We start from the raw sequence: 55,981 nt of genomic DNA, 5'->3' as shown, positions 1-55,981 counted from the left end.
TCGGAGTGCGCGTTTCCTGAATATTTTTCTCGCAACGTGCACCGCATTCCGGGATGTGCCTGGAATGCTCTGCCCGCAGCATGGTCTCGATCGGCGTCGGGGGCGTCCGCCCTTCGGCCCAGCTTTCGGATGGTGCGGGCTGATCGAAGCCGGGAACCTCGCCCGGGGCACCACCTCCGCCATCTCTGCCAGGACCTGCTCCCTCCGGGTCACCTTCTTCCTCATCGCGTCACGAAGACCGGGAATGGCGGGCTGCCTGGGCATCGACATCCCTCGGGTGCCCCATGTCCCACGACGCGGAATGCGTGATCGCCGCGCCTGGCCCCTTATAATAAACGTTGAAGCGTAAGCGGGGGGTCCCGACCGCCCTCTCTCACGCAGTTGCTCACCACGACTGCTTCCGGAGACGTGTTGCAAACGCGCTTGCACGTCAGTGTGTGTAGCATTACGTGTATCAAAGAAACGTTCGGAAACAAGGAAGAGAACGCCATGCCCTCACCGCTGAACATTCGTGACATCGGCGAGGCGCGAAAGGCCGCCCTCGAAGCGGAGGCAAAGGCGACAGGCGTCTCCATCTCTGAGATTGTCCGGAACTGGATCGACGCCGGGCTCTCGCGCTCTCGTGCCGAGCGCGAGCGCGCCGAGTGGATCGCCGCTGCAAAAGCAGGCCTCGCCGATGAAGCCCGGCATCTCGAACGGAACGGGCCCACCCTGGCGCGGTTCAGAAAAATTTAGGCGACATCACCATGACCCAGGGGCGTATCCATCGCCTGCGAAGCGGGAACGACCTCGTTTGCCGCATTCAGACCGATCTCGGCATTGAGACGCCGTATATTCTTTGTGCGCCGGTCCTCCCACGCTCCGAATGGGGGGCGCTGACGCCAAAGCTCCATATCGCCTTGCAACTGGATGGCAGGCCATACGTCGTGCTCATGTCGCAGATGATCGCCCTGCCCGCCGCTGAAATCGGCCCGGCCATTGGAGATGCATCGGCCTGGCGCGACGACATCGTGGCCGCCGTGGACCTTCTGGTATCGGGATTCTAACAGGGTCGTAACCCATCAATATTCTGGTGGCCGGTCTCGGGCCTACCGGGTCTCGCCCGCCCTCATGCGCGTCCAAACCGGGTCACCGCCTGCATCCCCTGGCGAACGTCAAGGTGTGACGTTCCGACCTGTCCCGGCGCGAAGGGCGGAACGGACTGCGTGATCGGGCCTTCGGAGATCTCGCGCTGATCGCCTTGCGATCGATGGGGCCAAGTGCGCCGCGAGCGTCACGGGCCCTTTCGCATGTGCCGCGAAAGGACAGGATCGCCACTCGGCGCGCGCCAGGATCCGGCGGCGACCAGGGGCTCAGCCGGGGTTTTCGACCGCGGCAACCCAAGAGGCCTGACGGACCGAAATTGTCATTCATAGGCATCATTTGGCCTCACCTCCCTTATTGAAAGACATTCATCGCCATGATCGGCGCAATCCTTGCGGTTATCTTGATCTCCGTTACACGCAAAAGTAGTGCGTGACGGATACCCTATTCCGGCCGGTCGGATCCTTGTTTCCTGGACCCTTCATGATCAGCGGAACGGATCATGATGCACGCGAAAGCGACATAGAGCTTGGTGCGACAGGATAGCCGGACCGTGAGGCGGCGCCCCACTGGCAACGGCCGGCCACGCGGCCCGACAGGAAAGATGGGATCGATCGGCTGCGGCCCCCCCCCCGGTGCGCGCCGGCGCTGGCCCTCAACGCGAGCGGGCATCCGCGCGGCCGAGGCTCTTGCGACCTGACGGCCCTTGATCGTCGAGGGACCACTTCGGGCCGCCGAAGCTGTCCTTATCCGTCCTCTCACTTGTCCCCGTCAGGACGGGACCTATCAGGGGCATGCTCGTCCATCCAGGCCACGAGAATCCGCCGGATCATTTCCGGGCGGGTTGGTGGATCATCCTGCGCGCGTCGCACCGAATCAAGAGCCTGTAGCAAGTCTTCAGGCAGTCGAACGAGCACGGGCTCCGAGGTTCCCGATCGCGATTTTTTTCTACTCACCATGCCATCCAGTATTGATTTCGCAATATCAAGATACCAGATTAGTCGAGCCGAAGCAAGGATTGCGGCCTTGCTCCGGCTCTTGCCAAAGCGATCTAAAAGGGAGATCACCATGACCAATGCCACACCTATCACCTCGGCTTGCGGTGATGAAGGGCTGACCATTCCCACGCCTGTCCAGTCCGCCTTTCTCCGCCTGCTGCATGCGCTCGACCGCTGCATCGCAGCCGAACGTCAACTTCTCGAAACTGACGCTGGTGACTTCGATAGTGCCCGTACGGCTTGCGAAATGGCCGGTGAGACGCTCAGCATGCATTTCGGCGAACTGCTGGCGATGCCTGAGAGCGGCCCTTCCGACAAATCGCTGCGCCGGTTGGCGTTCGTGATGAATAGCCTCCTGTCTATCGAGAACAACGCAGACCGGGCTTATTTCGCGGCGGCCTTGCTCGACCATGCCCCGCTTTTTGATCCCGGGGCGTCCTGCACGACCGGCCCGATGCTGCGTGGTCTCCATCTGGCTTGCCTGACGCAGACCGCGCTCCTGGTGGACCTTCGGGATCCGGCCTCCGAGGTTGGCTACCCCGAGTTGACGCCCTGAGAGGACAGACCGATGCGGCCGCTTAACACCGATGCGCCTGACTGGCGCTCTGAATTCCAGCGCCTCGAGGGTGCCTATGCGCCCTCCACCATGCGCAGCTATCGTGCGGATATCGAGGCGTACGAAACCTGGTGCGCCGAACAGGGACTTCTGCCCTTCCCGGCAGAGGTGGAGACCATTTGCGACTTCCTCGAGGACGAGGGGCAGAGCATGGCCCCCTCGACGGTGCGCCGGCGCCTCTCAGCGATCCGCAAGGTGCATCGCCTTTTGCGCCTGCCCGACCCCACCCGTGACGAGGAGATCAACCTCTCCCTCCGCCGCGTGCGGCGGCGCAAAGCCGTCCGCCCGAAACAGGCGAAGGGCCTCACCCGCCCCTATCTCGACCGCTTTCTCGAGATCCAACCCAACACGCCCCGCGGCCTTCGCAACCGGGCCATGTTGTCCCTTGGCTACGAACTCCTCACCCGCCGCTCCGAACTGGTGGCGCTGAGAACCGAAGATCTCGAGGAACGCGCCGATGGCACGTTCCGGGTCCTCATCCGGCGGAGCAAGGCGGATCCCTTCGGCGAAGGCCGCATCGCCTTTACATCCCATCGGACCGCGGATCTTCTCCAGGCGTGGCTCGATCTGCGGGGCCCCGACATTCCTTGGCTGTTCTGCCCTGTCTACCAAGGCAAGCCCGTCAACCGGGATCTCAGCACAACGACCGTCAAGCGCCTGGTCAAGCAGGCGGCGAAACAAGCCGGACTGGACCCGGAGGAGATCGACGGGTTCAGCGGTCACTCGATGCGGGTCGGCGCGGCGCAAGACCTGCTCCAGCGTGGCTTTGACACGGCGGCCATCATGCGTGCTGGCGGGTGGAAATCGGTCAATGTGCTGGCCCGATATCTCGAGCAGGCCGAGCATAACGTGTGGGCATAAGAGCACCACAGTTTTGCAGCATTTCCGTTCGAGGGGAGCGGCTTCGGCAGCCCGCAGGACGCATTACGCCCAGGCTTTGTGCCGTCTTGGGCTATCGGATCTTTTCTGACCGGCCAGCCCACGATACGATAGCGCTGTTCTTGAGCACCTCGCGCGGGTGGGTGAATCGCCATCTCCGTTCCGCCCGGTTCGCACTTCGAGAAGAGCGATCATTCTTCACGCTCACTCATGACACGTAATAGGAGCGATACCAGCTCACGAAGCGGCTCACCCCCTCGCGAAAGTCGGTTGCGGGGCGATAACCGGTCAGATTTTGCAAAAGCGCGGCATTGGCCCAGGTGGCGGGCACATCCCCCGTCTGCATCCCCATGTAATTCCTGAGGGCAGGCTTTCCCAACTCCTCCTCGATCGCCTCGATGAAATCGAGGAGCCGAATGCGTTGCGAATTGCCGATATTGACGATGCGAAACGGCGCAACCGGGCTGAGGCTGTCGCCCTCGACCGCTGTTTCCGCCCCACCGGGAACCGCGTCGATCAACAGGCGGATGGCGCGGACCAGGTCGGTGACATAGGTAAAGTCGCGCCACATCTCGCCATTGTTGTAGATGTCGATGGGCGTGCCCTCCAGGATGCCCTTCGTGAATTTGAACAGGGCCATGTCCGGTCGGCCCCAGGGGCCGTAGACAGTGAAAAAGCGGAACATCGTAATGGGGATGTCGTGGATATGCGCCCAGGAATGCGCCATGGCCTCATTGGCCTTCTTGGTGGCAGCGTAGATCGTGAGTTGCGTATCCGCCTTTTCCGTTTCGACGAAAGGCATCTGCTCATTGGCCCCGTAGACCGACGAGGTCGATGCCATGAGAAGATGTGATACCTCCGCGCGGCGCGCCGCCTCCATCACGTTGAAGGTGCCGACCACATTCGCGTCAATATAGGCGCGCGGGTTTTCGAGGCTGTAACGGACCCCGGCCTGGGCTGCGAGGTGCACGATGACATCCGGGGCCGCGGCCATCACGGCGGCGCTGAGCGCATCCTCGTCTTCCAGCATGGCCTCATGCGACGAGAAGGCAGGAGACTGGTGCAACAGGGCGTGCCGACGTTGCTTGAGCGCCACGTCGTAATAGGAGGTCATGCCGTCATAGCCGACAACCTCCCAACCCTCTTTCAACAGAAGGTCGGCAAGGTGAAACCCGATGAACCCGGCCGTGCCGGTGATAAAGGCGCGTCTCATTCTGCGGCAGCTCCATTGGTACAGGTGCCGGCTATCGCCGCGTAGCCCTTGACAAGGCTGGCGCCTTTCATGTCGATCTTCATTCACTTTTCCTCATGGTTTCGGCATGGAATGCTGCGCTGAAAGGACAACGCCATCCGCGCGCAGGCGGTGGGCCTTCACGTCCAGAACGACGCCAGCTCTTTCGGGGGTGTCGGCAAGCCTGGAAACGCTGCCCAGGCCAGCCGGCTTCTGGGAAACAGGATCACCCAGATCGTTATGAAAATGATCAGGAAATAGGACCGGATAGAGCGGTTATTGAGATACCAGCGCTCGACCTCGCCCTTGTATGGCATGATGATCTTTTCATAAAGCGCCTGCGGGTCCTCCGCCCTCTCGAGCATCTTCTCCTCCCCCCGAAACAGGATCGGACCGACGCCGGACAGGCCCGGGCGCATCTTCTTGAGATCATCCTGGATTGCCTGAGGGTAGAGCGCAAAGATCCGCGGGGTCTGCGGGCGCGGACCGGCGATGCTCATCTCCCCCTTCCAGACATTGAAAAGCTGTGGCAACTCGTTGATCTTCGTCTTGCGCAAGATCCGCCCCACCGGAAGAACGCGAGGGTCGTTGTGCAATGTCAGATCGCCCGTACCCATGTTCGGACTGTTTTTCAGCATGGTCGCGAACTTGAGAAGGTCGAAGATACGCCCGTCCTTCCCGACCCGCGGCTGGCGGTAGAACACTTCACCTTCGCCGGTAAACCGCAGAACCGGGATCACGATCAGCCAAAGCGGCAAAACGAGCAAAATGAAGACAGTGGACAGCAGCAGATCTGCCATTCGCGTCATGTCAAGCTTGCGCATGGGTCACATCCGATCATCGAGGAATTTGCCGGTTTCGGCGTGCGAAAATTCCGGCAGCATGCCGGTGAAGAGCGTGACAAGCTCCTCGCGCGACCAGGTCCCACGCGCTTTCATGGTCACGATCTGGTCGAGAAATCCCTCAAGCTGGTCGCTCGAATAGGCCAGCTTGCTATGGATCACCCCGATACTCTGAAACCGGTCCAGATCGACATCCTCATGCGCCATGAAGAATTCTTCGAAGGGCTTCTCGCCGGTGGTGTCGCTATCGAAGAAATAGCAGGGCCAACGTCCCTCGGCGATGTGGCCCAGCGGATCGGCGCGCGCCTCTTCTTCGGTGGCGCAATGATATGGCTCGTAGCCCAATGACCTGAGAAACCGCTCGGCAATCTCGGCAAAGCTGATCAGGTCGAGCTGATCGTTCAGCTTGGGAAAGAAGATGTCGCGGTTTTCCCCAAGCAGGCAGGACATCAGGCAAAGCTCTCCCGATTCCTGCGGCGTGACGAAATAGCGCCGCACATCGCGCGGGGCCGAGATCGGCTGGCGCTTGATGAAACGCTGATTGAACCCGTGCAGCAGGGATCCGTCGGAGAAGGCGACATTCGCGAAACGCGCGGTCGAGATCGGCAGGGTCTCGCTTTCGCGCATCAGGAACATCTCCATGATCCGCTTGCTCGCCCCCATCATGTTGACCGGATTGGCGGCCTTGTCGGTAGAGACGCAGAAATACTTGGCCGCGCCATGGGACCGGGCGAGCGCCAGTGTCTCGATCGTGTTCAGGATGTTGACATCGACCATCCGCATCAGAGTAAACGAGTCCTTTTCGCTGCGGACATGCTTGAGGGCCGACAGGTTCAGGACGTAATCATACCCCCTCGCCCAGTCCATCAGCGCCCGGAACTCGACCGATCCGCAGTCGATGGCGAAGGTCCGGAAATCGCCATCGATATAGCCCAGCGTGCTGCGCAAATCGCGCACCAGCTCGACCATGTTGTTTTCGCTGATATCGACCACATGGAGCACACGGGGAGTACGCTTGAATATCTCGCGCGTCACCGCCTGCCCGATCGAGCCGGCACCGCCTATGACGAGGAACCGGCTGGCGGAAACGCGTGCCGCAATGTCGGCCTCGACGCGGGTGAGATCGGATTGGAACAGGGGCTCATCGCGTCCGATGAGGTCAAGGGCATTCATTGGGCCAGCTTTCATTATGGGAAATTGGATGGCGAGAAGAACCAAGCGCGCGCGGCGCGCCCTCGTCACAAACGCGCGTCTACCGATGCGACCGGGAGGACGTACTTGACGTCGAACAGATAGCCATCCGGTTTCATCCAGGCTCGCAGCCTGTCAGCACCGCCATCGACGAAACACTTGTGCGCCACGGCCAGGACGACGGCATCATAGCTCGCGGGCTCCGGATGCGACACGAGGACGAGCCCGTATTCCCGCTTTGCCTCCGCCGCATCCACTTCGGGATCGTGAATTTCGACGCTCACCCCATATTCAGAAAGTGCATCGACGATATCGACGACGCGCGTGTTGCGCAGATCCGGTGTGTTCTCCTTGAAGGCAAGGCCAAGGATCAGCACACGGCTCTGGGGCAGGCACATGCCGCGACGGATCATGCCCTTGGCCACCCGGTCCGCGACATGGGCGCCCATGCCGTCATTCAACCGCCGGCCGGCCAGGATCATCTCGGGGTGGTGGCCTACCTCCTGCGCCTTGTGTGTCAGGTAATAGGGATCTACGCCTATGCAGTGACCACCAACCAGCCCTGGGCGGAAGGGCAGGAAATTCCACTTGGTCCCTGCGGCCCTGAGAACAGCTTCTGTATCAAGCCCCAAGCGCTCGAAAACGATAGCAAGCTCATTGACGAGTGCGATGTTCACGTCGCGCTGCGTATTCTCGATCACCTTGGCGGCCTCGGCCACCGCAATGCTTTCGGCCTTGTGTGTGCCCGCCTTGATGATCCGGGCATAAAGCGCGTCAACGAAATCCGCCGCCTCAGGTGTGGAGCCGCTGGTCACCTTGACGATATCGGCGACGCGGTGCTCCCTGTCGCCGGGATTGATCCGTTCCGGGCTGTAGCCTCCGAAGAAATCCTCGTTGTATTTCAGGCCAGAGACCCGCTCTATGACCGGAATACAGTCCTCTTCGGTCGCCCCGGGATAGACGGTCGATTCAAAAACCACCACCGATCCGGGCCGAATGATCCGCCCAACCGTTTCGCTCGCCGAGAGCAGCGGGCGCAAATTCGGGCGCCGATGTGCATCGATGGGGGTCGGCACGGTCACGATGAATGTATTGCACCCGTCAAGCGATGCGAGGTCATCGGTAAAGCGTAGCCCGGATGCCACCGCCTCGGCGAGTTCTGCATCGGTGAGCTCCCGCGTCCGGTCACGCCCGGCCTCGAGTTCCTTGATCCGCGTGGGATCGATGTCGAAACCGACCACCGGATAGGCAGGGGCAAAGGCCGCCGCCAAGGGCAGCCCGACATAACCCAGACCGATGATGGCAATGCGAGGATCTTCGGGAAGACAGGTCATTTGAGTCTCGGCGTTGAGGGGACATTGATCAGACGCTCGAACAACCACTTCGTGTTCGAGAGATCGTCGGTTTGGCAGTCGCGGTAGGGCGGTAGCGTGTTGAGAGGATCCCATAGGGGGCGTGTCATGACGCCGCGCGCATTGGTCCACTCCAAGACGGCATCGCGCGTCTCGATCGAGTCCACCAAGAACGCGTTGAACCAGAAATTGGAGCGTGCCCCCGCCGGTTCGCGGACCGATGGCAGGTCATGTTCCTCGAACCAGTCGGTATAGACGGCGGCAATCGCACGTTTGCTTTCCAGGAAGGCCGGCAGACGATCGAGTTGCACGAGGCCAAGCGCTGCATTCAGTCCGGGCAGTCGGTAATTGTAGCCGACGGCATCGTGCTCATAGCGCCACGGGTGGTTGCGCTTGGCGACCGCGGCCAGGTGCCTGATCCGGGCCGCAATCGCGGCATCATCGGTTATCACCGCGCCGCCTTGACCCGTCGAGATGATCTTGTTGCCGTTGAAGCTCAGGATACCGCATTGCCCAACGCGCCCCGCATGCAGCCCGTCCCGAAAGCTCCCGAGCGCCTCTGCCGCGTCCTCAACCAAGGCAAGGCCCCAGCGCTCACAGATCTGGGACATCCGCGCCATGTCGCCGGGATGGCCGTTCGTATGCATCGGCAAACACGCGCGGATTGGACGACCGGTTTGCCGGTTGATAACGCCGCCGCCCTTCTCGCGAAGGGCATGTTCCTCCAGGAACAGTTCGACGCTGTCGACCGACAACCCCAAGCCGTTACGATCCACGTCAAGAAACACCGGCTCTGCCCCGCAATAGCGAATGGCATTGCCGGTCGCGACAAAGGTCAGGGCCTGAGTGATAACCTCATCACCCGGCTGCACTCCGCCCCCAAGAAGCGCGAGATGCAATGCCGCCGTGCCGTTCACCGTCGCCACGACATGGCGGGCCCCGGTAATCTCGGCGAGTTTCTCCTCGAAGGCGGCAACCTGTGGGCCGACTGTCGAGATCATGCCGCTCCTCACAGCCTCGGCCACGGCCTGCGCCTCCGCCTCTCCGAGCGTGGGAACATGCAGAGGGATGAACTCGTCCGTCTCGTAGAGAAACCGGACAAAGCCAATGAGAGCCTCGGCCAAGGCCTCCGGCGGCCGAGCATTTTCAAGCATCGGATAACCTTCCTGTCTGTCTTTGGGGGGCATGCGATAAGATGCCTGTCGCGCCATGTGCTGACAGGACGTCATGGGGTATCGTGGGAAAACGGAGACGATAGGGCTTCAGCGACGCGCAGGGGCGGTCGGACCGAGGTGTCAGCCCCCGTCGGGACATGGGCACCGTGTCAGGCGATCACACCTTGCCGAGGAGGCGATAGAACCAATAACCGAGATATTCGTGAATGACTGCCGTGCTGGCACCGAGGGCACCAACACTCGGCAGGTACCACCGTGGCCCCTTGACGGGGTCAGGGCCGACCGAGAAGTCTGTTGCCACCGGCACGACATCGAAGCCCGCCCGGCGGAACACCGCTTCGGAGCGCCGCATATGTGTCGCCGACGTGACCAGCAGCAACCGCTCAAGACCGCGCTCCCGCAAGATCGGCTCCAGATAATCGGTATGATCGCGCGTGGTGCGCGAGGCGGTATCGAGAACGATCGCGGATGGCGGCACCCCCAAATCGGCCAGGAAAATCGCGCCCGCCTCGGCCTCGGTCAGCTTGTCGGGGCGGTTCGGGGTTCCGCCCCCTGTCAGAACGATACGATCCGCGCGCCCGGCATGGTAGAGCCGCGCCCCGTGCCAGTAGCGATCAATCGATCCGCTGGCATTGGGGTAGGGCCAGGCCTCGTTCGTGCTGAACGCGCCACCCAGAACGACAATCGCGTCGGCCTCGGGCGCCTGCTCCACCCGCAGGTTGGGATAATGCGCCTCAAGTCCGATCCGCAACCGTTCCGACGTCACCGGCATGGACCAGGCCCAAAGCCAGACCAGGGCCAGGGCCCCCAGGGCGAAAGCCCACACCCTGTCGCCACGCGCCCCGGCCAGAAGAGCCACAAGCCCGAGAAAAACTGTTATGCCGAGCGGGTAGACCAGAAGGGAAAAAAGCTTTGTTATGTCGTACATGCGGACTGCTCACTCGTGTTGATGCATTGACGCATATTCAATTTTTCCACAAATTCTCCCAACCAAGACCTTTGAAACACGGTCCGGTAGTCGCCTCGGAAAACTTTATATCATTGTGCGCACCGTTCCATTCCATAACGACGGGCTGTTCGTTTTCGTCGATTGCAATATCCCAACCAACGCATCTAGCGAACGGAACTTTACCTTGAAGGTCAAGCACCAGGCGCGAGCAGGCTGCAAAATTTGGGATTGTCACTCCTGAGAACTTAACTTCCGTGTCAGGATGCGACGAGATTTTCTTCCAATCGACGGTATATCCGCCGTCTTGCAACTGCCCTGTCTCTTTGCAAACCGGAACCCTAATATGACTGGCGCTGCGCACATGGCTGTCTTTTCCGGTCCCAAAGCGCAAATACGCGGCCCGCAAGCTGGAGGCGCCGCTATCATCGATCGCGGTCGTCAGTCGAAGGGTGGCCACGGACAAAGGATGAAACGACTTCAAAGAAGTATGCTGCTCGATATACTTCTGAAAAACTCCACCGCCAAACTGGCCCACATTTAAACCATCTGAACTGTTGAAAATTCTGACACCCCGACCTTGCATGCTTTTGTCTGACTTGAAAACAAATCCCCCCCCCAATTATGCGATGCACCTCTGCATCGCTTAATGATCTGAAATCAGTATTGAAAATCAGCCCATTTGCGCAATATAAAATGTCAGCAAAATCTCGCGCGTCAAATAGCTTGCTCTGCAATAAGTTCAGCTCAGAGATATCTCCATATGCGCCCTTAAGCTTCGGGACAACGACCTCCCCATAATAGTCATCTGGGATCCAACCCTCCTTGAACCGCCCGGATATCATGCAATAAACATATAGCCACTCCGCATACCGCTTCCTTCCGAGAACTTCCTTCGCATATTCATCACAAATTTTTCTTAATTTTGTATCCAAACTTTGCTGCAGTGTGTTTTCGATCTTACGGTAGGGCCTACTTGCCGGACCACTAAGACGATACTTTATGTCTTTTTTTATCGAAATCGGAATATTTTTTTTTAGCCTGGCGAACATATCCACTTCCCCTGTCTTCTTTTTTATCGCCGCCAATCTTCGGTCAATTCTCGGCGATCTGCCCTCACCACGTCTACGAGTCCGTCGGACGAGAAGAATTCCACGTCTGAATATTTTTCGATGATGCTTTGCAGCAATTCGCGAAGAGCCTTCAAATTCTCATCCCTGTTCTTCTCGTCAACAAAACCACAGAAATTGATGCGGTGAATGGAAATGATTGCGGGCTTTCCCATGCGGAACGCCGCGCGGATATCGCGCAGGCATTGATCGACGACATCCATACGCGGCGCCTGGCTCAGAGAAGGCTCAAAGAACGCGTTTCGCGTAAGGTAGGTCTGTCCCAGAGAGTTGCGCCCGCCGAGTCTGCGTTGAACAGAGTGGGTCGTGCCATCGACCTGCTGCGCCTTCATCACGCGCAGGCCTTGATACCCCTCGATGCCCGCTTCGCGAACAGCCTTGTCGAAATCACTGCTCCAGACGTAATTCGTGGGGATGAAGGTTCTGGAACGAAAACCGAAAAGCTGTTCGAACAGGTCCAGCCCTTCGAGGGTTGCGGCCAAGACTGCCGCCTTTTCATCCCTCGACCGGAAGCGGGTGGTCTCCACATAAAGGTTCGGGCCACGCTTCGGTCCTTTCGGGATGCAGCCCGGCATTCTGTTGTCGAAAGCAAATTTCATGTCGGGATTTCCGTCCCGCAGGGCCGACATGAACATCGCGACATTCAGATGCTCACGACCGTGGAACTGGGGCATAAGGACACCTGTCCGCTGACCTTCCTGCCAAAGCGACCAGCAACGGTGGTGTTTAGGGTAGCGCTGGAAGGTCTCGGTGATCAGCTCGTATTGGTAGGTTTGGAAATCTGTCTCTTTGATGGCTTCGAAATCTGGATTTCCGACGATGACATTCGCGGTAATCATGGGATGTCGTCCCTCGGCATCCCGAAAGGACGACAAAACGTCGAACAGCAGTTCCAAGTCATCTTCGCTGAGCAACGAGTCATATCGCTCATACCATGTTCGATCGACGGGATATCCCGCTTTCAGGCACCGTTCATAGACCTGTCGCGAGGGCATGCGGATGCTGCCCCAATCATCGCTTTCGATCACGAGGATCTTGCGCCGTGTGCGCCAGCCGCCGAGGTTGCGGTAATAGGGTGCCGCGTATCTTTTAAGGGTCGGGAACGTCATGAAGAAGAAGGGGTTGGCTGCATGCTGCTCGCACTGACAGCCGAGCTGCGCAAATCGCCCCGGCGATGCTCAATCTGCTCGAGAAGAGCCTCCACCATCCATCCCTGGGGATTGAAGGCGCCCGGATGCCAAGTCAGGTCCGGTGTCCAGTATCCGGAGCACGGATCGTAGACTTCCTTGACGAAACCGTAGCTGATTTCGACCAACAAGGGGATCTTCGCGGCATCGAAAACGAAATCATATGCGGCGCAGCTTGCACCGAGCCGGTCCGTGACATCGAAAGCGATCCGAACGCAGCGTTCGTCGAACTCATCACGACCATAGGCGAAATCACCGCTTCCCGACGCGCGAAAGTCGCCTTCCCGGACAAAGCGCTTGAGGCCAAAGGCCTTTCCATTGATCACGATGATCCGCGTGTCCGAGGGATTATCAGGCATGAACTCCTGGAAATACGCATAGCCGCGCTCTCGTCCGAGCACGCGGGCGAAGGCCGGCGGATGGACGAGACGGGCAACGCCCTTCGCAACCTCCACCGGGCTTGCCTTGCCCAACCGGACGCGGCGCCAGCGTTCCTTCAGACTGCCCCAGGCGTCGTAATTCGGAAAACCGCGGCCGAAGGCCTGCCGCACAAGTCGGCGCGCCTCTTCCCGGTTGCGCACGAGGCGCACATTCGCCGAGCCCGCCCCACCCCGAAGCTTGAATACCTTGGGAAAGTCGATCTTCTCGACCCAGTCGAGGGCACTCTGCCGGTCAAGAAAGACCCAGCTCGGCACCAGGGGGGCGTTGATCGCCTCGAACAGATATTTCTGCGCGACCTTATCATCGAAATGCCACCCCGTTCGCCAGTCTGGAAAGACCGGCACGCCAGCATGTTCCAACGCCGAGAGCACGGCCTTGGCCGCGATGAGGTCGCGCGGGTTTCCCTGGCTGTGATGCCACATCAGGCCGTCGCAATCGGCGAGTTGCGCGATGATGTCCGAAGCGTGACAGTTAACGGATTTGAAAGGAATGGCGTGCTCTTGGCAATAGGCTCTCCACCGCGGGTGGAAGCCATTAGGGCTGTCGTGGATCGCGATTTTCATGGTACTCTCAGGCGCGCCATCAGCGCACCATCCCCTCCGTCATCGGGCGTGTGGAGCCTCGGGCTCGCGCGAATTTAGTGAAATAGTCGAGCGCCTTTGCCATGAATGGCAAGGCTCTCTTCGTCACTGAAGAAGCTGTCGAGCTTGATCTTCCCAACTCGAAGATACGTCCTTCAGCTCGCAGTCTTTTCACGCTTGAACTCGACGAGTAGATAGTCGTTGGGCAATTCCTTAACAATCGTGAAAGCCGGGTTTCTTGCGTGGGCGCGCATCACGAACGAATTCTGCCTTGAAACTGTTGTCAGGCAGCGGAACTTCGAGCGCCAAGCGGTGTTGTAGAGAATCCTATTCATCACACCGCCAAGTCCCTTGCCTTCGTGGAACTCATCAATCAGACGCCCGACAAAGCACCGTTGGTTCCAGAAGCACCGAAGAAAGAAGTATCCGACTAACGTCCTGTCATGGAACACGCCGAACATGAGAAAGGACGGGTTCCTAAAAACGCGATGCAGACTGTCGGAATCGAACCCATGGGGCCTGAAATATTCGACCCGGTCGTCCGGCTGGCGATTGAGCAATTGTCCGAGACATTCGAGGTCGCCTTCACGGAGTGCGCGAAATTCATAGCCATCACGCTTGAACTCAGAAAAACACAGAGCAGCATTCCGCGCTAGTCGATCCCCGTGAAGCACGCGAAAAAGAAAGGCATTCAGCCAATCAATGATCCGCCAAATGGCCGGGAATTCATGCTTGATGAACAGAAGGAACGCGGTCATGCGCACTCCTCCAGCATATGCTTGAGCCCCTGCCCTATGGGAAGCTGCCAAACCAGCTTGCACCAATCGTGATTGCCCTCGATGAGCCCCGGCCCATCCGGTGTGATCACGATATCCCAGCCGATTGAACGGTTCTGCGGATGAAGCGCAGCCGCCTCGCGCACGAGAGCCAGGGCCTCGGGCCAATATGGGATTTGAAAACCCTCGATCGGAACGCCCGTGACGGGGTGCACCGGTTCGGGCGTCTTGGTGATGTCGGAATAGACACCGGGGCCGCACACCCTGCCGGTGACCTCGTCGACCGGTGCGGCCAGGTTGCCGGCCGCCATATTGTCAACCGAGGAATTGACCGAAATTCGAAGCCGGCATCCCAGGATCCGGCAACGGCCGCTGGAATCAAGGCAGGTGAATATTCTCACGGTATTCACAGCGGAGGGCGAGAGCGCCTGTAAATCGGGATGTTGACGGATACTTTCCTCGACCAGGTCAAAGCCCCGCGCGCGCATCCAGTCCGGCAGGTTTTCAGCTTTCAATTTCGCACTGGCCGCGAAAACAAGCCCGATGCCGCAATTCCCTCGTGCCGGCTTGAATACAAGCTCGGCATGCCGTTCCAACATCCGCGCGGCAAGGGTCCGATCCGCCTCCATCTCCGGAAGCGTGACGACCTCATGACGAAAAAACCGTCGATAGGCGTCGTGGAACTTTCTCTTGTCGTCAAGAATTGATCGTTCCCCCGGTGGGTTCGCGCGGCGCTGGAATTCGTACATGGTCCCGGTCCCCGCCCAGCGGCTCTTTTCCACCTTGTCAGCGCCGAAAAAGCCGAACTGATACACCTCCAGGGGCGAGACATTGTAACGAAGCGAATTCACAACCATTGCCACGACCTGGCGCGAGGGCGATATGCCATTCCTTGCCTCGACATGCCGCATGAAACGGCGCAACAAGTCCCAATTCATGCGACGAAGATAGTAGGCCAGATAGAGCAGACGCTTCATGGTGCCTCGTGACCTTTCCCAAGCATTGTTTGCGCCAGGTCATCTGCGCCGATGAAACGCACGTCGGGCCAGGTCGCAACGATCCGGTGTAGGAGTTCTTCAAGTGCGCGAAGGCCCTTGCGCCGGTTTTCCGGGTCGATATGGCCCGCGAAATTCACCCGATGCGACGAAACCACGGCGGGTTTGCGCCAGCGAAAGGCCTGCTCGATCTGGCGCAGGGCATGTCCGATGGGGTCGGAATAGCTGCCCTGCCCCGGCTCGAAGCTGACGGTCCGCACGATGCAACCAGGTTGCCACTTTTGCGGGGCTGTCGGAAAGCTGAGACGCGGCAGGCGCGGGAATCGACCGTGCGCAGGTCTCTGAATGAAAGGCCGGTCCAGGGTCAGGATCCCCATCGGCCGCAGGTCGTTGACCAAGGCGCGCGGCAGCTTTTGTGCCGGTGGCGTGAACGTTTTCGACGTAAAGCCGAAAACCGATTCAAAAAGCTTCACTCCGTCGCGCAATATCTCTCTCTGCCGGTCCAACTGGTTCGGGTTGTCTCCCCCGAAAGCATGCGTGAAGCCCACGCCAGGCATCTCTTCTACCCCGCTCAGCCCGGCCATGCTTTCAAGGGCCAGGTTGGCCTCCAGATCGGCATGCCCCTGGGCCAGCTTGGTCTCGATCAGCGCCACGTTGACATGTTCGCGCCCATGAAACTGTGGCCGGAATATCCCCGCCCTTTCGCCGTCTCTCCAGAGCGACCACGCGCCCTCGTAGGCCGCAGGCGCCTGGGCGGCACAACGTGCAAAGGTCGTCGGCAGAGGCTCATAGGAATATACCCGCTCAGCCCGGATTCGTTCGAAATCCGGATTGGCGGAGAGAGCATAGGCCGTCATCACGGCGGGCTCACCCGCGCAATCGCGCACCCCCTCCAGGACTTCGAAAAGCGCCTCTAGATCCTCGCGTGTCTCGAGGGCGTCGAAACAATCCATATACCCGCCGAACCCGGTGATCCGTGCCTCCAGTTCCGCGCGCGCCCTGGCGCTGGCAAGCCGCACATTTCCGTAATCATCCACATTGAGGACCAGGAGTTTTTCATCACTGGACCAGCCCCGCGCATGACGCAGGTTGTCAACGATCAGCCGTGCAATTGACATCAAGACCCCTTGAGAAGGCGGGTATAGGTGGCGATAACAGCGTCCGCGGCGCGCGTTCCACCCCATCGCGCCTCTGCGTCGGCGATGGCGGTCTGGCGCAGGCTGGCAATCTCCTCGGGATGCTTCGCGGACCAGAGAATGGCCTCGGCAAATGCCGTATCGGTCGGTGGAACCAAAAGCCCGGTCTTCGGCCGGACGACCTCGTTGACCGGGGGAATATCCGGAGCAATCGGCACGACACCGAGGAACATGGCTTCGGCAAATGCCATGCCGAAACCTTCACGTCGTGTTGGCAGCGCAAAGAGATCGAAAGACTTGTAAAGCTCGACAAGCTCTCGATCAGACAGCCAGTCCTCCACCAGGAAGAACCGCTCTGTTAGCCCGCATTCTGCGATCATCTCTTCGAGCTGTGCCTTCGCCGGCCCGCGGCCGCGAACAAGGAAACGGACCTGCGGCGCGTCCTCCACCACCTGCGCTGCGGCTCGAACAAGCGTATCAACGCCCTTATGCGCCTCCAGCCGGGTCACCGAGCCGACCAGAAAGTTGTCCTCCCTGATGCCGAGTTTCGCAAACAGCGCCACGTCATCCCGCGCGGGGCGCGAGATGACCGCACCGCTCCGGATCGATTTGCTCAGGTCATGTCCGACATTGACGACCTTCGTCGCATCAAACCCAAGGCGTTGAGCCGCCTCCGAAACGGCATCGCTGACAACGAACGTGCAATCGCTGCGATTGGCGAACCATCGCTCCAGCGCGGCAGCTTGCCGCCGTCTGCGCGGCGATAACTGCTCTTCCCGTGCGTAAAGATCGTCCTGATGGTGCACGACGCAAGGAACGCCAGCCAACCAGGCCGCAAGCCGCCCCACGATCCCCATAACGGAGGCGCGCGTGTGAACGACCGAGGGTCGCAGGCGGCGCAGAATACGCCAGAACCGATAGGTATTCGCGACGATGTTCCAGGGACGGATATTATTTTCAAGCGGCAGCGTGAGGGGTGTGCCCCCCATCGCGGCGAGTTCAGTCTTGTCAGCGGGGCGCCCGTAAATGGGACGGGACGAGGCCACGAAGTAAAGCTCGGCGCCCTCTTCGTTCAGTCGATCCGCCATTACGCGACCGAACGCTGTCAGCATGTTGGCACTGGTCGCCGCATGGACGATCCGCACACCCTGCATTGTCTTTTCTGGATGAAGAATCATGGGAGGGTCAGCATCCGATCGCGGGCATCAAGCCGTGATCCGCGAGAAAACCATCATAGAAGTCTCGTCGCTTGCGCGCGAGCACGTCCATATCGAATTCATGAGCCTTTTCGTAATTCCGAGAAGCGGCCTCGGCGAGGGGAAGCGTCTCGACCGTCCTCAGGCGCGCAGCGATCTGTCTCCAGTCTCCTCTGGGGACGATCCACGGATCAACAAGAAGTTCGGGGATTCCACCCGTTCTCGCCCCGATGACGACGCATCCCCGCGCCATCGCCTCAATCACCGCCCGTGGCAGCCCTTCTTGGCGACTCGGTTGGAGATAAATATCAATACCGTCCAATGCCTGGGGTATATTTTCACGCGGGCATGGCCCTGCGAATTGTATCTGATCGACGACGCCGAGGGCGGTCGCCAGATTCTGCAGGCGGCTTTGCTCCCCCGGTCCGATGAGCTTGTAAACAAAGCGATGCCGCGCCTCCCCGAGAGCCGCAAGAGCACGGATCACGAGGTCGTGCCCCTTGTATGGGACATCCAGGTTGGCGATCGTCCCAAGTACGATGGGCTTATCACCCTCCCGAATTCCATTCAGCCGCCGGAGACGGCTTTCGAACAAGCGGCGATCCGCCATGACGGTCTCAACGTCGGAGCATGCGATCTGTTCACCCGAGCTCGGGTAGCGCTTTTGCAGAAAGGTTTCCGTGACATAAAGGGCATGGCTTGTCCGACGCATCAGGCGTCTATTCTTGGCCCGAAAATACGGTGCTACCAGTTTTCCCTTCAGGCTGTGGTTCCAAAGAGCATCCCACGGACAGCCAACGAATTCCACCAGCACCGGCTTGTCCATCTTCCAGGCGCTCTTCAATGCCCAGGACCCGATAAGACTCGGCAGCCGCGCAACCACCAGATCATGATCCGCCACCAAAGACGCAACACGACCTTCGGACTTACGCATCTTGGCAAGATTTCTGCCGTGCTTCATGTCAGGCAGACAGATGAACGTCGCATCAGGAAACCACGCCACCGGCTCGTGCGCATCCCCCCTGACGGCGAAGGTCACATGATCCGCCATGTATCTATAACGATCAACAAGGCCCCGTGTGTAGTTGTAAGAAACCGGCCTGTTGTCCGGATCCAGGGTGACTTTGTCGTCATGAGCGAAAAGGAGCTTACGTGTCACGATATCAAAAAATCCAGCAGGGCATTAAAATTACGGTCGGGCGCATATCGGTCGCGTGCCCAGTGGCGCACAGCGGCGGTGTCAGCCCCCTTTTCGCCGAGGGTGTCGCGAACAATCGCCGCGGCCCGAACTGAATCTTGCGGTGGAAACAAGCGGCTATACAAACAGTCCGGAACAGCATGGCGAATGGGCTCGATGTTCGTCGCAACGATCGGGACTTCGCACAGCATGGCCTCGATCAAGGCGTTCGGCTGTCCCTCGGTCACGGATGGGAAAACGAACACGTCCATCGCCTGGTAGATGCATTCAGTATCCGTGCGGACGCCAAGCCCAAGGTAAACATCCGCAAGACCCGCATTTCGCACCCGCTGACGGAACGCGTCCGTGTCCGTGCCGGTACCCGCAAGCAGCAGGTAGATCGTCCCAAGCTGCGCCTTGAGTAAGCGCGCGGTCGCAAACAGCGTTTCATGATCCTTGGCGGGATCGACCCGTCCCACGTGACCGATCACGATGGCGCCCGGTGGAATACCCAGTTCCGCCCGCAAACAGGCGCGCTCTTCCGGGCGCGGCTTGAAACGGTCGGCATCCACACCGTTCGGGATCACTTGAAACCGGTGATCCTTTTCCCAGTCAGGTCCATGGAAATGATCGAGGGCCGTCCGGCTGTTCGACAGGATATGGGTGCTAGAGCCTTCGAGCCATCTCAGCGCCTGCGCCGCGTAAAGCCGTCTGAACAGGGTCGGCCTATAGGCGGGGGTGGATCGCCGGTGCCACGCGATGCGTTTTGGGACACCCTGCCCCTGCGCAAGCCGCATGGCAAGCCCCGAGAAGACGCCGTTCAGGCTCATGACAGCGTCGAAAGAATGCGCGCGTAGAAAACGGCGGAAACCGAGCGCCTGGCGCGGCGACAAGAACCCCGTTGTTGCGTGATGCGTTTGCGCCCCCGCCTCCCGAAAAGAAGGCTCCAGGCGTGCATTGCGCAGGTTTCCCGTGGTCACGTGCCATTGGAAGGCTTCGGTTCCGGCATGACGTATCAGCCGGAGGGCATAGTTCTCAGCCCCACCGGCATCGTAGCTGGGCAGGATCACGAGGATGCGAGATTTCCGCATCATGGTTCAGTTCGGCCGCAGGATTGCACGTTTCACACGGCCAAGGCGCGGCCGAATGCGGCTCTTCCAGGCGGTCTCGGCCACAAAGCCTGAGGTTGCAGTTCTTGCCATGAAATCCGCCAGCGCTTGCATCTGGACCTCGCTGAACCCGAGTTCGTCGGGTCGTGGCGGCAGGTCGGCCGGAGCCTCGGGGATGGGAAGTCGCTCGTCGCCGGGCAGAAGGCGATTCCACGCCTCCCATTCCGCGGCATGCTCGGCAACCGCCTGTGTCGCGACCGCCCGGGCGTAGTGCGAAAGCGCCTGCCCCTGGACCTTCGCTCCGGGATCGACGGCGGTCATCGCGTCGTAGAGAGGCTCTACAAGTTCGGGGCGGACAGCTGCCATCTGCCGAACCAGCGCCAGTTCCGAAAGGGTCAGGGATGGGTTTACCGTGGCAGGCACGGCCACATCGGGGACCGGCACGCCCAGCCAGTCGACGAAAAACCGCCGCTCCAACGCGCCCTTCTCTCGGCTGTACCCCCGAACGGTAAGGTCGATGCCAAGGGCTTCGGCCTGGCGGCGAAACCCGGCGAGTTCGTGCGGCAGGCGATACCCGGCCGCGCACCATTCTGCGATCTCGCCAGCCGTTCCCCGTTTGGCGCGGTGCTTGTAGAGCGACAGGAATTGCTCGACGGGCGCGCGCAGGATGACGAGGAAATGCAAACGTCCAAAACCAGCTTTTTGGGCCGCCAGCAACAGCCTTTCCAACCTACAATCCGAATGCAACTCAGGCAAAAGAAGTTCGCTGGTTGCCAGCACTCTACCAACGGAACGCTCTTTCGCCTGTCTTCTCCAGTCATGAAGAAGCGTGGACAGCTCTTGCGATGCGGGTTCGGCTTTCAAAGCAAGGCAAAGCCTGAAGGCGTTTCCGGCGCTGACGAGACCACGTTGCATTCGGCTTTCGTGGCGCGATAATCCCAGAGGTATCCATATACCGGAGCGACAAATATCCCCCCTACTTCTCACCAACATGGTATGAAGAAAGGACGATCCGGTTTTTTCAGTTCCGATATGAATATATAGGTCTGGTCGTTCGTTCATTGCCTGATCCATACTCAAAGCCATCAGGCGGTTATTCCCGACACGTCAAGGCAAGCACCGAGATCCGCATCCCATTTTTCAGGCGAAAATTTCTCCATACCATTGCCCGGGTAAAACGTAAGCTCGCCAATAAATGGACGCCCCTCGTGCACGAGAAAATCAACCCTCACAAAGGGCGCAATATCTGATATAGTCTCGCTTACTTTTAGCATCTCATCAAGACAAATCGGGGCGACAATCTGCTTCTCAGACAAAGGATATCCTATCGTGAAAGGCTGTTTTCTCCATTTCACGTCGAAAAAAGCTCTTTTGTGAAAAGTGAAACGGTCGTGATCGACCTGAACGTATTTTGGGTAGCCGTTAAAGCAAAATACTTTGTAATCATCGGGCACATTGCCGCATTCGTCCAGAAGCAGTTCCTCGCAGACTATCCGCGGACGGACTCCGTTATACGCCCACTCCTTCGAATACATATAATAGCTCTTCCCAAGCCACTTATTGAAAAATTTCCTGATTTCCCTTAGATCAACCTCATCCTTACTCTTGATGAAGAAGTTCCAGCCCGAACCGTGAGTGGCCTTCAGAACGCATTGCCGCGGAAGTGTCTCCAGGTTGATTTCGTCAACACCTGAAAATATGGCGACCGATGGGATCGTGTATTTCTCACCCACTACATTCTTGATGAAATTTTTGACCTCAATCTTGTCCACAAGATTGGTAAGATTAGCATCCCTGTTATAAAGCTTCAAATATTGAATTTTTTCACTGAATGTGGCGGGGTTCGTGAGATCAAGGCGTCTTCCTGTGCGCCGATAAAAATCTTTTTTCACATAAACCGCTGCCGGAAGAAGCCGCGCTTCAAGGGCGTGACGAAACCTTTTCAAGACAGAGGAACTCATTCTAAACTCCATAACCTTGCGGCCAGCAGGTCAATCTGGTGCCGGCGCCAAGCAAATCTTGTATCACCGGGAACTGTCGAGACCGGTATCGATCAGCTCATCTATCAGGCCGCGCCATTCAAGCGCCACCTTCTCTTCTGTGAAATACGCTGCTGACCTGAGCGCGCCCTGCGCCATATTGGCGAGTCGTTCCTCCGAACGACACAGGTCGACAACTGCGCGCGCCAACGCCTCGACATCGCCCTTCGGCGTCAACAGGCCGTTCTCACCGGGCTGGATCAGCCAGCGGACCATGGGATAGCTGTCGACCACCACCGGAACCGCGCCTTGGCTTTGCGCCTCGATTAGGGTGTTCGGAAAACCCTCGAAGTCGGAGGTCATGATGAACACTTCCGACCGCGTGAAGAAAGGCGTAGAGGGTTGTCGTCCGTGCAACTCGATCCGGGGCAGCTTGTCCCTGGAAATCTCTTGCCGGATGTCGTCCAGGAACGGACCATCGCCCACAATGTCGAGCGTCCAGTCAGGAAGCTGAGGGGCGATCTTTCGCCAGATCGGAAGGATGAGATCAGCCCGTTTCTGGTGGACAGAAACGCGGGCCAGCCAGAGCAGCCGCTTTGCCTTGGGAGGAACGCGATCGGCAACGTTCGGGATAGAGTTGGGGATGAGCGCGATGGTCTGCGCGTCGTAATCCGGGACGAAGTACGCAAGTTCCTCCAGATTCGGTTCAGCGAACATGACGAAGCAGTCATAGGATGCAAGGATCTGCCTGAGGTCTTTCGCATGCCTCTGGCGGTGAAATGCCAGCAATGCGGCCCGGCCAATGGCCGAGCGGCCAAGGCCCTTTATCGGAGGGGGCAGCAAATTCTCGGCGTAAGCATCGAGGTTGTTTCGTACGGAGTAGAGCGTATTGCGCAGGCATCCGATCCGCGGAACGGCCGAGGCTCGCCGCAACGTGTCCGTGATGGCATGTTCATAGGGCATCTGACTGATCACGGCGTGCGGCTTGAACCTGCTGATGGCATCGACCAGCGCCGCGTGATTGGACTTGTTGGCGACATTTCCGCTTTCAGGGGCAGAAAATAACGCCACGTTTTCAGTCGCCCGATGGCCGTGGGCCTCGAACGAAAACACGCCCACCTCAACCCCCTGAGAATTGAGCATACGAGCCATCTTCACGGTGCTCATTTGAACCCCACCCGTCGACGGATCGAGTGGCGGGGTCAAGACGATCAGGATGCGGGTGCGTTCGGGCATCAGAGAATTCCATAAATCAAGGCGCGTAGCGCTTCCTTGATTGTCAGATTGACCGAGGGATCGAGCCAGACGGTGAATGGGGCACCGAGAAGGAAGACACTTGGATAGTCCAGAAAAAGTGAAAGGTTGTAAGCGAAATAGGGCACAAACAAGACGGCACTGCTTACCAAGCCCAGCTGATATAGGAATTTCCCCCTTGGCGCTTTGAAGCGATCAGCTTGACGAAGGCGCATCATGATGAAGGCAGCTCCAAGGAAAACCGCGCCGATCGTCCATGCACGGTTGTGAATGGCATACATGAACCACAGGCTGTTCGATAAGGTGAGCGTGAGAAGGCCAATCGAGGCTATCCAGCGTTCGTAGGCGTTCATCGTCAGCGTAAAGATGCCACAGACGAGAAGCGTGTAGATGAAGAGGTTCAGAGCCCATCTCTGGACCTTAAGCTTCGCGAGCACAAACCAAATTCGTTTTCCGGAAGTCTGTGCCACCACTTGCTCGAAATCTGCGGTCTCTTCCCGATAATACGAGCCCACAGCACTACTTCCCCGTTCTGTCGTGGCCGCAACTTCCACGAAGGAGCCTGGACTTATCAGCGTCGTCGTACTCGAAAGGATGAAGAGCACCGCGTAGAGAGACACGCGACTCCCGAAGAGGAGCACGGCGTAGGCCGGAAGGGCCATCACGAAGTAACCGAGGTGAATGAAGGGCGGCATTGCCATGAGAACGAGATACCGAAGACGGCGCGTCCTGTAATACTGAAGCGAGCCGTAGACGAGAACCCAGAGCCCGGTCCAGGTTCTCACGGTGTTCACGCCTTCGATGTTCTTCAACAAGAAGAAGTTCGCGATCAGGAACAGTGTGATCAACGGCAACCGGGCCTTTCCCCAGTCGCGAAAGATGATGAGCATAGACCCGGAGAAGAAGTACCCGTAGACGGTCCCGATGACAAAAAAGAACAGGGCTGGTACGCCAAGGACACCTCCGACGAAGTAGGACACCACGTGGATGTAGACGTCCTTGTTCGGTGATGTCCCCACTTGAAAGGTCAGGATCTCCCAAAGTTCGCGCTGAAAATCGCCGAAAGCCAGATCGCTGTAATGGACGTACACTTTCAGGAGATGGCGCACTCCGTCTGCACCTGCCCCAGTCGGGTCGTAGGCGATCCCGATCGTCGCGCCGTAAACGGCGAAGAAGGCTGTCAGCAATAGGTGCCGGTACCGGTGGCTCCTTGTTCGCCATGCCTCGAGCAACAACAACGGCGGCGCCAGCAGCATCCCGGTCATTATCTTGACCGCACGCGCCGGAACGTCGGCCGGGCGGCGAATTCGTTTATGGACCTGCCCTGGGGCAAGAGATGCTTGGTTAGCCAGCATGCTGCGAGCTAGCTGAAGCCCATGACAGCACTATGCCTTTTCCAACCACTGCGAGGGACAGGTCCAGAGCAAGGCAGATAACGCAATCGATCTTTTGAGTTCTAATGCACTGCATGATCATGTTTCTCAGCGCTGGATTTGGAAAACAGATAGTCGACAACGGACCCGGCTGGCACCTGCGGTTCCGGCACCTTCCAGGTCAGCTTGAAAAGCGGGGTTTGCGGATGATCGATCAGCGTTTTCGCTTCGTCGGTCAGAGGGGACTGCAGGCCAGCGCGCTGCAGCGCATGAGGCGGCACCGCGGATTCGAACGGCATGTCGTTCCACATCCTGCGCAAGCGCCAGTCGCCTGCGATCAGGTCGTTCAGCGCGTAGTGATAGATCAGATAGGGTGGGCGGCGCAGCGCCCACCGCATCGGCGATGTCAGCCACAGTCGCGTCAGGCTCGGGTGCCGGTTGATTGCCCGACCTACGAGAGCGGTCTTCTTGTCGGGTTTTCCGCTGCGATCCTTGAGGGCGCTGCTTTCCCAATAGCGGCAAAGCTTGTGGAGGAGGGCGATGAGGATGGGATGCTCGGGCTCCGCGGCAATGAACCAGTTTGAGATAAGGCGATCTCTTCCCGGCTTTTGGAAGAAGAAGAGGCCTGCCTGCATCTTGTCTTCGAGCCAAACATGCATATCGACCAGTGGGAATACGGTTCCATCCATCCAGATGCCGCCATGGCGTATCAGAAGGGCCGTCCGGATGAGATCAGACTGGAACGGGACTCCGAGACTACACCAAGTCGCGTCTTCCATGGGGATATTCGGCCGGATTTGTTCCAAATCACTCTTATCCAGCAATATGAAGTTCTGGCTAGCCGAGAGGGCGTTGCCCTGGGCAACGCAGGCCTTCACGATATCAGGACCCGCATTGATACCCTGCTGCCAGTATGAGAAAATTTTCTTCTTCATGCAAAACCCTCGAAACAGGCAGATTAAACGTTACCCGCCGAACGCACGCTCTAGCCTAGCAAGGCTCAATTTCTCGAATTTATCAATTAACTCAAATCTAGATTGCTCGGAGCAACCAGAAAAAATGACCAGCGCTGAGATGCGTGCTGAAATTACTGGATCTTCGAGCGCCGAGTAAGCCAAATTATACTTCTCGGCGAATTTGCTCAGGTAAGAGTCTTTTCGGACGATAGCGTGAGCACCGAGTTGAATGGCGCGACCGAAGATCCCAGAAGACAAGTTGCTTTCTGCTGGATAATAGCACCAAATAAGGTCCGCTCGAAGGTAAGCATCTATGAAATCCTTGAATGACGCGTGCCCAGCCGAGCCGTCTTTGTTTTTCCCTTCTGCATTTGGTATTTTGCGATGTGCAAATTCATTATCCGCGAGGCCGACCATTTTGAATTCATAACCACCCGAAATCTGTTCGGAGAGGTCGAGAAATAAGTCAAACCCCTTACGGCGAGAGCCATGGCCTAGAAAGTATAATCTCTTGGGTTGACCTTCTCGGCCGTGAGAACGGCGGCAGGCTCTTGGGTCCCCCTGCTCAGAATGCTTCAGAAGGTACTTGAGATCCCAGAGTTGTGGGTCAAAGATCCAATCGTCGGCGAAAGATCTATCAGCTGGACAGATATCAAATGGCCTAATGCCCAGAATCGTAACGCTGTTTGTTCGCCGTAGAGCTCCACGGAACGTTTTTTGCAGGCGGCTTAGGCGAGTATTAACTTCATCCGGAGCCACCGATATAGCTACAGTTCTTTTTCTGAGTGCGGCTCTCACACCAGAAAGAAACAAGAACGTCCCTACATGCGCATCAACTGTGACGAACAATAAATATTTAGCTGTGATGGCCCTTATAAAGTGTTTGTGAAATGTGAATGCGCCACCATTCTCAAGGGCGAGAGACTTACTGAATAGCGTCAAATAATCGTCACGATGCCCTCCCAGGCTCTTCGCGAACGCCACGCCCCGGAAATTACAGCTATCCTTCACTTGCGGGCCTCAAAGTAAAAATCTTTAATCATTATTTTGCGATCAAAATACACCAGAAGAACCAACGACATCAAATTCAAATTCAAATTTTCAAAGGATAACATGTTGCGCTTCAATTTCATGATATTCACCAATATCTCTCTGACGCGATTTATTTCGCGCGCCCGAACGAGCAGCCCAGTGCAAGCCTTTTCTTTATTTTTCGAAGTCATTCGCCAAGTCTTCAAGCTTTAATACTACATCTACAAGCGTCTCCCCGCGAGACTTGCACAAAAATCGCTTTGTGGACGCATAACCCTCGAGACTCTCGACTCAAGAAAGTCTTTGAAGGACTCTGATGATGTGCCCGCCCCCGACGGCATCTGTCTACCAAGTTGGGCGGGCACTTCATCAGGGCCGTATCGCGCGGGACTTGAACTCTGGCAATCTTCGTGGCTTGCTTTTGGTAGTTGAAAAGCTCACGAAAGGCTGCTTACTTGCTGGCCTATAGAACCAGCGTGCCTTCTGCGTGCTTCGACAAGTTGTTCATAGATCTCGGCGTATTTCCGAGCGACAACAGTATCTGCATACTCCTGCAGCACGACCTCGCGCCCCTGTCGGCCCATCTGTGCGCGCTTGACGTCATCGCGAAGAAGGTTTGAAATATGCTCCCGAAGGGAGATCGCATTCGCCGGCTCGGCCAACAACCCCGTCTGCTTATGCCGCACAACATCTGGCACGCCCCCCACCCGAAACGATACGCAGGGCACGGCACACGCCATGGCTTCCACCAGGACGTTTGGCAGGTTATCGGCACGGGTCGGCAACACGAAGGCATCGGCGGCACTATAGATAAACGACATCAGGCGGGGGTTCTCGACCCGTCCAAGCGATACGCTGCCAAACGGCATATGCAAGCCACCCGAACCGATCGCGGCGAGCGTAACGGACTGATCGAGGTCAAGCCCGTTGAGGGACGCCAGCAGGAGATCCATCCCTTTGCGGTAGTCCCCGACGCTATTGGCCGCAAAGAGCACGATACGGCCATCCTGAGGTAACCCGAGCACACTGCGGGCCACGGCCTTGTCTCGGGGCGCGAAGGTCTCGATGTCGAGGCCGTTCGGGACGACTTCGACATCAAAACGGCCCAACAAGCTGCTTTTCCGTGCCTGATCTGCCAACCAGTGACTGGGGGCCACGATCCGCGTCGTTTCCGGAACCAGCCGCGAAAGCGCCGCTGCTTTGCGACTGTGGATCCGCCGGGTCAGATCGCGAGGGTTCGTGGAACCCAGGAGGGGGCAGGCGCCGCACCGCTCGCTAAATCGGTCACAGCTCATCGCGTAGTGACATCCCCCGGTCATCGGGGCCATATCGTGCAAAGTCCAAACCAGCGGTTGACTATTAGAAATACCGCGGAAAAACCGCCGGTAGTCGAGGAAATGTGAAACCCAGTGAAGGTTTAAAACATCGGCCTCGGGCAATCTGTTCAAAAGGTTTGGCCCAGGAACACGGTCGTCCGAAAAATAGGCCAGCTCCCGCGAGACGGACCTGGCTGTCAGCCGGCGTTCCAGAGTGTACTTCTTTGCCTGAAGCCTCTCAATGATGCCTGTGCCTAAATGTGGCGAACGCGCGACCACCACCTTAGGATCCGAGGACTTCCGCTGAGCTACTGCTAGCTGCGACTCAATGCCATAATCACGCAAGGCCCGATGCAGACGATATGCGGCTATGGCGGCGCCTCCACCGATGTCGGACCTAGAAATAAGAATTACTGAGGTCATGCGGCTTTTCGGCCCTCCATAAACAGCGAAAGCGGCTTGAACACACTGCCATCGAAATCATTGTCAAGGCGTTCGTCTGCCCTGCACCACAGCCAAGGTTAATCTTCATCGCATCCCCACCGATCTCAGCATTCGCCCTGCTAGGTGACGAAAGCGCTTAACTACACGCCGGCCCGGCGTGTAAGCCCTGACCCCCCTAAACACTTCTCGGGTCACATGGTCGTCGAAACGCGGCTCGGCTGCGATAGTGGGTGGCGCAGCGTAAGGCGGGAGTAGCGGTACTACTGGCAGATTGGCAACGCTCGATTCTTCGTTGATCGTGTGGGTCGCGTCTATCCCGAATCCAATATTGGAGACGAGATTGACACACGGGGTGCAGGTCCACCCGCTGTTCAACCAACATGTCCAAGTCCAAGAGTAATCCCAAGCACTACTAATATTCCCGCTTTTTACACGCTCGAAAACTGAACTCCAATATCGACGGAAACCAGGAACTTTTGAAAGCCCAGCTAAGAGATTTCTTGCGCCGCTTGAATTAAATCTTTCGAGATCCGCATCATAGAGTGCCCAAGCGCGACGCCAACTCGCCCAACCCCAGATGTGATTGTAGATCGAGTAGTAATAGCTGTAGGGCCAATCGCCCATGTCCGTCTGAAAGTTGTTTCCGGTCACGCACATGATCCGGGGATCGTTTCGGTAGCGCTCCAGCATCTCGGCGCAAAACGTGAAAAAGGATGGGTCCGGCAGGCAGTCGTCCTCGAGGATGATTCCCTCTGGTTCGTTTTCAAAAAACCAGGTGATCGCACCGCTGACGGCGCGGCGGCAGCCGAGGTTTTCATTCCGAAAGAGTGTCTTGACCTCACAGGGCCAGTCGACCGCGGTTGCAATGCAGCGAACCTCGGCGCAGCGTTCGGCCTCTCCCGCCCGGTCGGGGCGCGGACCATCGGCGGCGACGTAGAGCCGCGCGGGCCGCGCCGCCCGTATCGCCTCGAACACCCGCGCCGTGGTATCGGGGCGGTTGAAGGTGAGGAATAGGATGGGGGGGGTCATGACTTCAACCGGTACAAGCGATCATGATGCGACAAGTGATCAACAAGTTCGTATCGAGCGGCCAGGACATTCTCGATTTCTTGCGGGTCATTCGCCTCCACCAGGATCCAACGTGGTGCGACCCGATCGAAATCCAGTCCGGCCAATGCCTGTGCCTCATAGCCTTCAACATCCAGAGACAGCAAGTCCACGCGAGAAATACCACTCAATCGGAAAAGCATATCCAAGCTAGCAGTGGGTACCGAATAATGTCTCGGAGCATCGTCTCCAGCAAGAAACTTCATGCCTGCAGCAATGTGAGCTTCATCGGCGGTATCTCCCCCTCGTGCTCCTTTAACAATCGACATCAGATTGCAATAAATCATTTCCACAGGGGCCCCACTGCTACTTAGCGAAGTCAGCGCATACTCCTCTACGCGGGACTTAGGCCTGTTGATGCGGCATTGTTGGGCTAATTCAGGAATTGGCTCAACAAGGAGCCCTGTCCATCCGCGGTAAAACTCCAAATAAGCGGTATTGGATTGGCGAATTCCATTATTGGCGCCGGCCTCAGCAAATACACCATTACGAAATCCAATGTGTTTCAGGAGCTTTTTATCGAGCCCATTAAGACCAAAACCCGGCGGGTCATAAAGCCCTGTTCGCTCGAAAAATGGGAGCGCTGGCCGCAAAGAATTTTTAATCCCGGCCTTCAATCCACTAAGACGCATGATAATTTCTTTCTTGCAAAGTCGATTTCCATGAGTTTTCCACCAGAACCGCTTTGCCTTCCCACCCAGAAGGGCAGTTTTTAGAGGTACCAAAAAAAGACCCGGCCTCGACCTCAACCGATAACCCATCTTCAATCCAATCTTGAATAACACCATCAACCTCCAGAAATAAGGAGATTGAATACTTACCCTGGGTTAACGGAAACTTTTCAATTCTGCAAACTACGCAGGAGCCATCTTCAACTCGCAAAATTGATGGTGTGGAAGCTTCGTTTGCAAGCAAAAACAAGGGATTTCCGAAAGCATCCTTGAAGGTGATGCCCATACGCGCCGAGCCGCGAACCTCTGGATCACCCTTTAACTTCAAGCTTATTTCGCAGGGAGCTCCAGTAACCGGCGGATTTGATTCAGAAGAAGAACCACTCGTTTTATTAAAAAGTACCCTATGAAAGTAAAGGTCCTGTTTTCCTTTTCTTGGCTTATCGGAAATATATCCAGCCGTGACAAGCTCAGAGCAATCAGTGGAAAGATATTGCTTGATGACATCAATCGTATTGCCTTCGGCGTATTTTCGACCCTTTTGAAAAAAATACGCACGCGAGCAAAGGTTTTGCACAGCCGCCATATTATGGCTCACGAACAGCACTGTCCGCCCATGCCCCGCCACATCCTGCATTTTGCCTAGGCATTTTTTCTGGAACTCGGCATCGCCCACGGCCAGCACCTCGTCGACCACCAGGATCTCGGGCTCCAGATGGGCGGCAACAGAGAAGGCCAGCCGGACATACATGCCAGATGAGTAGCGCTTGACCGGCGTATCGAGGAACTTTTCCACCCCGGCAAAATCGACAATCTCGTCGAACTTGCGCCGGATCTCGGCCCGCGTCATCCCCAGGATTGCCCCGTTGAGATAGATGTTCTCCCGCCCCGTCAGCTCGGGGTGGAAGCCAGTGCCGACCTCCAGCAGGCTCGCCACCCGCCCCTCGATGATCACGCGCCCCTCGCTGGGTTCGGTAATGCGCGAGAGCACTTTCAAGAGCGTTGATTTGCCAGCGCCGTTGCGGCCGATGATGCCAACCACCTCGCCGCGCTTGATTTCGAAATTGACATCCTTGAGGGCCCAGAACTCTTCGCGCTCCTCGCCTGCAATCAGGGCGCGCCCGGCGGCCATGTCACGGGCCGATCGAAGCAGCCGCCGCCCTTGCTGCGCCAGGACATCCCGAAGCGCCGTATAGCGCTCGGTCGACTCATGGCCGATCACGTATTTCTTGCCGAGGCCTTCGGCGCGGATAACGACGTCGCTCATCAGATCAGGTCCGCAAAGGTTTTTTCAGTCCGCCGGAAGACACGGATGCCGTACCACAGGAAGAACGCAATCACCCCGAGGCTGAGCGCGAAGCTGGACCAATTGAGCGCGGCCTCGCCACCCAACAAGCACCAGCGGAACCCGTCGATCACGCCAACCATCGGGTTGAGGCCGTAAAGGAAGCGCCATCCCTCGGGCACGTTCACGCTGGAGAAGCCAACGGGCGAGACGTAGAGACCGAACTGGACGATGAACGGGATGATGTAGCGAAAATCCCGGTACTTGACATTCAAGGCCGAGAGAAGAAGCGCGGGCCCCAGGGCTGCGGCCATGGCCAGGAGGACGAACACGGGCAGCAGAAGGACGCGCCAATCCGGCAGGAACCAGAACCAGAGCATCGTCAGCACCATCAGCGTGAAGCTGATCATGAAATCCACCAAGGACACCACGGCCGCTGCCGACGGGATCACGAGGCGGGGGAAATACACCTTTCCAACAAGGGCGGAATTGGTGACGAGGCTGTTCGAAGACTCGCTCAGGATGGTCGAGAACAGGAACCAGGGCAGCATGCCCGCAAAAACCATGACCGCGTAGGGCGCTTCGCCGTCCGAGGGCAATTGCGCAACGCGTCCGAAGATCACCGTGAAGACAATCATGGTGAGGAAAGGACGGATCACCGCCCAGGCCACCCCGATGACCGTCTGCTTGTAACGCACCGAGATGTCGCGCCAGGCCAGGATCGCAAAGAGTTCGCGATAATGCCAAAGATCGCGCCAATACTGCGCATCAGCACGCCCGGCCTCCAGGACGAGACGCCCTGGACCGCCCGAGGATGAAGTCATGGTATCTGTCATGTGTTCTCGAGGTTTGAAGACGTTATCAGCTATGGAACGAACCCCTTCTGCTTGAATTGTGGGTTACGGGGGCGGCCCAATCACCGTCCCGAGACAAGAAGACGCGGCGAATACCCTGGCTCAAGATCTCTTGGCCCCCAAACGCCCGATAACGCAAATTCCAAGCCCCACACGCGCTCCCGCTGCCAGTCTCTTCCCAAGTCGTGGCAAGAAGACCAACTCTCACGATGAGATGTTCAAGACTGGGCAAGAGAGGGCCTGCGCCGATCCCTCAACTGCAACTCTGCCACGGCTTCCGCACAGCCACCGGCAATCCCCGCGACCGTTAACATCCAGAAAACACGTGCTTCCAAATTGGAAGCTTCTCATCTTGATACATTATACAGTCATCCAAGCGCGCGCAACCCCCCTGCCACGCCTGGCCAACCGGCCGCGGAGCGACAAGGCTTGACCTGTAATTTTTTATCATTAAGAGAGCCGTTATGCTTACCTCCGACGGACGGGACCCGCCATGAAACATGCCGCAGATCTCGCCTCGACCGACTGGCACCTGCTGATGTGCCGCCCCAACCAGAACCATATCGCCGAACGCAGCCTCACCCGCCTCGGATTCGACGTCTTCATGCCGCGCCACGAGGTCGAACGGCGCTGGCGCGGGCGCGTGCGCACCGAGATCCGTCCCGTCTTCGCCGGTTACCTCTTCCTGGCCACGACCCCGGATTGGCCGAACTGGCACAAGGCGCGCAGCGCGCCGGGCGTGTGCCGGCTGATTGGTACCGCACAGGCCGGCCCGGCCTGCGTGCCCCCCCAGATCATCGCCGGCCTGATGAGCCGATGCGACGATGACGGGCTGTTGCGCCCCGCGATCGACGCCCTCTCGGTTGGCGACAAGGTCCGGGTGATCAGCGGGCCGTTTCGCGATTTCGTGACCTCGGTGGAACAGATCGATCCCGACAGGCGAATCCATGTCCTGCTCGATCTGCTCGGCCGCCCGACCCGCGCCCAGCTCGACCCCGAGATGGTCATGAAGCAGGAGCCCTGACGTCCGCACCGCCCCAGTCAGCCCGCCCCTCCCCTGAAGGCCGGACAGCCAGCCGTCTGATGGTCGGGCGACATGCATGCCCGCCCCCGCCCCGAGCCGGCAATTGCTCCGGCGCGACGAGATGATGCGGCACAAATCCGATCATCGACCGCAGGGCCGGTCAGCTCATCACTGACCTGCCAGGAAACAATGCAAGAGACATCACGACGCGCGCCGCGGACCGGGTAGCGGCCCCAGGGCCGGCAACCTTGAACGAGAATGATCCCAAGCGCCGTTGGCGCTTCCGGCCGGGGGCCCGACAATTTCTTTTGGGGCCGCCCGCCCTCCTTGCGCGGAGGTGACATCGGCCAGTGTTGTGGGATCGCGACAAAACTCGGTCTATTGCTTGCCGAATGGCTGCACGGCTGGTTTTCAGACCCAACCAGATCAACCTGCACCATGGGGCCTGCGGGTCCACCCGCCCGGGCGATATAAACTCCGAAACCGCGACAGAGACCGCCGCCCCACCCTGCCCGGCCAGATGGATCGCGCCTATTCCAACGGGCGCTGACAGCCTGCGCCGCTTGGTGCGGCCAGAGGCGGCAACAGGGCCGGCTGTCGGAAACCATCGCCATATCGTCGCGCCTCTGAACCGGTTCTGCGCGGGGAGGCTGCGAGAATTTTATTATCGCTTTGATAATTTAATCTTGAAACGTTTCATCTCTGTCAGCCACCCAGCCACCCCCCTGATCTTCCCTCGAGAAACCCTGAATCTTTTCTCATAATTACAAAATATTACCTCTTATTTTCGCTTGCCCGGAACGGCGCAGACGCTACGCTGCCCTAGCGGGTTCCAGCTTGCCCCTGGACGCCTTGCCCGCCGAGCATTACTATCTGCAAGGTAATTTGTAGAGTCGCTCGATACTTGGGGCCATGCCTTTTCCCCCCAAGTCAGGGCATGGCCCTTTTTTGACTGCCCCCGCGGCAGAAGGCGCGCACAAAGCTCGGAAATACCTCTCATAATTCCTCATCTCCGGCGGACTGCGCCCTGCCTGTCATCGGGGGAGACGCCGAGTTGTTCCTCCAGATCAGGACCCAAATGGCGCACCAGGTGCACGATTCACGTCTGGACCATCGTTTTGGGGAATTCGATATTCACCCCTGTCGCACGGCAGTCTTGGCACCGAATTTGCAAAAGACTAATGCAACCCTTCATGACAAGGTGGCTGGGGCACGCACGTGCAATTGGAAGTTGTATCAACGCACGAGAAACGCCGAACGAAAGATCATGGGAATTTCGTCAGGACGCATGCCCGCCCACAGGAGAAACCGGACATGGACCACCACAAGCAAGGCGAGACCGCGACGCGGGCACGGGGCGGGACCGTCACCAGGCGAGCGCCAGAGACCTCTACGCTTGGCAACGACGTAGGCTCTTGCCCCCCTTGCACCGGGAATTGTCGTCAGGGAAGGGACTGTCCCGCCCGCCGCACGCGCGCGATGCCGAAATGGTTGCGTTGGCTCGAGGCGTTACCGCGGCGGAGCTGACCGAGCAGGAACCTTGGAGCGCGCGGTCCTGTCCGGCCGGTTGAGGGCCATTCCGCTCAATTGCGACCGGCGCGGCCGCGCCGCCCATGGCGCACATAGGCCATGCCCAGCCGATAGGCGAGCACGAACAGGACCGCGAATATCAGAACCGACAGCGCAGCCCAAATGGGCCGATCCATGAAAACGACCCCCGCAAGAACCGGCATGCCCGCCAGAGGCATCAACACGACGGCGGTTAACGGATTGGAAATATGACGCCTGCCCCGACCAAGCAGGACGATCTCAAGCCCCCGCATCACCAACTGATGGACATGCAGACGATCGGGCTGGTCATGCCGACGTCCGGAAGCCCGACGCCGGTAAATGGCCAGGAAAGTGTCAGCCACCGGCCAAAAGAACAGCAACGCAACCGAGATCCCCGCGATCTCTTCACTGCGAATCGCGAGGAATATCCCGAGCCAGGCCAGAACATGGCCGACGGTATAGGCACCCGCATCGCCCATGAAGATCTGGCCCTTAGGAAAATTGAACATCAGGAACCCCGCGAGAGCCGCCGCAACCGCGAGAGAGGTGACCATGACGGGCTGATAGCCGACATCATGGGACATGAATGCAAGAGCGAGCGCGATCATCAGCGCAACACCGCCCATCAGCCCATTGACACCATCGATCAGGTTGAACGCATGACAGAGCCCCGTCGTCCAGAGGATCGTGACGGGGATCGCGAAAGGCGCGAAGGCCAGCAGCAGGTCAACACCCGGCAGCCCGCTTTCCGTGATCCAATCCCCCATGAAAAAGACCACGACCATGGACGACAGCGCTGCGGCCCAAAGACGCCCGCGCGGGCTGACGCGGTACCCGAGATCCTCGGCCAGTCCGGCGATGAAAACGGGCAACAGGCTCGCGATGAAGAGCAACGCCCGGTCCTTTGGAAAATTCGGAATTCCCAGCAGCAATGCACAGCATATGGCCACAACCACCGCAAGACCTCCGACGCGCGGTGTCGGACGGGTGTGGGCGGCCTGGATCGCGTGAAGATCATGGCCTCGTGTCGTGACCGCGACATGCACCCCTCGCGTGCCAACCATCAAGCCGACCATCATCGCGGAAATCGCGAACACCACGGTTGCAAGCCAGACTGGCGCAAGGGGCCCCATGAAAAAAACTTTCACATTGAGTAAATTAACAGCGCGATAGCATAGTATCGGGTTTTTTTGATTCTCAAAGTGATTTTTTACTCCCCTCCCATGTAGCCATGGGCGTATCCGGGCCGACCAAATGGTCAGCGTGGGGCGGAAATGAAAAGTAGGGTGACCCTGCCGAGTGTCCGCTATCGTGAGTTGGTCCGTGGAAATTCGCGCCTGCAGCCGAGCGAGCTCTAGGCCCTGCACGAACGCCATAGAAGGGCTGCCTCCCGCCGACCAGGGGTGAACTGTAAAGGCAAGAACTCCGGCGCCATGGAGACTCGACTGAGAGCCGATCTTGCGCCTGCGGAGAATGTCCGTTCTGGGGAAGCTGCACTGCGGCGATAGTGTCCGAGGTGGAAGGCCGTGATGGGCCGTTCCTTCTGGCCGATGTCCGGAACAACGCTCGCCCTTTCGATGACCGGAACCCGGCTCTCATGGCCGTCCTTGAACACCGAAGCGTGCCGATCACCTCAAGCCGAGCCCTCGTTGTCCTTCCGGTCCACTTCGAGAACCTGATTCACCATGCGTCGGATCATTTCCGGGCGCGTGGGGCAATCAGGCGCTTGCTCACACAAGGCGTCGATCACCGCCAAGGTATCGCGATGAAAGCGTATGGTGACCGCCTCTGTGTCCCTTTTTGGGCGACCGGGCTTTTTCATCACTTACCCTCTTGACTTGATGTTTTTTAATGTTATTTATTATGATGAGCCAAGGCAAGGGTGGCCGCCCTCGCCAAGGCCCTGACCACACCGATGACACTTATGGAGGACATCGACATGGCTGACACTGTGCTTACCACCCCTGCGCCGGGGAATGAAGGCGGTGCCGTGTTCGCGGCGCATACGGCGATCTCGCGGCGGTTCACCGAGTTGCTGGCGCTGACCGAGGCGGCGGTGGCCGCAGAGCGCGACCTCGACGGGGTCGAGCCCTGGGATCCTGCGGTGGCTCATTGGCCCGAGGCGGCCGAGCGCGCTTGGCAGGCCGCCGGGGCGACGGCCGAGGCCGTGCTGGCGATGCATCCCGCCCGGGACGAGGATCGCCCGCTGCAGCAGATGGCCCTGATGTTCCGGCTGGCCCTCGGGCTGGAGGCGCCTCGCGCCGGCGCCCAGCTGATCGAGCAGGTCCAGATGCAGCTGCCCGTCTTCAAGTGCCCCGGCGCCACGCCCGTGGCCGGCATGGTGAACCGCACCCTGGGCCGCGCGGCCCATGTGCTGGCCGCCGTCCACGCGGTGCTGGAGCCTGACGCATTGGGCGACGGCCCCGGCGACCTGCCCCCCGCGGGCGCCGTGATGGCGGCCTGACACGTCCCTTTTCCGGACCGACCTGACCATCCGCACCCGGTGCTCGTTTGTCCCGGGTGAGCGGAGCGGTCTGTCCCGCGGTTTTCCGGGATCGGTCCCTGTCCGGACAAGCCCGGCCCCACCGGGCGCGCCCCGCGCGCCTGGCCCTTGCCCCCTGTTCAAAAGGATCCTGCCATGTGCAAGACGCCCGCCTCCCCCGCCTTCCAGCCCGTTTCCCTTGACGGCCGTACCCTCCATGTTCCCCGCCGCTCCGCCCATGTCCCGGCAGAGACCTGGGCCGTCACCTATAACGGCCCCATTCCGGACCATTGGCAGAAGACCGCCCACGCCAAGGGTTTCAACATCCTCGCCCGCGTGCGCGACCGCTATCACCTCGCGCTGGAATGCCGGGTCTGCGGCACGGTGACCGTGCACAAGGCCTTCACCCTGCGCACCGCCCAACCCGCCTGCGCGGGCTGCGCCGAGATCCGGCGCCGGAGCGCAGCCCAGGATGCCGGCCTGGTCTATCTCGGCCGCGATCCCGAAGACCGCCATTACGGGCGCTATCGCATTCCGGAATGCGGCCACGAGGTGCGCCGCCAGTTCGAGATCATCGAGCGAGCCGCCGCGGGCAAGACGGCGATCCGCTGCGAGACCTGCCTGCAGGCCCGCGAAGAGAACGAAGCGCGGCGCCAGGGTTGGACCCGCCTCGGTCCCGACCCGCTGGGCAATCCCAATTACCGCCTCTACCGGCACGATGCCTGCGGCCACGAGCAGCGCATTGCCGTGACCAACATGTCCTGGGGCCAGTGCGATTGCGCGACCTGCGGCGAGAGCTGGACCGCCAAGCCCTCCACCATCTATCTTGCCCGCATCACCCTGCCCCGGGCCGGCCGGACGGTGCTCAAGCTGGGCTACAGCGCCAATCCCGAGAAGCGGTTCCGCCACCAGTTGGGCCTGCCGGAAGACGCACAGGTCACCTTCCTGCGCCTGCTGGCGATGCCCACCGGCCATGCGGCCTGCGCCGCCGAGAAGCGCGCCCATGCCGAGCTGGGCCGCCGCTTTCCCCAGGCGGTGATCCCGCCCAAGCTTTATGCCGGGCAGATCAAAGTTGTGAGCGAGATCTACACGCCCTGGCTGTTGCCCGAGATAGAGCGCGTGCTGACCCGGATCGCCCGCGACATCGCCTCGCCCGACGGTGCCCGCGCGGCCTGAACGGGATGCACCCGGGCCGGGCCTGTGTGCCCGGCCCGGGTGGCCCCGCCCTGCCCTCCAGCACGCCCCGCATTTTTTCCACTTTTCGTCTGTTCCCGGAACAGGAGGCTGCCCCATGTCCAGTTCGTCCTCCCCCTCCGCCCTGCCCGGCCTGGCCGCGGCCCGCGCCCGCGTCGCCCGCGAGATCCGCGCCGCCGCCCGGGGCACCAAGGCCGATGTGCTGCCCACCGTCGATGATCTCATGGCCCAGTCGGACGCGAAGATCGCGGACGAATGGACCATTCCGCTCCTGCCAGCACCCGCCTCCGGCGACCGGCGGCGGGTGGAGACACCCATTGCCGGAACGCTGGCGCTGATCCTGCGTGTCGCCCGGGCCCTGGAGGACGCGCCCGTGGGAGCGCCCGGAACGCTGGTCCTGCTCATCGTCCCCACCGACCTGCTGGAGCTTGCGCGCACCGCATGCGACGCGCTACAGGCCGGGGGCCGTGCCGGCGCCAGGATCGTCGGGCTGCGCCGCCCCGGCGACCTGCGCTCCGAGATCGCGCGCAGCCGGGCTGCATTCCGGGAAAGCACCACCACCGCCCTGCGCGCAGGCCACGCCGTGCTGGCCATCGCCCCGGATGCAAGCGCCCTGGGCGAGGAACTGCGCCCCCTGCTGGCGGCCACGCGGGTCCTGCCGCCCCTGGCCCCGGAGATGCTGGCCGCCCTGCTCCCCCTGACCCATCGCGGGGCCAGAATCCCGGAAACACTGCCCGCCCCCGACCTCCTGCGGCACCTCACGCCCCTGCATCTCGACATCGCCTTCGCCGCCCCGACCCCGGAGGCGGTGTTGGACCGGCTGGGCCGGATTGCCGCCACCGGGGCGACCACGGCGCCCCGGACGACCCTGGCCGATGTGAAGGGCCTACCCGCCCTGGTGGCCGAGCTGGAGGGGCTTGTCAGGGACGTGGCTGCCTGGCGCACGGGGGCGCTGGACTGGGGCCGGGTCCCGTCCAGTATCCTGCTTTACGGCCCCCCCGGCACCGGCAAGACCATGGCCGCCGCCGCCCTGGCCGGATCCCTCGAGGTGCCGCTGGTCGCCACCAGCTTCTCCGAATGCCAGAAGGAGGGGCATATGGGCGACATGCTGGCGGCGCTAAACGGCCATGTCGAGGCCGCCATCGCCGCGGCGCCCGCGGTCTTCTTCCTCGATGAGATGGACAGCTTCCACAGCCGCGGCGGACGGGATCGCAACGAGCGCTACATGGCCTCCGTGGTCAACGGCTTGCTGGAACAGCTCTCCCGGCTCGACGCGGCCACGGGCGTCATCGTGATCGGCGCCACCAACCATCCCGACCGGATCGACCCGGCGGTGGTCCGCTCGGGCCGGTTCGACCGCAAGATCCTCATCGGGCTGCCGGACAAGGACGGCATTGCCGCAATCCTCGCCGCGCATCTGCCCGATCTGCCCCCCGAGCAGCTCGCCGCCGAGGCCCGCGATCTGGTCGGGCTGACCGGCGCCGATCTCGTGGCCCTGGCCCGCCAGGCCGCGGCAATGGCCCGCGGCGCGGAGCGGGCGGTCCGCCTGGCCGATCTGCGCACCGCCGCGGCCCGGCTGCGGCCCCCGGTTCCTAAGGGCGCTCTGCGCCGCATCGCCCTGCACGAGGTCGGGCACCTGCTGGTAACCCACCTGCTGGACCTGCCGGCCGCGCGCTCGGTGCAGGTCTCGCCCCAGGGCGGCGCCGTGCTTGCGCCCGAGCCGATCTTCCATACCCGCGCCAGCGCCGAGGACATGCTGGCCCTTCACCTCGCCGGCCGCGCAGCCGAAAAGCTGGTGCTGGGCACCCCCTCCAGCGGCGCCGGGGAGGGACCGGACAGCGACCTGGCCCAGGCCACGCAGCTGGCCGCCCGGATCGAGCTGCAATGGGGCATGGGCCGCATGGGGTCCGCCTGGCAGCCCCTGCCGCGCGATCTGGAGGCCCTCGCCCTCGACCCCGCCCTGCGCGCCCGCCTGAACCGCCATCTCCGCGCGGCCGAGGCCCGGGCCACCGCCTTGCTCGACGCCCACCTCGCCGACCTCCTGCGCATCGCCGAGGTGCTGGAACGGGAACGAGAACTCGCCGGCCCGGCCCTCACGGCCTTGTTGCCGGGGAGGTACCGCGCCGTCGATCCAGGATGAAGACCCGGCCACCCCCTGAGAGTTTCTCAACACCCATGACCCACAGCCCCCAGGAGACACGATATGACGATCCCCATGTCCTTCAATCCCCGCGCCCCGCTGCTTGAAGCCATCGCCGATCTGCGCGCCACGCTGGACCCGCTCGCCCTCTTGCAAGCAAGAACGCCGCCCCTGGCCACCCTGGCGCTCCTGTTGCCGGACTATCGGGATAGGCAATTCATGCCCGGGCGGGAGCGCGATCACGTGAGCGGCGACCACCTTCTGGACGCGTTCCTCGATTACATCGAACGCCTGAGCACGGAATCGCCAGGCGAAGAGGATCTGCGCGATGCGCCCCTTCTCGAGAACTGGTGCGCCGGGCTGATGGACCCGTTCCCCCGGCTGTTTGGCCGGGTCACGGGCCACCCGCGCCTGCGTCTGAATGCCCGGATTTTCACCTCCCCCTATTGCCAGCTTTGCCCGGAGATGGGCTGGGCGCGCACCTGGAGCCGGTTCTACCAGCTCGGGCAATACGACCGTGGCGTCCTCGATGATCTGAAACGGGACGGGGTCATCGGTCCGCGCTCCAGGATCATCGAACCCTGGCTCTAGCCTCCGCGCCTGAAGGTTTCGGTCGCGTGGGGCCAGCATCAACCGGGCTTCGCGGCGCGCACACGAATATCTGCCACGGCTGCTGCGAGACGGATTGCAGCGATCGCATCATGGTCTTGCGAGGTCAAACCGAGGGAAAACACATTTCGCACCCACGGCTGCGGGATTTCGAATGGAACAGCCTGCAATACGATCATGGCGACATCCCGCTCCTTTGCATGCTGAAAGATCGCTTCGAAATCGTATCCCTCGGGCAGGTTCGAGAGCCCCAATACCAGCGCTGCATCACCTGCGGTGAAGAGATTGGCTGTTCGGCCAATACGACTGCGCCGTTCCTGGATCTGAGGCTTCATGGGAAGTGAAACGTCTGCCTTCGGAAAAGCGGACCTGAAAATGCCATCAAGGAAAGGGTCCATGATCGGTGGTGCATAAATGAAGAGATCGGGTGCATCACGCAAGAGAGCGGCCGCTTTCCTGATAATCTCATGCGACAGCCTTCCATGACCTCGCGCTGCTTCGGTCACGGTTTCGAGTTGCCCTTCGAGCTTCTGGATCCGCGACCGTAACGCGTCGTTTTCTGCTGCATCTTGCTGTTTTGCAGCCTGCCAACCATCTTTCCAGACATTGGAGAGTAGGCCTTCCAGCTTTTTCTGAAACTTTTTCGGCGGTCCGCTTTCCTGAGCCGAGGTCTGCTCGTCGGCGCTGTCTTCTGATGAAACGGAAGGAGCCGCCTGATCCGGCGCAGGGACGGCTTTCTTCCTCGCCTCCCAAGCCACTTGGCGCGGGCTCTTCATCTCGGGACGCGTCTCGAGCGCTGCATCATACATTTTCTTGAGTTCGACATAAGGGACCGGATTGGCCGCAGTAGCATCTGCGAGGGCGCGCAGGCCGGCATCGGGATCGAGACGATACAGGCGCTCGGCAATTTCAACCGAAGATATCCGGGGAGGGGTGGAGGAGCCCACCTCCAGCGTCTCTGGCGCATGCTGATGCAGAAAGGCCGCGGCCCGGCGTATCTTGTGCATGTGTCCGATCGATACCGGCGCATCGAGTTCATCAAGTCGCTCGCGCAACATGTCGATCCAGCTCTTGCCGGCAGGAGCGGTTCGCGACAGCGCTTCGAGTTCGAGCAGCACGCGGCCGATCTCGAGCCAGCTATCCGCAGCTTCACGCGACAGCGCATTAAGCTTCTCTTCCGCATCGTCTTGAAGCGTCACTTGGTAACTCCTTCGCGATTGCCCAAATTTTGGATATTACATCGAAGACTGTGAAAGTGCCAGTCGATGTCCAAGAAATACGAAAAAAGCGACTAGAGCGGGACTCTTAGCGTGAAAGACAAGAATTTTGACTCGCACTCTTGATAATTGATCCAATTTGTCCAATTTTTAGATCAGTTGTCCAAATCCATGGGGATGTCGCGAGGAATCGATGCGAAAAACAACGATGCTCTCCACTAGTCTCGGCGGCGAGGTGGAGGTTCTAGACTACCCCCCATTCTCCGATGTCGACCGGCAGCCCCCAACGTGGAGAGCGCTATGAATTATGTAACCCATTCCCAGCTTGCCACACGCTTGAAGGTGGACCGCGCAACCGCAAGCGTCGCGCTCATCAAGGCGGGCGTTCCCGCCACCGTCCCCCTCGCGTCACGCCGGTACAGTCAGGAAGATGGCATGCAAAAGATGTGCCGAAAGCCTTTTCCGGCTTGCGTCTGGAGTTTTCGCGTTCAGCACCGCGCCAAATCGTTTCTCATGGGGTGCTTGAGGCTGAACGTTGGCACTGCTCGGGAAGGTTTCGAAATGTATCGCGCCAGTCTGGCTAAAGCCATTTACGCGGGAGATCAGGAAATTACCGCTGAACATACAGCTTTCTTGTTGGCCAAGCGGAAAGGAGTGGAGAGCTGACCGATGCAGCGCCTCGCCGTCCGCGACATCACCGCCGCACAAATGCTGGACATGCCGCCGACGCAGTTTCGGCGGCTAGTCGCAGATGGTGCGCTGCCGCCGCCCACGCGAATCGCAGGCTTGGAGCGCTGGCGCGTGGATCAATTGCAGGCCATCCTGTCCGGAGAGGCCGCAAAGCCGAATGAGGATTTCGAGTTATGAGGCCGCCCAAACCCCGCATCACTAAGCCCCGCCTTGTTTGGCGCTGGACCGGAAAAGCCTGGACACCGTTCCACCGCATCACATGGACAGACGGAGTCAAGCGGCGGGCACGCGAGATAAAGCTGGACTGGCAGGGCAACGCCGAGCGGCTGGACGAACTCTATTGGGCCGCGCAGAGCGGCCAGCACGACCAGCAGAAGCACCCCGCGTGCTATAGCTGGGGCGAGTGCATTCTGGCGTGGCGCAAAGACCCGACTGTCCAAAGGAGACTGGCCGCCAAGACAAAGGCCGATTACTGGCGCGTCATGGATGAGATCTGCGAAAAAAACGCCGGCAAGGATATGCGCAAGACCTCCCGGGCGGCCGTCCGCGCCGCTGTGGGCAAGCTGTCCGACACCCCGCGCAAGGCCGCGCGCTATGCACAGACGGTCTCGATCCTATGGAATTACGCCCGCCGGGAACTGGATTGGCCGCTGGGCGAGAATCCAGCGGCCGGGTTGGCGAAATACAAGCCCGCCAAGCCCTATGATCCATGGCCCGCATGGATGGTCAAGGCCCTCGATACCGCGCCGGAGCGGGTGCAGACCGCCGCGCGGCTCATCCTTGGCACCGGCCAGCGCCCGAGCGCGGCCATCACCATGCGGCGCGACCAGTTTCAGGGCGAGTGGATGACCGTCCGCGACGAGAAGGGTGACCAGGAACTCGAGGTCTACTGCCCACCCTTCCTAAGCGCCTACGTCGACGCCCTGCCCGCCCGAGGTATCCATGTCCTGCCGAAAAACCTGACGGAGCCGCAAGGATACCATGCGATCGAGCGGGCCTTTCGGGCGTGGCGGCAATCGCTGGGCGAGCGCGCATCTCCCTACAGCCTGCACGGCTTGCGCAAGCTGGCGATCATTGAGCTGGCCGAGGCCGGGGCAAGCGACGCAGAGATCCAAGCCGTCACGGGGCAGTCGGCCCAGATGGTCGCGTACTACCGGACCAAGGCCAGCAAAAAGCGCCTCAGCCGATCCGCCCAAGAGCGCCGGGGCAGAACGTGAACAGAACAGGAATGTGTGAATAGGGTGTGTGAATGACTGCAACGTGGCAGAGTATCCGCAGAGTGCAATACGGAAAAAGTCATTGCGATTTCAGCCTGGTGCCCGAGGGGGGACTCGAACCCCCACGCCTTACGGCGGCGGATTTTGAATCCGCTGCGTCTACCATTCCGCCACTCGGGCCAGGTGGGATGGGTCTAGCGTGCCGCCGAGGGGCGGTCAATCTCAGAACAGCAGCCGAACCAACCCGAGCGACAGAATTGGAAAGGCCAAAAGCAGCCCGACGCGAACAAGATCAGAGGCCACGAAAGGTAACACCCCGCGATAGGTGCGCGCGACCGGGATGTCGGGGGCCAGACCGTTCAGGATGAAAAGGTTCAGCCCCACGGGCGGGGTGATCAACCCCACCTCTACCGCGATCAGCGCGAGGATACCGAACCAGATCGCGATTTCTTCGGGCGGCATGTCCAGGTCCAACCCCATCACGATCGGAAAGAAGACCGGGATCGTCAGCAGGATCATGCTGAGGCTGTCCATGATACAGCCGAACACGAGATAGCTCAGCAACATCGCCGCCAGCACCCAGTAAGGCCCGACAGCCAGCCCATCGACCCAGCCGGCCAGCGCCTGCGGTGTCTGGGTCAATGCAAGGAACGCGCCGAAGATCTGTGCCCCCAGAAGGATGAAAAAGATCATCGCCGTGGTCGCCGCTGTTTCCCGCAGCGCCGCCCCGAGTCCTGCCCATCCCAGCCTCCCCCAAAGCAGCCCGTACAGCCCGCTGGCCAGCGCGCCGAAGGCTGCGCCCTCGGTCGGAGTGAACAGCGCCTGGACACCCTCTTTCGACCAATCCCAATCTGCCGCAATCCCGCCCATCACCAGCGCAAAGATCGCAACGACGGGCAAGATCGCAACCAGCCCGCGCAGACGTCGGCGCAGCGGCACGCGCGGCGCCGCGCCCGCCGCCCCCGGCGCGAAACGGACATAGATCGCCACGCACAGGATGTAACCGGCCGCAGCCAAAAGCCCCGGCGCGAGGGCGGCCACGAACATCTTGGCGATGTTCTGCTGGGTAAGCACCGCATAGATAACCAGGATCACCGACGGCGGGATCAGGATGCCCAGCGTGCCACCCGCGGCCAGAACCCCTGTGGACAGCGCATCCGAATAGCCGCGCTTGCGCATCTCGGGCAGGGCCACCTTGCCCATGGTGGACGCAGTAGCCAGCGACGAACCGCTGATCGCCCCGAACCCAGCACAGGCCCCGACGGCGGCCATCGCAAGCCCGCCCCGCCGATGGCCCAGCCAGTCGGCCGCGGTGGAAAACAGCGCCGCACTCATCCCGGAGCGGGCAGCGAATTGTCCCATCAACAAGAACAGCGGCACCACCGACAGCGAGTAGCTGGCGAAGGTGTCATAGGGCAGCGTCTTGAGCTGACTCAGCGTCGCGGCGGGGCTGCCCAGCACCGCCCAGCTTCCGAAAAAGCCCGCAGCACCCATAGCGACCGCGACCGGCATCCGCAGGAAGATCGCCAACAGCATCGCCGCGAACACCACCAGCGCCAGTTCAGCCCCCGTCATGGCGTCCCCTCCGCGCCAACAAGCACCCAGTTGAGACTGCGCCAGACCGTGTAAAGCGCCACGAGGAAAAAGCCCACCGCGCCGATCAGCCCCAAACCATAAGGAATCCAGACCGGCAATTGAAGCTCGTAAGTGGTTTCGGCGAAAAACGGCTTGTAGCCCATCCCAAGCGCGTCACGCAGATATTGCGGGCCGTAGGGGAACTTTTCGCCAAAGCCAAGCCAAAGCCGCCAGAGGATCACCAGCGCCGCCACCGCAACCGCCAGATCGCCAAGAAACCCCAGCACCGCCTGCGCCCGCCGTCCCAGCCGGATCGCCAGGATATCGACCGAGACATGCCCGCGCCTGAGCTGGCACCAGGGCAGGAAAAAGAAAACGGCAACGGCGATTCCCGCCTCTACCAGTTCGAAATCGCCCGCGACCGGGGTCAACCCCGGCACCGCGCGCCCCGAGACCGAGGCGACGGTCAGCAAGGCGATCGCGATCAGGATCGCCCCGCCCGCCAGCGCCATGCCGCCTGCCAGCGACGCGGCGATCCGGCCCGCCGCCGCCTCTGCCCTCGGTGCCAGTCCCATGCGCCCCCTCGCCAAACAGGACCGCATGTAATGCCCGCCCTGCCCTGCCTGCAAGCGCTTTGCCCGCTTGACCGCCGGCAATCGGCGTGATGCAAGCAGGGCACGGCAGGAGGACGGGATGATCCGCAGGCTTTATGACTGGACGATGTCGCTGGCCGACACTCCGCGCGCGCTGTGGGCGCTGTTCGCCATTGCCTTCGTGGAAAGCTCGGTCTTCCCGATCCCACCCGATGTTGTGATGATCCCGATGATCCTGGCCCGCCCTTCGCGCGCCTGGTTGATCGCGGGCGTGGCGCTGGCAGGGTCGGTGTTGGGCGGGCTTTTAGGCTATTACATCGGCCATGGCCTGTTCGATACAATCGGCCGTCCCGTTCTGGAATTCTACGGCAAGGAGACCTATTTCGAGGCATTCGGGAACCGCTATAACGATTATGGCGCCTGGGCTGTGCTGATCGCGGGGATCACGCCATTTCCCTACAAGGTGATCACGATCCTTTCGGGCAGCACGGGGCTGAACCTTGGCGTGTTCATGCTGGCCAGCGTGATTGCGCGCGGCCTGCGATTTTTCGTGGTCGCCGCGCTCTTGTGGAAATTCGGTACACCCATCCGTATCTTTATCGAACGTTATCTCGGCTTGCTGTTCACGGCCTTCATGGTCTTGCTGATCGGGGGACTTTACGCGGTGAAATTCCTATGATTCCGTCACGTGACAGGTTGATCGGACTGGCCGGGTTTGGATCGGCCGCGATCCTGCTGGCCGCCTTTGGCTATCAGTATCTCGGCGGCCTTGCCCCGTGCGAACTGTGCCTGTGGCAACGCTGGCCCCATGCGGGCGCAATCCTGCTGATGGTGGGGGCGCTGGCAATAGGCGGACGGATGCTGCCGGTCGCGGGGGGCATGGCTATGCTGATCTCGGCGGGACTGGGTCTCTATCACACCGGGGTAGAACGGCACTGGTGGGCCGGGCCCGACTCATGCACCGGGGATGCCGGCAGGCTTTCGGGACTGTCGGGGGCAGATCTGCTGAACCCGGCGCTCGCCGAACCGGTCGTGATGTGCGACGTGGTCGCCTGGCAGTTTCTCGGCCTTTCAATGGCCAGCTATAACGCGCTGGCGTCTTTGGCGCTGGCCGCGCTATGGGCCGCCGCGCTGATGCGCGGCCCGGCCGATCGTTGGGCCTGGAACGGCTGAAAGCCAGTACAGGCTCAAGTGCCCCGAAAGGTGGCGCCACTTGCCCGGCGCGATCATCTTGCATCGTGTAAACCTGACCGAATGCAGCGCCCCCGATCCGCGCCTGCCAGAACGTGACGAAACCGAACAGACGGGAATGATCCGACACAAGGCCGTAATCCTGCCAAGTGAAACCGTTCAGGATATTTCGGCAATCGTGCATCCGACAAAAGAACTCGGCGGTGGGCAAAACCCTCGCCCGATAGCACAAGGTCGATTTCCGAATTGGCGATCTTGCATCTCGTCATTTTCCTCATTTGGAAAGGGCACCTTTTCTGAATTGCTTTTCAATAAAAACAATGGGTTGGAACTCAGATAGCGGGGCCGCCAACGTAGATGCCGATGCTCAGTTGCACCCCATATGAAGGTTCTGATAAGGTATGCGCAACAATATATTGCGTAGCCGCGAAAGGGCGCAGAAAAGTTGAGCGATACGCCGCAAACCCCTGACGACAAAGACGAAAACAGCGCAGAACGGGCGCCCTATGACGGCCCCACCATTGCCATCGAGCAGGAGATGCAGACCTCCTATCTCGATTACGCGATGAGCGTCATCGTCTCCCGTGCGATCCCCGATCTGCGCGATGGCCTGAAACCCGTTCATCGCCGTATTCTCTATGCGATGAACGAAACGGGCAATACCCACGACAAGCCCTACCGCAAATCGGCCCGTCCCGTTGGCGACGTGATGGGGAAATACCACCCCCATGGCGACAGCGCGATCTACGACGCGCTGGTGCGGATGGCGCAGGATTTCTCGATGTCGCTGCCGCTGCTGGATGGTCAGGGCAATTTCGGCTCGATGGATGGCGACAGCCCCGCGGCCATGCGCTATACAGAGGTGCGCATGGACAGACCCGCGCAGGCGCTCTTGGCCGATATCGACAAGGACACGGTCGATTTCCAGGACAATTACGATGGCAAGGACCTGGAACCCACGGTCCTGCCCGCCCGTTTTCCCAACATGCTGGTCAACGGGGCCGAGGGAATCGCCGTCGGCATGGCAACGCGCATCCCGCCGCACAACCTGGGCGAGGTTATCGACGCAACGCTGGCACTGATCGAAGACCCGGACCTGTCATCAGAACGGTTGATGGAGTATGTCCCTGCCCCGGACTTTCCAACCGGGGGGATGATCCTGGGCCGCTCGGGCGCGCGCAAGGCCTATCTGGAGGGGCGCGGATCGGTCATCATCCGCGCCAAGACCCGTATCGAAGAGATCCGCAAGGATCGTTTCGCCATCGTCGTGGACGAGATCCCCTACCAGGTGAACAAGGCCACGATGATCGAACGCATCGCCGAGGCCGCCCGCGACAAGCGGATCGAGGGCATCGCCCATGTCCAGGACGAATCCGACCGCGTGGGCGTGCGCGTGGTGGTGGAACTCAAACGCGACGCGACGCCTGACGTGGTGCTCAACCAGCTTTTCCGATTCACGCCGATGCAGACCTCGTTCGGCTGCAACATGCTGGCGCTGAATGGCGGGCGGCCCGAACAGTTGACCTTGCGTGGTTTTTTGACCGCCTTTGTCGATTTCCGCGAAGAGGTAGTGGCGAGGCGCACCGCGTTCGAATTGCGCAAGGCGCGCGAGCGCAGCCATATCCTGTGCGGCCTGGCCGTGGCCGTGTCCAACGTGGACGAGGTCGTGGCCACCATCCGCAGCTCTGCCGACGCGGCCGAGGCACGCGACAAACTGATGACTCGCCACTGGCCCGCCACGGAGATCGCAGATTACATCCGGCTGATCGACGATCCCACCCACAAGATGAACGAGGACGGCACCTATAACCTGTCAGAGGCACAGGCACGCGCCATCCTGGAGCTGCGCTTGCAACGCTTGACTCAACTGGGCGTCAAGGAGGTAACCGACGAATTGGAGGCCTTGGCCGCCAAGATCCAGGATTACCTCGACATCCTTGGCTCGCGCGCGCGGATAATGGAAATCATCTCGGACGAGTTGCGCGAGATACGCGACCAGTTCGCCGTGCCCCGTCGCACAGAGGTCGTCGACTGGTCCGGCGACATGGAAGACGAGGATCTGATCGAGCGCGAGGACATGGTCGTGACGATCACCCAGTCCGGCTATATCAAGCGCACGCCGCTGGCCGAGTACCGCGCACAGCGCCGCGGCGGCAAGGGCCTGTCGGGTATGCAAACCAAGGAAGAGGACGTTGTCACCACGCTTTTCGTGGCCAATACGCACACGCCGCTCCTGGTCTTCACGACCGAGGGCATGGTCTACAAGCTGAAATGCTGGCGCCTGCCACAGGGCGGGCGCACCTCGAAGGGCAAGGCGATCGTGAATATCCTGCCGATTCCGGCGGGCGTCTCGATCGCGGCGATCATGCCCGTCGACCGGGCCGAGACGGAATGGGACGACCTGCAAATCGTCTTTGCTACGACACAGGGCGATGTGCGGCGTAACCAGCTCAGCGATTTCACCAATGTGATGCGCAACGGCAAGATCGCCATGGACCTGCCCGAGGGCGTGGCGCTGGTAAATGCCCGGATCTGCACCGAGGACGACGATGTGATGCTGGTGACCGCGCAAGGTCGCGCGATCCGCTTTCCCACCACGGACGTTCGCGTCTTCAAGGGGCGCAAGTCTACCGGCGTGCGTGGCATCCGCCTGCTGGAGGATGACCGCGTCGTGTCGATGTCCGTGATCCGCCATTTCGATGCCAGTTCCGAGGAACGCACCGCCTATCTCAAACAGCGCCGCCTGATGGCCGGGCTGACCGAGGAGGAGGAGAGCGACGAGGACGAGGACACTGTCGCAGGCGGACAATTGTCCCAGGACCGCTATGCCGAAATGTCGGCAGCCGAAGATTTGATCCTGACCATTACCTCGCGGGGCACGGGCAAGCTGTCCTCAAGTCACGATTACCCGGTGCGTGGGCGCGGCGGCCAGGGCGTACAGGCCATAGACAAGGGATTGCGCGGGGGGCCGCTGGTGGCCTGTTTCCCGGTAGAGATCGATGACCAGATCATGCTGGCCACCTCGACTGGCCAGTCGATCCGCTGTCCGGTCGAGGATATTTCCTTCCGTTCGCGCAGCGCGGGCGGCGTGCGGGTGTTCAATACCGGGGCGGGCGAAGAGGTCGTGTCGGTTGCCTGGATCGCCGACCAGGGAGAGGACGACGACGCCGAATAGCGAGGGAATCGGCACCTCCATCTTCGGGCGCATCCGGGGGCCGGCCCAGCCGGCCCGCCCCTCTCTGCCAGACGCTGCCATCGGATCGCGGAGACAGCAAGAGCCCAGCCTGCGGGGTTTCGCCCGCCTGCCCCTTTCCTCCGGCATCGATCCGGCCTAAGTCGCGAGCATGAGAGATAACACGCTTCATATCGTTGGCGGTGGGCTGGCCGGATCAGAGGCCGCGTGGCAGGCCGCAACAGCCGGTATCGACGTGGTGATCCACGAGATGCGTCCCCTTGTCGGCACCTTCGCTCACCAGACCGGTAACCTGGCGGAAATGGTTTGTTCCAACTCCTTTCGCTCGGATGACAGCGAACAAAACGCTGTCGGCCTGCTGCACTGGGAGATGCGGCAGGCGAATGGCCTGATCATGGAAATGGCTGATGCGCATCGCCTGCCTGCGGGTGGCGCCTTGGCCGTGGATCGCGAGGCATTTTCGAACGCCGTCACCGAGAGACTGAAACACCACCCAAAGATCACGGTGGAAGTATCTGAAATAACTTCGCTTCCTGAGAATGGTCATTGGATTTTCGCAACGGGTCCGCTGACATCCGATGCCTTGGGGGCGGAGATCCTGGCCGCAACCGGAACCCAGGCGCTGGCCTTTTTCGATGCGATCGCGCCCATCGTCCATGCCGACAGCGTGGACATGTCACGCGCCTGGTTCCAGTCGCGCTATGACAAGGGCGAGACAGAAGAAGAGCGCACCGCCTATCTGAACTGTCCCATGGACCGCGACCAGTACGAGGCGTTTATCGACGCGCTGCTGGCCGCCGAAAAGACCGAGTTCCGCGAGGGCGAAACGGCGGGTTACTTTGACGGATGCCTGCCGATCGAGGTCATGGCCGAAAGGGGACGCGAAACCCTGCGCCACGGCCCGATGAAGCCCGTCGGCCTGACCAATCCCCATGCGCCCGACATCAAGCCCCATGCCGTGGTGCAATTGCGCAGGGATAACAAGCTGGGCACGCTCTATAACATCGTGGGCTTTCAGACCAAGATGAAATACGGCGCGCAAAAATCTGTTTTTACGATGATTCCGGGCCTGGAAAATGCACGCTTTGCCCGTCTTGGCGGCATACATCGCAACACTTTCCTGAATTCGCCGACGCTTCTGGATCGGGAACTGCGCCTGCATTCGCATCCTCATATCCGTTTTGCAGGTCAGGTCACCGGCGTCGAGGGCTATGTCGAAAGTGCCGCGATGGGCCTTTTGGCAGGGCGCCTTGCCGCGGCCGACCTACAGGGCCGCGCCCTGCCCCCGGTGCCCGAGACCACCGCCACCGGCGCGCTTTTGACCCATATTACCGGGGGAGCCGAGGCAAGAACGTTTCAGCCCATGAATGTCAATTTCGGGCTGTTCCCGCCCGTCACCGGCCTCAAGGGCGGGCGGCGGGGACGGCGCGACCGTTACAAGGCGTATACCGACCGGGCCAAGGCCGATTGGGGCCACTGGCTGAGCCATGGCTGAGACCGGGGTCTACCGCACAAGGTTCGCCCCCTCGCCGACCGGGCCGTTACACCTTGGCCATGCCTTCTCCGCACTGACGGGATTTGATCGCGCTCAGGCTTGCGGCGGCGAGTTCCTTCTGCGGATCGAGGATATCGACACAGCCCGTTCGCGCCCCGAATGGGAGACCCAGATCGAAACGGACCTGACCTGGCTTGGCCTTGCCTGGCCTCGGCCCGCGTTGCGTCAATCCTTGCGCCGACAGCTTTATGCCGCCGTGCTGGCCAAGTTATCGGGCATGGGCCTGACCTATCCCTGCCGTTGTCGCAGGGGCGATATCCGTGCGGCCTTGTCGGCCCCACAGACAAGCACGCCGGTCGCAGGCCCCGATGGTCTGGTCTATCCGGGCACCTGCCGTGGACGATCCCTGGCCGAGACCGGGCCGGAGGATGCGATCCGGCTGGATATGAGGCGCGCGCTGGACCGGCTGGGCGCCCTGCCCGGCTTCCGGGAAACGGGACCGGCCCATGCGGGGGACCATGCGCTGGATGCCTCAACCCTGGTCGAGAGCGTGGGCGACGTCATCCTTGCCCGCCGCGATATCGGCACCTCCTACCACGTTGCGGTGGTGGTGGACGATGCGCACCAGGGCATTACCGAGGTCGTGCGCGGCAACGACCTGTTCGAGGCCACCCAGATCCATGTTCTGCTACAGGCGCTTTTGGGCTTTCCGATACCGCGCTATCATCACCACCGGCTTATCCTCGACGAAAATGGTAAACGCCTGGCGAAACGCGATGCAGCCCGCGCCGTGGCGGCCTATCGCGCCGACGGCGCAACACCGGCGGATATCCGCACCCTGGTTGGCCTGTAGGCACCCGGTTTCGATACAGACCCGTTCAGGCCATGGGGGCCATGATGACGACCTCTTCCCTGTCACGGATCGCGGTGTAAAAGCAGCTGCGCCGGTTTGTGTGACAGGCCGGACCCTGTTGATCAACCACCATCAAGAGACAATCGCGGTCGCAATCGACGCGCATTTCGACCAAGGTCTGCACATGACCGCTGGTCTCGCCCTTGATCCAGAATTCTTGCCGTGATCGCGACCAATATGTGACGCGCCCGGTTTCCAGCGTGCGCGCCACGGCCTCGGCATTCATCCAGGCCATCATCAACACCGCGCCGGTGCGGTCCTGGGCGATCGCGGGGATCAGGCCAGCCTCGTTGTATCGCAGGGTGGACGGATCGAATGGCATCGCTCTCTCCTTTGAAAACCGGCGCACAGCGCCTATCTAGACCGGATGCCGAAGGAAGGAAACGCCATGAGCGCCGAGACCGATCTCATCAAGCTCTATTCGCAACGGATTCTCGCCCTGGCCGCCGATATCCCGCACCATGGCCGGCTAGACAATCCGATGGCCAGCGTGCGCAAGCGCGCGCCGCTATGCGGGTCCACCGTTACGGTTGACCTGGATGTGATCGGGGGCCAGGTCAGCCGGTTCGGACAGGACGTCAAGGCCTGTGCCCTGGGTCAGGCGGCCGCCTCGGTGGTGGGGGCGCATATCGTCGGGCGGACCCGGAACGAGGTTGCCGCCGCGCGCGACCAGTTGCGGGCGATGCTGACAGAGGCCGGGCCGACTCCAGAGCCCCCCTTCGAGGCGCTTGAGGTGCTGACGCCCGCGCGTGCCTACAAGAACCGGCACGGCTCGATCCTGCTTTGCCTTGACGCGGCACTCGAAGCCATCGAAGCGGCCGCGGCCGCCACCTGAAAAAAACCGCCGCGCACCGGAAACCGGAGGCGGCGGCAAGTCAGGCGCCCTGGACAGCGCCCGGCAAGGCAGGAGCCGGGTGAAACCGCCGGGGAAGCGGCGCGGACAATGCCAGGGCAACGGGCAGTAAACCGATCAGATGAGCGCGGGCAGGTGCAGCCCCGCAAACAGCAAAACCATCAGGCAGGCCGCGCCAAGCGCATCCTGCCACAGCGTCGCCTGGCATCTCGTCAAGGTGGCCATGAGGTCGTGCAGCATGTCGAAAGCTCCCTGTCTGCATCTTTGTTCTATTTTTGTTCTCATTTTTGGCAACGCGTGTAAAGAACTTTTTAAGAACTTCTGACGATGGCCGCGGATGCGTCGAGACAGCCGTTCGTCCCGGTCTTTTGCTCATCATGCAAAAACTATCGGCCGTCCTCGTCGCCGCGGCAAGCGCAGTGGTGCGATGCGCGCCTGACATCTGGCCTTTCCGTGCCGCGGCATCGAGCTGCCGATCAGGCTCGACCAGGCGCGACGCGCCAAATACAATGTCGCCAGGCATCACGGCATGGGACGAAACCTGCCAACGGAGGCATGATGACAGAGTATTCACCGGAGTACGAAACCCACGCCGAGGCGATCGCGACGCTTTTCGCCGCGACCTTCACCACAGCCGAGGGGGCGGAGGAAGGCGCGCTGATAGGTGCTCTCGCGCGCCGCCTGATCGCCGAGACACCCGCCGGGGATCTGCGCGTGTTCACCGCCTGGCAGGACGGCGCGCTCGTCGGCGGCATCTTCTTCACGCGCCTCACCTATGCGGGCGATCCGCGCACGGTCTTCCTGATGGCCCCCGTTGCGGTCGCCACAGAACGCCAAGGCAAGGGCGTCGGGCAGCGGCTGATCGCGCACGGCCTCGACGCGCTCAGGCAGGAGGGCGTAGACATCGCGGTGACCTATGGCGATCCGGCCTTCTATGGCCGCGTCGGGTTCGAGCCGGTCACGGAGGCCGACCTGCCCGCGCCGCAACCGCTAAACCAGCCGCAGGGCTGGATCGCCCAGTCCCTGACCGACGCGCCGCTGACGCCGCTGCGCGGGCCTGCGGCTTGCGTCGCCGCCTTCGACGACCCCGCGCTCTGGTAGGCCGATGATCCGCGACTACTCCACCTTCCTGCCGGGTGCTGCGCCGGCGCGGCGCGAACCGACAGCGCTGGAACGCCTCGGCTGAGGCCAGGCCTTCGCGCGGCAGATCGACGTCGAACTGAGGAATGCTCAGCGATGGGGATCGGAGTTTTTTTTCATTTGTCCGACTTGTGAACACGAAGTACGCCTAGAAGTTGACGTGCCTGAGCCGAACTACGCTGGTGAAAAGTCCAGCGAGATGGTCTCGGAAGGTGAAGTGGAATTTTCCTGCGACAACTGCGGCCAATATTTCGATGGCGATGTGTGGGCGGGCCCTGCGCATTGCGACATTACTTTAAGGGAATACCCCGAAACCGTAGTTTCCTGTGACCCACCTGGATATGACCGTCCCCCAGAAGATTGGGATGAAGATTGGGACGTCCCCGATGATCCAGCAGTTGTCTTCAAAGCAAACGTCGCGGAACTTAGGGAGCTAATTGAGAATCAGGCGCAAAACGACGGTTCCAGCCTCATGAACCGAATGATTTTGCGCAAATTCGTAAGCGTCGTCTGACGGTCACCCGGCTTTCAGCTTGACGGCCGGAAATTCCACGGGAGCAGTTCGTCGAGCCGGCTTTGGGGATGGCCGTTC

General features: G+C 60.5%; 53 protein-coding genes, 1 tRNA gene and 1 pseudogene. 20 read left to right on the top strand and 35 right to left on the bottom strand.

The features are described from left to right. Positions 1 to 489 precede the first annotated feature (489 nt). The 4 genes from EV663_RS13560 to EV663_RS13540 all read left to right on the top strand — a co-directional run bounded on the left by EV663_RS13560 (position 490) and on the right by EV663_RS13540 (position 3,558). Positions 490 to 735: a type II toxin-antitoxin system CcdA family antitoxin gene (locus EV663_RS13560; RefSeq protein WP_132605751.1), complete on the top strand. Its 246-nt coding sequence runs from the start codon at positions 490 to 492 to the stop codon at positions 733 to 735. Between the two features lie 11 nt (positions 736 to 746). Further along, positions 747 to 1,046, top strand: a complete 300-nt coding sequence (locus EV663_RS13555) for a CcdB family protein (protein ID WP_132952753.1) — start codon at positions 747 to 749, stop codon at positions 1,044 to 1,046. A 1,105-nt stretch (positions 1,047 to 2,151) separates the two neighbouring features. Beyond that, on the top strand, positions 2,152 to 2,637 hold the full coding sequence (locus EV663_RS13545; protein WP_132952751.1) for a hypothetical protein: 486 nt from the start codon (positions 2,152 to 2,154) through the stop codon (positions 2,635 to 2,637). A gap of 12 nt (positions 2,638 to 2,649) precedes the next feature. After that, positions 2,650 to 3,558: a tyrosine-type recombinase/integrase gene (locus EV663_RS13540; RefSeq protein ID WP_132952749.1), complete on the top strand. Its 909-nt coding sequence runs from the start codon at positions 2,650 to 2,652 to the stop codon at positions 3,556 to 3,558. 226 nt (positions 3,559 to 3,784) lie between these two features. On the opposite strand, the gene EV663_RS13535 is transcribed toward EV663_RS13540, so the two are convergent. From EV663_RS13535 to EV663_RS13410, 26 genes are all read right to left on the bottom strand, one after another. Continuing rightward, complete coding sequence (locus tag EV663_RS13535) at positions 3,785 to 4,789, bottom strand: SDR family NAD(P)-dependent oxidoreductase (RefSeq protein WP_132952747.1); 1,005 nt, start codon at positions 4,787 to 4,789, stop codon at positions 3,785 to 3,787. 158 nt (positions 4,790 to 4,947) lie between these two features. Next, entirely contained in the window at positions 4,948 to 5,631 is a 684-nt protein-coding gene (locus EV663_RS13530) for a sugar transferase (RefSeq protein WP_243697967.1), read from the bottom strand. 3 nt (positions 5,632 to 5,634) lie between these two features. Beyond that, positions 5,635 to 6,822: a UDP-N-acetylglucosamine 4,6-dehydratase gene (locus tag EV663_RS13525; RefSeq protein WP_132952745.1), complete on the bottom strand. Its 1,188-nt coding sequence runs from the start codon at positions 6,820 to 6,822 to the stop codon at positions 5,635 to 5,637. 65 nt (positions 6,823 to 6,887) lie between these two features. Continuing rightward, a complete protein-coding gene (locus tag EV663_RS13520) occupies positions 6,888 to 8,174 on the bottom strand; it encodes a nucleotide sugar dehydrogenase (RefSeq protein ID WP_132952743.1) in 1,287 nt (428 codons plus the stop codon). Then, a complete protein-coding gene (locus EV663_RS13515) occupies positions 8,171 to 9,346 on the bottom strand; it encodes a LegC family aminotransferase (RefSeq protein ID WP_207904436.1) in 1,176 nt (391 codons plus the stop codon). Before EV663_RS13515 ends, EV663_RS13520 begins: the two co-directional genes overlap by 4 nt. A gap of 178 nt (positions 9,347 to 9,524) precedes the next feature. Continuing rightward, the gene (locus tag EV663_RS13510) at positions 9,525 to 10,295 is read right to left on the bottom strand and encodes a YdcF family protein (protein ID WP_132952741.1); all 771 of its coding nucleotides are present in this window, start codon (positions 10,293 to 10,295) and stop codon (positions 9,525 to 9,527) included. Positions 10,296 to 10,332: 37 nt separating this feature from the next. Next, positions 10,333 to 10,899, bottom strand: coding sequence for a sugar-transfer associated ATP-grasp domain-containing protein (locus EV663_RS13505; RefSeq protein WP_132952740.1), 567 nt, complete (start codon positions 10,897 to 10,899; stop codon positions 10,333 to 10,335). A gap of 489 nt (positions 10,900 to 11,388) precedes the next feature. After that, positions 11,389 to 12,552 carry a translin family protein gene (locus EV663_RS13500; RefSeq protein ID WP_132952738.1) on the bottom strand — a complete coding sequence of 388 codons (1,164 nt, stop codon included), beginning with the start codon at positions 12,550 to 12,552 and terminating at the stop codon, positions 11,389 to 11,391. After that, complete coding sequence (locus EV663_RS13495) at positions 12,549 to 13,634, bottom strand: ATP-grasp domain-containing protein (RefSeq protein ID WP_207904435.1); 1,086 nt, start codon at positions 13,632 to 13,634, stop codon at positions 12,549 to 12,551. Before EV663_RS13495 ends, EV663_RS13500 begins: the two co-directional genes overlap by 4 nt. A 173-nt stretch (positions 13,635 to 13,807) precedes the next feature. Then, positions 13,808 to 14,410, bottom strand: coding sequence for a hypothetical protein (locus EV663_RS13490; RefSeq protein WP_132952736.1), 603 nt, complete (start codon positions 14,408 to 14,410; stop codon positions 13,808 to 13,810). After that, positions 14,407 to 15,405 carry a sugar-transfer associated ATP-grasp domain-containing protein gene (locus tag EV663_RS13485; RefSeq protein ID WP_132952734.1) on the bottom strand — a complete coding sequence of 333 codons (999 nt, stop codon included), beginning with the start codon at positions 15,403 to 15,405 and terminating at the stop codon, positions 14,407 to 14,409. Before EV663_RS13485 ends, EV663_RS13490 begins: the two co-directional genes overlap by 4 nt. Next, a complete protein-coding gene (locus tag EV663_RS13480) occupies positions 15,402 to 16,541 on the bottom strand; it encodes a hypothetical protein (RefSeq protein WP_132952732.1) in 1,140 nt (379 codons plus the stop codon). The genes EV663_RS13485 and EV663_RS13480 overlap by 4 nt, the downstream gene beginning before the upstream one ends. Continuing rightward, complete coding sequence (locus EV663_RS13475) at positions 16,541 to 17,713, bottom strand: glycosyltransferase (RefSeq protein WP_165910201.1); 1,173 nt, start codon at positions 17,711 to 17,713, stop codon at positions 16,541 to 16,543. Before EV663_RS13475 ends, EV663_RS13480 begins: the two co-directional genes overlap by 1 nt. A 31-nt stretch (positions 17,714 to 17,744) precedes the next feature. Next, positions 17,745 to 18,914, bottom strand: a complete 1,170-nt coding sequence (locus tag EV663_RS13470; protein ID WP_132952728.1) for a glycosyltransferase family 4 protein — start codon at positions 18,912 to 18,914, stop codon at positions 17,745 to 17,747. After that, positions 18,911 to 20,026, bottom strand: a complete 1,116-nt coding sequence (locus tag EV663_RS13465; protein ID WP_132952726.1) for a glycosyltransferase — start codon at positions 20,024 to 20,026, stop codon at positions 18,911 to 18,913. Before EV663_RS13465 ends, EV663_RS13470 begins: the two co-directional genes overlap by 4 nt. Before the next feature lie 3 nt (positions 20,027 to 20,029). Further along, positions 20,030 to 20,956 (bottom strand): hypothetical protein, encoded by a 927-nt coding sequence (locus tag EV663_RS13460; RefSeq protein ID WP_132952725.1) that lies wholly within the window; start codon positions 20,954 to 20,956, stop codon positions 20,030 to 20,032. 170 nt (positions 20,957 to 21,126) lie between these two features. Continuing rightward, the gene (locus EV663_RS13455) at positions 21,127 to 22,002 is read right to left on the bottom strand and encodes an ATP-grasp fold amidoligase family protein (RefSeq protein ID WP_165910200.1); all 876 of its coding nucleotides are present in this window, start codon (positions 22,000 to 22,002) and stop codon (positions 21,127 to 21,129) included. 63 nt (positions 22,003 to 22,065) lie between these two features. Further along, entirely contained in the window at positions 22,066 to 23,256 is a 1,191-nt protein-coding gene (locus EV663_RS13450; protein ID WP_132952721.1) for a glycosyltransferase, read from the bottom strand. After that, a complete protein-coding gene (locus EV663_RS13445) occupies positions 23,256 to 24,629 on the bottom strand; it encodes a hypothetical protein (RefSeq protein WP_132952719.1) in 1,374 nt (457 codons plus the stop codon). The genes EV663_RS13450 and EV663_RS13445 overlap by 1 nt, the downstream gene beginning before the upstream one ends. Before the next feature lie 101 nt (positions 24,630 to 24,730). Beyond that, the gene (locus tag EV663_RS13440) at positions 24,731 to 25,582 is read right to left on the bottom strand and encodes a capsular polysaccharide synthesis protein (RefSeq protein WP_132952717.1); all 852 of its coding nucleotides are present in this window, start codon (positions 25,580 to 25,582) and stop codon (positions 24,731 to 24,733) included. Between the two features lie 30 nt (positions 25,583 to 25,612). After that, positions 25,613 to 26,614 (bottom strand): hypothetical protein, encoded by a 1,002-nt coding sequence (locus EV663_RS13435; protein ID WP_165910199.1) that lies wholly within the window; start codon positions 26,612 to 26,614, stop codon positions 25,613 to 25,615. Between the two features lie 458 nt (positions 26,615 to 27,072). Beyond that, a complete protein-coding gene (locus EV663_RS13430; protein WP_132952713.1) occupies positions 27,073 to 28,374 on the bottom strand; it encodes a glycosyltransferase in 1,302 nt (433 codons plus the stop codon). 105 nt (positions 28,375 to 28,479) lie between these two features. Next, positions 28,480 to 29,424 (bottom strand): glycosyltransferase family 2 protein, encoded by a 945-nt coding sequence (locus EV663_RS13425; RefSeq protein ID WP_132952711.1) that lies wholly within the window; start codon positions 29,422 to 29,424, stop codon positions 28,480 to 28,482. After that, complete coding sequence (locus tag EV663_RS13420) at positions 29,421 to 30,134, bottom strand: FkbM family methyltransferase (protein WP_132952709.1); 714 nt, start codon at positions 30,132 to 30,134, stop codon at positions 29,421 to 29,423. Before EV663_RS13420 ends, EV663_RS13425 begins: the two co-directional genes overlap by 4 nt. Then, positions 30,124 to 31,305: an ABC transporter ATP-binding protein gene (locus EV663_RS13415; RefSeq protein ID WP_425057143.1), complete on the bottom strand. Its 1,182-nt coding sequence runs from the start codon at positions 31,303 to 31,305 to the stop codon at positions 30,124 to 30,126. The genes EV663_RS13420 and EV663_RS13415 overlap by 11 nt, the downstream gene beginning before the upstream one ends. A 134-nt stretch (positions 31,306 to 31,439) precedes the next feature. Continuing rightward, positions 31,440 to 32,294: an ABC transporter permease gene (locus EV663_RS13410; protein ID WP_207904434.1), complete on the bottom strand. Its 855-nt coding sequence runs from the start codon at positions 32,292 to 32,294 to the stop codon at positions 31,440 to 31,442. Between the two features lie 511 nt (positions 32,295 to 32,805). Between EV663_RS13410 and nusG the strand changes: the two genes are divergently transcribed. Next, positions 32,806 to 33,336: a transcription termination/antitermination protein NusG gene (gene nusG / locus EV663_RS13405; RefSeq protein ID WP_132952705.1), complete on the top strand. Its 531-nt coding sequence runs from the start codon at positions 32,806 to 32,808 to the stop codon at positions 33,334 to 33,336. A gap of 1,583 nt (positions 33,337 to 34,919) precedes the next feature. Here nusG and EV663_RS13400 read toward each other — a convergent pair. Further along, complete coding sequence (locus tag EV663_RS13400; protein WP_132952703.1) at positions 34,920 to 36,263, bottom strand: MraY family glycosyltransferase; 1,344 nt, start codon at positions 36,261 to 36,263, stop codon at positions 34,920 to 34,922. A 257-nt stretch (positions 36,264 to 36,520) separates the two neighbouring features. After that, positions 36,521 to 36,709 (bottom strand): hypothetical protein, encoded by a 189-nt coding sequence (locus EV663_RS13395; protein WP_132952701.1) that lies wholly within the window; start codon positions 36,707 to 36,709, stop codon positions 36,521 to 36,523. Between the two features lie 117 nt (positions 36,710 to 36,826). Between EV663_RS13395 and EV663_RS13390 the strand changes: the two genes are divergently transcribed. The 4 genes from EV663_RS13390 to EV663_RS13375 all read left to right on the top strand — a co-directional run bounded on the left by EV663_RS13390 (position 36,827) and on the right by EV663_RS13375 (position 41,294). Then, positions 36,827 to 37,351 (top strand): hypothetical protein, encoded by a 525-nt coding sequence (locus EV663_RS13390; RefSeq protein WP_132952699.1) that lies wholly within the window; start codon positions 36,827 to 36,829, stop codon positions 37,349 to 37,351. Between the two features lie 174 nt (positions 37,352 to 37,525). After that, positions 37,526 to 38,545 carry a hypothetical protein gene (locus EV663_RS13385; RefSeq protein WP_243697966.1) on the top strand — a complete coding sequence of 340 codons (1,020 nt, stop codon included), beginning with the start codon at positions 37,526 to 37,528 and terminating at the stop codon, positions 38,543 to 38,545. A 115-nt stretch (positions 38,546 to 38,660) separates the two neighbouring features. Further along, on the top strand, positions 38,661 to 40,703 hold the full coding sequence (locus tag EV663_RS13380; RefSeq protein ID WP_132952697.1) for an AAA family ATPase: 2,043 nt from the start codon (positions 38,661 to 38,663) through the stop codon (positions 40,701 to 40,703). A 63-nt stretch (positions 40,704 to 40,766) separates the two neighbouring features. After that, entirely contained in the window at positions 40,767 to 41,294 is a 528-nt protein-coding gene (locus EV663_RS13375; protein ID WP_132952695.1) for a DUF6634 family protein, read from the top strand. 38 nt (positions 41,295 to 41,332) lie between these two features. On the opposite strand, the gene EV663_RS13370 is transcribed toward EV663_RS13375, so the two are convergent. Then, the gene (locus tag EV663_RS13370; protein ID WP_132952693.1) at positions 41,333 to 42,511 is read right to left on the bottom strand and encodes a hypothetical protein; all 1,179 of its coding nucleotides are present in this window, start codon (positions 42,509 to 42,511) and stop codon (positions 41,333 to 41,335) included. A gap of 318 nt (positions 42,512 to 42,829) precedes the next feature. On the opposite strand from EV663_RS13370, the gene EV663_RS13365 reads away from it, so the two are divergent. From EV663_RS13365 to EV663_RS13355, 3 genes are read left to right on the top strand one after another with little or no spacing between them, the layout of a single operon-like run. Continuing rightward, positions 42,830 to 43,195 carry a hypothetical protein gene (locus EV663_RS13365; RefSeq protein WP_132952691.1) on the top strand — a complete coding sequence of 122 codons (366 nt, stop codon included), beginning with the start codon at positions 42,830 to 42,832 and terminating at the stop codon, positions 43,193 to 43,195. Positions 43,196 to 43,198: 3 nt separating this feature from the next. Then, positions 43,199 to 43,396 (top strand): hypothetical protein, encoded by a 198-nt coding sequence (locus EV663_RS13360; RefSeq protein WP_132952689.1) that lies wholly within the window; start codon positions 43,199 to 43,201, stop codon positions 43,394 to 43,396. Next, entirely contained in the window at positions 43,393 to 44,436 is a 1,044-nt protein-coding gene (locus EV663_RS13355; protein WP_132952687.1) for a tyrosine-type recombinase/integrase, read from the top strand. The genes EV663_RS13360 and EV663_RS13355 overlap by 4 nt, the downstream gene beginning before the upstream one ends. 96 nt (positions 44,437 to 44,532) lie before the next feature. Here EV663_RS13355 and EV663_RS13350 read toward each other — a convergent pair. From EV663_RS13350 to EV663_RS13340, 3 genes are all read right to left on the bottom strand, one after another. Then, positions 44,533 to 44,616 (bottom strand) — tRNA-Leu (locus EV663_RS13350). Between the two features lie 42 nt (positions 44,617 to 44,658). Further along, the gene (locus EV663_RS13345; RefSeq protein ID WP_132952685.1) at positions 44,659 to 46,011 is read right to left on the bottom strand and encodes a TRAP transporter large permease; all 1,353 of its coding nucleotides are present in this window, start codon (positions 46,009 to 46,011) and stop codon (positions 44,659 to 44,661) included. Then, positions 46,008 to 46,586, bottom strand: a complete 579-nt coding sequence (locus EV663_RS13340) for a TRAP transporter small permease (RefSeq protein WP_132952683.1) — start codon at positions 46,584 to 46,586, stop codon at positions 46,008 to 46,010. The genes EV663_RS13345 and EV663_RS13340 overlap by 4 nt, the downstream gene beginning before the upstream one ends. Positions 46,587 to 46,704: 118 nt before the next feature. Between EV663_RS13340 and EV663_RS13335 the strand changes: the two genes are divergently transcribed. Next, positions 46,705 to 47,283, top strand: a complete 579-nt coding sequence (locus tag EV663_RS13335; protein ID WP_132952681.1) for a YqaA family protein — start codon at positions 46,705 to 46,707, stop codon at positions 47,281 to 47,283. Next, positions 47,280 to 47,777, top strand: a complete 498-nt coding sequence (locus EV663_RS13330) for a disulfide bond formation protein B (RefSeq protein ID WP_132952679.1) — start codon at positions 47,280 to 47,282, stop codon at positions 47,775 to 47,777. The genes EV663_RS13335 and EV663_RS13330 overlap by 4 nt, the downstream gene beginning before the upstream one ends. 142 nt (positions 47,778 to 47,919) lie before the next feature. Here EV663_RS13330 and EV663_RS16075 read toward each other — a convergent pair. After that, positions 47,920 to 47,979 (bottom strand): annotated as a pseudogene (locus EV663_RS16075) (hypothetical protein); the annotation flags it as partial. Between the two features lie 261 nt (positions 47,980 to 48,240). On the opposite strand from EV663_RS16075, the gene gyrA reads away from it, so the two are divergent. The 3 genes from gyrA to gluQRS all read left to right on the top strand — a co-directional run bounded on the left by gyrA (position 48,241) and on the right by gluQRS (position 53,336). Further along, positions 48,241 to 50,970 carry a DNA gyrase subunit A gene (gyrA, locus tag EV663_RS13320; protein ID WP_132952677.1) on the top strand — a complete coding sequence of 910 codons (2,730 nt, stop codon included), beginning with the start codon at positions 48,241 to 48,243 and terminating at the stop codon, positions 50,968 to 50,970. A 169-nt stretch (positions 50,971 to 51,139) separates the two neighbouring features. Then, complete coding sequence (trmFO, locus tag EV663_RS13315) at positions 51,140 to 52,483, top strand: methylenetetrahydrofolate--tRNA-(uracil(54)-C(5))-methyltransferase (FADH(2)-oxidizing) TrmFO (protein WP_132952675.1); 1,344 nt, start codon at positions 51,140 to 51,142, stop codon at positions 52,481 to 52,483. Then, positions 52,476 to 53,336 carry a tRNA glutamyl-Q(34) synthetase GluQRS gene (gene gluQRS / locus EV663_RS13310; protein WP_132952673.1) on the top strand — a complete coding sequence of 287 codons (861 nt, stop codon included), beginning with the start codon at positions 52,476 to 52,478 and terminating at the stop codon, positions 53,334 to 53,336. The genes trmFO and gluQRS overlap by 8 nt, the downstream gene beginning before the upstream one ends. 25 nt (positions 53,337 to 53,361) lie before the next feature. Here the strand turns inward: gluQRS and hisI are convergent, their stop codons facing one another. Beyond that, positions 53,362 to 53,718 carry a phosphoribosyl-AMP cyclohydrolase gene (gene hisI / locus EV663_RS13305; protein ID WP_132952671.1) on the bottom strand — a complete coding sequence of 119 codons (357 nt, stop codon included), beginning with the start codon at positions 53,716 to 53,718 and terminating at the stop codon, positions 53,362 to 53,364. Between the two features lie 66 nt (positions 53,719 to 53,784). Here hisI and EV663_RS13300 point away from each other — a divergent pair, with 66 nt between their 5' ends. Further along, complete coding sequence (locus tag EV663_RS13300) at positions 53,785 to 54,231, top strand: iron-sulfur cluster assembly scaffold protein (protein ID WP_132952669.1); 447 nt, start codon at positions 53,785 to 53,787, stop codon at positions 54,229 to 54,231. A gap of 135 nt (positions 54,232 to 54,366) precedes the next feature. On the opposite strand, the gene EV663_RS15985 is transcribed toward EV663_RS13300, so the two are convergent. Continuing rightward, entirely contained in the window at positions 54,367 to 54,489 is a 123-nt protein-coding gene (locus tag EV663_RS15985) for a hypothetical protein (protein ID WP_279432547.1), read from the bottom strand. Between the two features lie 318 nt (positions 54,490 to 54,807). Here EV663_RS15985 and EV663_RS13295 point away from each other — a divergent pair, with 318 nt between their 5' ends. After that, a complete protein-coding gene (locus EV663_RS13295) occupies positions 54,808 to 55,350 on the top strand; it encodes a GNAT family N-acetyltransferase (protein WP_132952667.1) in 543 nt (180 codons plus the stop codon). A 199-nt stretch (positions 55,351 to 55,549) separates the two neighbouring features. Beyond that, complete coding sequence (locus EV663_RS13290; RefSeq protein WP_132952664.1) at positions 55,550 to 55,903, top strand: hypothetical protein; 354 nt, start codon at positions 55,550 to 55,552, stop codon at positions 55,901 to 55,903. The last annotated feature ends 78 nt before the right edge of the window (positions 55,904 to 55,981 follow it).

This window comes from Rhodovulum bhavnagarense, assembly GCF_004343505.1.
In the GTDB taxonomy this organism is placed as follows: Bacteria; Pseudomonadota; Alphaproteobacteria; order Rhodobacterales; family Rhodobacteraceae; genus Rhodovulum; species Rhodovulum bhavnagarense.
The sequence above is the reverse complement of the archived record's forward strand: the minus strand, read 5'-3'. Positions and strand labels throughout refer to the sequence as shown.

Excerpts from the sequence above, each read along its gene's own strand:
- EV663_RS13560 (WP_132605751.1), top strand. The coding sequence starts at position 490 with ATGCCCTCACCGCTGAACATTCGTGACATCGGCGAGGCGCGAAAGGCC.
- EV663_RS13555 (WP_132952753.1), top strand. The coding sequence starts at position 747 with ATGACCCAGGGGCGTATCCATCGCCTGCGAAGCGGGAACGACCTCGTT.
- EV663_RS13545 (WP_132952751.1), top strand. The coding sequence starts at position 2,152 with ATGACCAATGCCACACCTATCACCTCGGCTTGCGGTGATGAAGGGCTG.
- EV663_RS13540 (WP_132952749.1), top strand. The coding sequence starts at position 2,650 with ATGCGGCCGCTTAACACCGATGCGCCTGACTGGCGCTCTGAATTCCAG.
- EV663_RS13535 (WP_132952747.1), bottom strand. The coding sequence starts at position 4,789 with ATGAGACGCGCCTTTATCACCGGCACGGCCGGGTTCATCGGGTTTCAC.
- EV663_RS13530 (WP_243697967.1), bottom strand. The coding sequence starts at position 5,631 with ATGCGCAAGCTTGACATGACGCGAATGGCAGATCTGCTGCTGTCCACT.
- EV663_RS13525 (WP_132952745.1), bottom strand. The coding sequence starts at position 6,822 with ATGAATGCCCTTGACCTCATCGGACGCGATGAGCCCCTGTTCCAATCC.
- EV663_RS13520 (WP_132952743.1), bottom strand. The coding sequence starts at position 8,174 with ATGACCTGTCTTCCCGAAGATCCTCGCATTGCCATCATCGGTCTGGGT.
- EV663_RS13515 (WP_207904436.1), bottom strand. The coding sequence starts at position 9,346 with ATGCTTGAAAATGCTCGGCCGCCGGAGGCCTTGGCCGAGGCTCTCATT.
- EV663_RS13510 (WP_132952741.1), bottom strand. The coding sequence starts at position 10,295 with ATGTACGACATAACAAAGCTTTTTTCCCTTCTGGTCTACCCGCTCGGC.
- EV663_RS13505 (WP_132952740.1), bottom strand. The coding sequence starts at position 10,899 with ATGCAAGGTCGGGGTGTCAGAATTTTCAACAGTTCAGATGGTTTAAAT.
- EV663_RS13500 (WP_132952738.1), bottom strand. The coding sequence starts at position 12,552 with ATGACGTTCCCGACCCTTAAAAGATACGCGGCACCCTATTACCGCAAC.
- EV663_RS13495 (WP_207904435.1), bottom strand. The coding sequence starts at position 13,634 with ATGAAAATCGCGATCCACGACAGCCCTAATGGCTTCCACCCGCGGTGG.
- EV663_RS13490 (WP_132952736.1), bottom strand. The coding sequence starts at position 14,410 with ATGACCGCGTTCCTTCTGTTCATCAAGCATGAATTCCCGGCCATTTGG.
- EV663_RS13485 (WP_132952734.1), bottom strand. The coding sequence starts at position 15,405 with ATGAAGCGTCTGCTCTATCTGGCCTACTATCTTCGTCGCATGAATTGG.
- EV663_RS13480 (WP_132952732.1), bottom strand. The coding sequence starts at position 16,541 with ATGTCAATTGCACGGCTGATCGTTGACAACCTGCGTCATGCGCGGGGC.
- EV663_RS13475 (WP_165910201.1), bottom strand. The coding sequence starts at position 17,713 with ATGCAGGGTGTGCGGATCGTCCATGCGGCGACCAGTGCCAACATGCTG.
- EV663_RS13465 (WP_132952726.1), bottom strand. The coding sequence starts at position 20,026 with ATGATGCGGAAATCTCGCATCCTCGTGATCCTGCCCAGCTACGATGCC.
- EV663_RS13460 (WP_132952725.1), bottom strand. The coding sequence starts at position 20,956 with ATGCAACGTGGTCTCGTCAGCGCCGGAAACGCCTTCAGGCTTTGCCTT.
- EV663_RS13455 (WP_165910200.1), bottom strand. The coding sequence starts at position 22,002 with ATGAGTTCCTCTGTCTTGAAAAGGTTTCGTCACGCCCTTGAAGCGCGG.
- EV663_RS13450 (WP_132952721.1), bottom strand. The coding sequence starts at position 23,256 with ATGCCCGAACGCACCCGCATCCTGATCGTCTTGACCCCGCCACTCGAT.
- EV663_RS13445 (WP_132952719.1), bottom strand. The coding sequence starts at position 24,629 with ATGCTGGCTAACCAAGCATCTCTTGCCCCAGGGCAGGTCCATAAACGA.
- EV663_RS13440 (WP_132952717.1), bottom strand. The coding sequence starts at position 25,582 with ATGAAGAAGAAAATTTTCTCATACTGGCAGCAGGGTATCAATGCGGGT.
- EV663_RS13430 (WP_132952713.1), bottom strand. The coding sequence starts at position 28,374 with ATGACCTCAGTAATTCTTATTTCTAGGTCCGACATCGGTGGAGGCGCC.
- EV663_RS13425 (WP_132952711.1), bottom strand. The coding sequence starts at position 29,424 with ATGACCCCCCCCATCCTATTCCTCACCTTCAACCGCCCCGATACCACG.
- EV663_RS13420 (WP_132952709.1), bottom strand. The coding sequence starts at position 30,134 with ATGCGTCTTAGTGGATTGAAGGCCGGGATTAAAAATTCTTTGCGGCCA.
- EV663_RS13415 (WP_425057143.1), bottom strand. The coding sequence starts at position 31,305 with ATGGCCGCCGGGCGCGCCCTGATTGCAGGCGAGGAGCGCGAAGAGTTC.
- EV663_RS13410 (WP_207904434.1), bottom strand. The coding sequence starts at position 32,294 with ATGACAGATACCATGACTTCATCCTCGGGCGGTCCAGGGCGTCTCGTC.
- nusG (WP_132952705.1), top strand. The coding sequence starts at position 32,806 with ATGAAACATGCCGCAGATCTCGCCTCGACCGACTGGCACCTGCTGATG.
- EV663_RS13400 (WP_132952703.1), bottom strand. The coding sequence starts at position 36,263 with ATGGCGTTCGTGCAGGGCCTAGAGCTCGCTCGGCTGCAGGCGCGAATT.
- EV663_RS13395 (WP_132952701.1), bottom strand. The coding sequence starts at position 36,709 with ATGAAAAAGCCCGGTCGCCCAAAAAGGGACACAGAGGCGGTCACCATA.
- EV663_RS13390 (WP_132952699.1), top strand. The coding sequence starts at position 36,827 with ATGGCTGACACTGTGCTTACCACCCCTGCGCCGGGGAATGAAGGCGGT.
- EV663_RS13385 (WP_243697966.1), top strand. The coding sequence starts at position 37,526 with ATGTGCAAGACGCCCGCCTCCCCCGCCTTCCAGCCCGTTTCCCTTGAC.
- EV663_RS13380 (WP_132952697.1), top strand. The coding sequence starts at position 38,661 with ATGTCCAGTTCGTCCTCCCCCTCCGCCCTGCCCGGCCTGGCCGCGGCC.
- EV663_RS13375 (WP_132952695.1), top strand. The coding sequence starts at position 40,767 with ATGACGATCCCCATGTCCTTCAATCCCCGCGCCCCGCTGCTTGAAGCC.
- EV663_RS13365 (WP_132952691.1), top strand. The coding sequence starts at position 42,830 with ATGAATTATGTAACCCATTCCCAGCTTGCCACACGCTTGAAGGTGGAC.
- EV663_RS13360 (WP_132952689.1), top strand. The coding sequence starts at position 43,199 with ATGCAGCGCCTCGCCGTCCGCGACATCACCGCCGCACAAATGCTGGAC.
- EV663_RS13355 (WP_132952687.1), top strand. The coding sequence starts at position 43,393 with ATGAGGCCGCCCAAACCCCGCATCACTAAGCCCCGCCTTGTTTGGCGC.
- EV663_RS13345 (WP_132952685.1), bottom strand. The coding sequence starts at position 46,011 with ATGACGGGGGCTGAACTGGCGCTGGTGGTGTTCGCGGCGATGCTGTTG.
- EV663_RS13340 (WP_132952683.1), bottom strand. The coding sequence starts at position 46,586 with ATGGGACTGGCACCGAGGGCAGAGGCGGCGGCGGGCCGGATCGCCGCG.
- EV663_RS13335 (WP_132952681.1), top strand. The coding sequence starts at position 46,705 with ATGATCCGCAGGCTTTATGACTGGACGATGTCGCTGGCCGACACTCCG.
- EV663_RS13330 (WP_132952679.1), top strand. The coding sequence starts at position 47,280 with ATGATTCCGTCACGTGACAGGTTGATCGGACTGGCCGGGTTTGGATCG.
- trmFO (WP_132952675.1), top strand. The coding sequence starts at position 51,140 with ATGAGAGATAACACGCTTCATATCGTTGGCGGTGGGCTGGCCGGATCA.
- gluQRS (WP_132952673.1), top strand. The coding sequence starts at position 52,476 with ATGGCTGAGACCGGGGTCTACCGCACAAGGTTCGCCCCCTCGCCGACC.
- hisI (WP_132952671.1), bottom strand. The coding sequence starts at position 53,718 with ATGCCATTCGATCCGTCCACCCTGCGATACAACGAGGCTGGCCTGATC.
- EV663_RS13300 (WP_132952669.1), top strand. The coding sequence starts at position 53,785 with ATGAGCGCCGAGACCGATCTCATCAAGCTCTATTCGCAACGGATTCTC.
- EV663_RS15985 (WP_279432547.1), bottom strand. The coding sequence starts at position 54,489 with ATGCTGCACGACCTCATGGCCACCTTGACGAGATGCCAGGCGACGCTG.
- EV663_RS13295 (WP_132952667.1), top strand. The coding sequence starts at position 54,808 with ATGACAGAGTATTCACCGGAGTACGAAACCCACGCCGAGGCGATCGCG.